This is a genomic window from Klebsiella sp. CN_Kp100, from assembly GCF_040065315.1.
Classification (GTDB): Bacteria; Pseudomonadota; Gammaproteobacteria; order Enterobacterales; family Enterobacteriaceae; genus Klebsiella; species Klebsiella oxytoca.
Genome location: NZ_JBEAIJ010000005.1, coordinates 173015 through 222341, shown reverse-complemented (window position 1 = coordinate 222341; position 49327 = coordinate 173015). Strand labels below are relative to the sequence as shown.

43 protein-coding genes and 1 pseudogene (1 of these 44 only partly in view) are annotated in these 49327 nt (G+C 53.9%); 16 read left to right on the top strand and 28 right to left on the bottom strand.

The window, feature by feature from the left end; translation table 11 throughout:
- Nucleotides 1-121: 121 nt before the first annotated feature.
- Nucleotides 122-688 (bottom strand): D-glycero-beta-D-manno-heptose 1,7-bisphosphate 7-phosphatase, encoded by a 567-nt coding sequence (gene gmhB / locus ABLV12_RS06010; protein ID WP_004107881.1) that lies wholly within the window; start codon nucleotides 686-688, stop codon nucleotides 122-124.
- 188 nt (nucleotides 689-876) lie between these two features.
- On the opposite strand from gmhB, the gene metN reads away from it, so the two are divergent.
- The 7 genes and pseudogenes from metN to ABLV12_RS05975 all read left to right on the top strand — a co-directional run bounded on the left by metN (nucleotide 877) and on the right by ABLV12_RS05975 (nucleotide 7330).
- Nucleotides 877-1908 (top strand): methionine ABC transporter ATP-binding protein MetN, encoded by a 1032-nt coding sequence (metN, locus tag ABLV12_RS06005; RefSeq protein ID WP_004107883.1) that lies wholly within the window; start codon nucleotides 877-879, stop codon nucleotides 1906-1908.
- Entirely contained in the window at nucleotides 1901-2554 is a 654-nt protein-coding gene (locus ABLV12_RS06000) for a methionine ABC transporter permease MetI (protein WP_004098792.1), read from the top strand. Before metN ends, ABLV12_RS06000 begins: the two co-directional genes overlap by 8 nt.
- A 39-nt stretch (nucleotides 2555-2593) precedes the next feature.
- Entirely contained in the window at nucleotides 2594-3409 is an 816-nt protein-coding gene (gene metQ / locus ABLV12_RS05995) for a methionine ABC transporter substrate-binding lipoprotein MetQ (RefSeq protein ID WP_004107886.1), read from the top strand.
- Nucleotides 3410-3516: 107 nt separating this feature from the next.
- Nucleotides 3517-3924, top strand: a complete 408-nt coding sequence (gene rcsF, locus ABLV12_RS05990; protein ID WP_004110735.1) for an Rcs stress response system protein RcsF — start codon at nucleotides 3517-3519, stop codon at nucleotides 3922-3924.
- Complete coding sequence (tsaA, locus tag ABLV12_RS05985) at nucleotides 3921-4628, top strand: tRNA (N6-threonylcarbamoyladenosine(37)-N6)-methyltransferase TrmO (RefSeq protein ID WP_064398237.1); 708 nt, start codon at nucleotides 3921-3923, stop codon at nucleotides 4626-4628. The genes rcsF and tsaA overlap by 4 nt, the downstream gene beginning before the upstream one ends.
- Before the next feature lie 110 nt (nucleotides 4629-4738).
- The gene (gene proS, locus ABLV12_RS05980) at nucleotides 4739-6457 is read left to right on the top strand and encodes a proline--tRNA ligase (protein WP_004107892.1); all 1719 of its coding nucleotides are present in this window, start codon (nucleotides 4739-4741) and stop codon (nucleotides 6455-6457) included.
- A 51-nt stretch (nucleotides 6458-6508) separates the two neighbouring features.
- Nucleotides 6509-7330, top strand: a pseudogene (locus ABLV12_RS05975) (YaeF family permuted papain-like enzyme).
- Here ABLV12_RS05975 and nlpE read toward each other — a convergent pair.
- Genes nlpE through ABLV12_RS05960 form a run of 3 tightly spaced genes read right to left on the bottom strand, consistent with a single transcriptional unit; the run spans nucleotide 7331 to nucleotide 9029 of the window.
- Nucleotides 7331-8053 (bottom strand): envelope stress response activation lipoprotein NlpE, encoded by a 723-nt coding sequence (nlpE, locus tag ABLV12_RS05970; protein WP_016807408.1) that lies wholly within the window; start codon nucleotides 8051-8053, stop codon nucleotides 7331-7333.
- Nucleotides 8054-8073: 20 nt separating this feature from the next.
- A complete protein-coding gene (arfB, locus tag ABLV12_RS05965) occupies nucleotides 8074-8487 on the bottom strand; it encodes an alternative ribosome rescue aminoacyl-tRNA hydrolase ArfB (RefSeq protein WP_004107898.1) in 414 nt (137 codons plus the stop codon).
- The gene (locus ABLV12_RS05960; protein ID WP_023320358.1) at nucleotides 8484-9029 is read right to left on the bottom strand and encodes a YaeQ family protein; all 546 of its coding nucleotides are present in this window, start codon (nucleotides 9027-9029) and stop codon (nucleotides 8484-8486) included. Before ABLV12_RS05960 ends, arfB begins: the two co-directional genes overlap by 4 nt.
- Before the next feature lie 196 nt (nucleotides 9030-9225).
- Between ABLV12_RS05960 and ABLV12_RS05955 the strand changes: the two genes are divergently transcribed.
- Entirely contained in the window at nucleotides 9226-9426 is a 201-nt protein-coding gene (locus ABLV12_RS05955) for a YaeP family protein (RefSeq protein ID WP_004107902.1), read from the top strand.
- The gene (gene rof, locus ABLV12_RS05950) at nucleotides 9413-9673 is read left to right on the top strand and encodes a Rho-binding antiterminator (RefSeq protein ID WP_004107903.1); all 261 of its coding nucleotides are present in this window, start codon (nucleotides 9413-9415) and stop codon (nucleotides 9671-9673) included. Before ABLV12_RS05955 ends, rof begins: the two co-directional genes overlap by 14 nt.
- A 15-nt stretch (nucleotides 9674-9688) precedes the next feature.
- Here the strand turns inward: rof and tilS are convergent, their stop codons facing one another.
- From tilS to rpsB, 21 genes are all read right to left on the bottom strand, one after another.
- Nucleotides 9689-10996, bottom strand: coding sequence for a tRNA lysidine(34) synthetase TilS (gene tilS / locus ABLV12_RS05945; RefSeq protein WP_064398333.1), 1308 nt, complete (start codon nucleotides 10994-10996; stop codon nucleotides 9689-9691).
- Nucleotides 10997-11059: 63 nt separating this feature from the next.
- Complete coding sequence (locus ABLV12_RS05940) at nucleotides 11060-11449, bottom strand: VOC family protein (RefSeq protein WP_004107908.1); 390 nt, start codon at nucleotides 11447-11449, stop codon at nucleotides 11060-11062.
- 62 nt (nucleotides 11450-11511) lie between these two features.
- On the bottom strand, nucleotides 11512-13650 hold the full coding sequence (locus ABLV12_RS05935; RefSeq protein ID WP_026055832.1) for a lysine decarboxylase LdcC: 2139 nt from the start codon (nucleotides 13648-13650) through the stop codon (nucleotides 11512-11514).
- Nucleotides 13651-13726: 76 nt separating this feature from the next.
- Complete coding sequence (locus tag ABLV12_RS05930) at nucleotides 13727-15517, bottom strand: chitinase (RefSeq protein ID WP_004107911.1); 1791 nt, start codon at nucleotides 15515-15517, stop codon at nucleotides 13727-13729.
- A 190-nt stretch (nucleotides 15518-15707) separates the two neighbouring features.
- Nucleotides 15708-16667 (bottom strand): acetyl-CoA carboxylase carboxyl transferase subunit alpha, encoded by a 960-nt coding sequence (accA, locus tag ABLV12_RS05925; RefSeq protein WP_004107912.1) that lies wholly within the window; start codon nucleotides 16665-16667, stop codon nucleotides 15708-15710.
- A gap of 12 nt (nucleotides 16668-16679) precedes the next feature.
- The gene (dnaE, locus tag ABLV12_RS05920) at nucleotides 16680-20162 is read right to left on the bottom strand and encodes a DNA polymerase III subunit alpha (RefSeq protein ID WP_064398238.1); all 3483 of its coding nucleotides are present in this window, start codon (nucleotides 20160-20162) and stop codon (nucleotides 16680-16682) included.
- A 38-nt stretch (nucleotides 20163-20200) separates the two neighbouring features.
- Nucleotides 20201-20797 (bottom strand): ribonuclease HII, encoded by a 597-nt coding sequence (gene rnhB / locus ABLV12_RS05915; RefSeq protein ID WP_004107914.1) that lies wholly within the window; start codon nucleotides 20795-20797, stop codon nucleotides 20201-20203.
- The gene (gene lpxB / locus ABLV12_RS05910; protein ID WP_004107922.1) at nucleotides 20794-21942 is read right to left on the bottom strand and encodes a lipid-A-disaccharide synthase; all 1149 of its coding nucleotides are present in this window, start codon (nucleotides 21940-21942) and stop codon (nucleotides 20794-20796) included. Before lpxB ends, rnhB begins: the two co-directional genes overlap by 4 nt.
- Nucleotides 21942-22730 (bottom strand): acyl-ACP--UDP-N-acetylglucosamine O-acyltransferase, encoded by a 789-nt coding sequence (lpxA, locus tag ABLV12_RS05905; protein WP_004110721.1) that lies wholly within the window; start codon nucleotides 22728-22730, stop codon nucleotides 21942-21944. Before lpxA ends, lpxB begins: the two co-directional genes overlap by 1 nt.
- 3 nt (nucleotides 22731-22733) lie before the next feature.
- The gene (gene fabZ, locus ABLV12_RS05900; protein WP_004098761.1) at nucleotides 22734-23189 is read right to left on the bottom strand and encodes a 3-hydroxyacyl-ACP dehydratase FabZ; all 456 of its coding nucleotides are present in this window, start codon (nucleotides 23187-23189) and stop codon (nucleotides 22734-22736) included.
- A 102-nt stretch (nucleotides 23190-23291) separates the two neighbouring features.
- Nucleotides 23292-24317, bottom strand: coding sequence for a UDP-3-O-(3-hydroxymyristoyl)glucosamine N-acyltransferase (gene lpxD / locus ABLV12_RS05895; RefSeq protein WP_004107927.1), 1026 nt, complete (start codon nucleotides 24315-24317; stop codon nucleotides 23292-23294).
- 3 nt (nucleotides 24318-24320) lie between these two features.
- Nucleotides 24321-24806, bottom strand: coding sequence for a molecular chaperone Skp (gene skp, locus ABLV12_RS05890; RefSeq protein WP_004098757.1), 486 nt, complete (start codon nucleotides 24804-24806; stop codon nucleotides 24321-24323).
- A gap of 130 nt (nucleotides 24807-24936) precedes the next feature.
- Nucleotides 24937-27375: an outer membrane protein assembly factor BamA gene (gene bamA / locus ABLV12_RS05885; protein WP_004107929.1), complete on the bottom strand. Its 2439-nt coding sequence runs from the start codon at nucleotides 27373-27375 to the stop codon at nucleotides 24937-24939.
- Between the two features lie 31 nt (nucleotides 27376-27406).
- Entirely contained in the window at nucleotides 27407-28759 is a 1353-nt protein-coding gene (gene rseP, locus ABLV12_RS05880) for a sigma E protease regulator RseP (RefSeq protein ID WP_224252011.1), read from the bottom strand.
- Between the two features lie 11 nt (nucleotides 28760-28770).
- Entirely contained in the window at nucleotides 28771-29628 is an 858-nt protein-coding gene (gene cdsA / locus ABLV12_RS05875; RefSeq protein WP_004107933.1) for a phosphatidate cytidylyltransferase, read from the bottom strand.
- Nucleotides 29629-29640: 12 nt separating this feature from the next.
- The gene (gene ispU, locus ABLV12_RS05870) at nucleotides 29641-30399 is read right to left on the bottom strand and encodes a (2E,6E)-farnesyl-diphosphate-specific ditrans,polycis-undecaprenyl-diphosphate synthase (protein ID WP_348866904.1); all 759 of its coding nucleotides are present in this window, start codon (nucleotides 30397-30399) and stop codon (nucleotides 29641-29643) included.
- A 242-nt stretch (nucleotides 30400-30641) separates the two neighbouring features.
- The gene (gene ispC / locus ABLV12_RS05865) at nucleotides 30642-31841 is read right to left on the bottom strand and encodes a 1-deoxy-D-xylulose-5-phosphate reductoisomerase (protein WP_348866903.1); all 1200 of its coding nucleotides are present in this window, start codon (nucleotides 31839-31841) and stop codon (nucleotides 30642-30644) included.
- Nucleotides 31842-32066: 225 nt separating this feature from the next.
- On the bottom strand, nucleotides 32067-32624 hold the full coding sequence (frr, locus tag ABLV12_RS05860) for a ribosome recycling factor (RefSeq protein ID WP_004107940.1): 558 nt from the start codon (nucleotides 32622-32624) through the stop codon (nucleotides 32067-32069).
- Nucleotides 32625-32830: 206 nt separating this feature from the next.
- Nucleotides 32831-33556, bottom strand: coding sequence for a UMP kinase (pyrH, locus tag ABLV12_RS05855; protein WP_004098747.1), 726 nt, complete (start codon nucleotides 33554-33556; stop codon nucleotides 32831-32833).
- Between the two features lie 146 nt (nucleotides 33557-33702).
- Complete coding sequence (gene tsf, locus ABLV12_RS05850; RefSeq protein ID WP_004110718.1) at nucleotides 33703-34554, bottom strand: translation elongation factor Ts; 852 nt, start codon at nucleotides 34552-34554, stop codon at nucleotides 33703-33705.
- A 119-nt stretch (nucleotides 34555-34673) separates the two neighbouring features.
- A complete protein-coding gene (rpsB, locus tag ABLV12_RS05845; protein WP_003856207.1) occupies nucleotides 34674-35399 on the bottom strand; it encodes a 30S ribosomal protein S2 in 726 nt (241 codons plus the stop codon).
- A 323-nt stretch (nucleotides 35400-35722) separates the two neighbouring features.
- Between rpsB and map the strand changes: the two genes are divergently transcribed.
- The 5 genes from map (at nucleotide 35723) to ABLV12_RS05820 (ending at nucleotide 43894) form a co-directional block, all read left to right on the top strand.
- Nucleotides 35723-36517 (top strand): type I methionyl aminopeptidase, encoded by a 795-nt coding sequence (map, locus tag ABLV12_RS05840; RefSeq protein WP_004107944.1) that lies wholly within the window; start codon nucleotides 35723-35725, stop codon nucleotides 36515-36517.
- 192 nt (nucleotides 36518-36709) lie between these two features.
- Entirely contained in the window at nucleotides 36710-39373 is a 2664-nt protein-coding gene (glnD, locus tag ABLV12_RS05835; protein ID WP_064398244.1) for a bifunctional uridylyltransferase/uridylyl-removing protein GlnD, read from the top strand.
- A 33-nt stretch (nucleotides 39374-39406) separates the two neighbouring features.
- Entirely contained in the window at nucleotides 39407-40231 is an 825-nt protein-coding gene (dapD, locus tag ABLV12_RS05830; RefSeq protein ID WP_004107948.1) for a 2,3,4,5-tetrahydropyridine-2,6-dicarboxylate N-succinyltransferase, read from the top strand.
- 107 nt (nucleotides 40232-40338) lie between these two features.
- Nucleotides 40339-40728, top strand: coding sequence for a DUF3461 family protein (locus ABLV12_RS05825; protein ID WP_004098742.1), 390 nt, complete (start codon nucleotides 40339-40341; stop codon nucleotides 40726-40728).
- Between the two features lie 187 nt (nucleotides 40729-40915).
- A complete protein-coding gene (locus ABLV12_RS05820; RefSeq protein ID WP_064398246.1) occupies nucleotides 40916-43894 on the top strand; it encodes a putative mucin/carbohydrate-binding domain-containing protein in 2979 nt (992 codons plus the stop codon).
- A gap of 37 nt (nucleotides 43895-43931) precedes the next feature.
- Here the strand turns inward: ABLV12_RS05820 and cdaR are convergent, their stop codons facing one another.
- The 3 genes from cdaR to dgt form a co-directional block, all read right to left on the bottom strand.
- On the bottom strand, nucleotides 43932-45089 hold the full coding sequence (cdaR, locus tag ABLV12_RS05815) for a DNA-binding transcriptional regulator CdaR (protein WP_004098741.1): 1158 nt from the start codon (nucleotides 45087-45089) through the stop codon (nucleotides 43932-43934).
- Between the two features lie 190 nt (nucleotides 45090-45279).
- Nucleotides 45280-46719 carry a serine endoprotease DegP gene (gene degP / locus ABLV12_RS05810; RefSeq protein WP_004107952.1) on the bottom strand — a complete coding sequence of 480 codons (1440 nt, stop codon included), beginning with the start codon at nucleotides 46717-46719 and terminating at the stop codon, nucleotides 45280-45282.
- A gap of 134 nt (nucleotides 46720-46853) precedes the next feature.
- The gene (gene dgt, locus ABLV12_RS05805; protein ID WP_016808888.1) at nucleotides 46854-48368 is read right to left on the bottom strand and encodes a dGTPase; all 1515 of its coding nucleotides are present in this window, start codon (nucleotides 48366-48368) and stop codon (nucleotides 46854-46856) included.
- A gap of 84 nt (nucleotides 48369-48452) precedes the next feature.
- On the opposite strand from dgt, the gene mtnN reads away from it, so the two are divergent.
- Complete coding sequence (gene mtnN, locus ABLV12_RS05800) at nucleotides 48453-49151, top strand: 5'-methylthioadenosine/S-adenosylhomocysteine nucleosidase (RefSeq protein ID WP_004107960.1); 699 nt, start codon at nucleotides 48453-48455, stop codon at nucleotides 49149-49151.
- Nucleotides 49144-49327 carry the 5' end (the start) of a vitamin B12 ABC transporter substrate-binding protein BtuF gene (gene btuF, locus ABLV12_RS05795; protein ID WP_017144950.1) on the top strand. It continues 617 nt past the right edge of the window, so only the first 184 of its 801 coding nucleotides appear in the window; its start codon is at nucleotides 49144-49146; its stop codon lies off the right edge, out of view. Before mtnN ends, btuF begins: the two co-directional genes overlap by 8 nt.

Sequence of the window (49327 nt, the reverse complement as noted above, 5' to 3'; positions counted from 1 at the left end):
TGTTTGTGTGAAGTGATTCACATCTGCCGTGTCAGTGGGAGCGCATTATAGGGAGTTATTTTGCGGTGACAAGCGGTAAAATGCATTTTTATTTCAACCGCTCATCTTTTATACATAACGCCTATTTCTGCCGCTTTTTAATCGCATCCGGCAGGTCTGCCAGGCTGTTTAGCACCCAATCGGCAGCACTTTCCGCTTCTGGAGTGACGGGTTTACCGGTGCGTACCAATACTTTCGTGCCAACTTCCGCCGCTAAGGCCGCCTGCATATCTTCAATTTTATCGCCCACCATATATGAGGCCGCCATATCAATGTGCAGGTAGTCGCGCGCCGAGATGAGCATTCCCGGATGCGGTTTACGGCAGTCGCAGGTCTGGCGAAACTCTTCAACGGTTCCCTGCGGATGGTGAGGACAATAATAGATGCCATCCAGGTCAACGCCGCGATCGGCCAGCGACCAGTCCATCCACTCCGTCAGCGTTTCAAACTGCTCTTCAGTAAACTTGCCGCGGGCGATACCGGACTGGTTGGTCACCAGCACCAGCGCATAGCCCATCTCCTTTAATTGACGCATCGCGTCAATGACGCCATCGATAAATTCAAAATTGTCGATTTCATGGACGTATCCGTGATCGACATTAATCGTGCCATCACGGTCAAGAAAAATTGCGGGTACTGACATTGCCACCGGTTTGCTCCTGATAAAGGCTAATTCGCCTAGTATCGCATGTTTCCGGACGCAAGAAAGTGCTCATTATACAGAGTCAGATTGATTTAGACGTCTGGATGCCTTAACATCCATTTCATTGACAGGCATCGCCTGGACACGGCAGAAGAAAATGCCACGGCAAACGGCTAAATGATAATAAATAACTGATGATTAAACTTTCGAATATCACCAAAGTGTTCCAGCAGGGGAACCGCAGCATACAGGCGCTGAACGATGTCAGCCTGCATGTTCCTGCCGGACAAATTTATGGCGTCATCGGCGCTTCCGGCGCGGGTAAAAGTACGTTAATCCGCTGCGTTAACCTGCTTGAACGTCCAACGCAGGGCAGCGTCCAGGTCGACGGCCAGGAGCTGACGGCGCTTTCAGAAAAAGAGCTGACTCGCGCTCGCCGCCAGATTGGCATGATTTTCCAGCACTTTAACCTGCTTGCCTCACGTACCGTGTTCGGTAACGTGGCGTTGCCTCTGGAGCTCGACAATACCTCTAAAGATGAAATCAAGCGTCGGGTGACCGAGCTGCTGGATCTCGTCGGTCTGGGAGATAAACACGATAGCTATCCGGCGAATCTCTCCGGCGGGCAAAAGCAGCGCGTGGCCATCGCCCGTGCGCTGGCGAGCAATCCAAAAGTCCTGCTCTGCGACGAAGCCACCAGCGCGCTGGACCCGGCCACTACGCGTTCGATTCTGGAACTGCTGAAGGATATCAACCGTCGCCTGGGCCTGACGATTTTGCTGATTACCCACGAAATGGATGTCGTTAAACGCATCTGTGATTGCGTTGCCGTTATCAGCAACGGCCAGCTTATTGAGCAGGATACGGTGAGCGAGGTGTTCTCTCATCCCAAAACGCCTCTGGCGCAGCAGTTTATCCAGTCAACGCTGCACCTTGATATCCCGGATGATTATCAGGCCCGCCTTAAACCTGAGGCTCTTGCCGATAGCGTGCCTATGCTGCGCATGGAGTTTACCGGTCATTCCGTAGATGCCCCGCTGCTTTCGGAGACTGCCCGTCGTTTTAATGTGAATAACAACATTATTAGCGCGCAGATGGATTACGCGGGCGGCGTCAAGTTCGGCATCATGCTGACCGAGATGCACGGCTCGCAGGAAGATACCCAGGCCGCGATCGCCTGGTTGCAGGAACATCATGTAAAAGTAGAGGTACTGGGATATGTCTGAACCAATGATCTGGCTGCTGGTTCGCGGCGTATGGGAAACGCTGGCCATGACGTTTGTCTCCGGCTTCTTCGGTTTTGTTCTTGGCCTGCCGGTCGGCGTGCTGCTGTACGTCACCCGTCCCGGGCAAATTGTCGCTAATGCGAAGCTCTACCGCACGCTTTCGGCGGTGGTGAACATTTTCCGTTCGATTCCTTTTATTATCCTGCTGGTGTGGATGATCCCATTCACTCGCGTGATTGTTGGCACGTCGATTGGCCTGCAGGCTGCCATTGTCCCGCTGACGGTTGGCGCCGCGCCGTTTATCGCCCGCATGGTGGAAAACGCCCTGCTGGAGATCCCAACCGGCCTTATCGAAGCATCCCGCGCGATGGGCGCAACGCCGATGCAGATCGTGCGTAAGGTTCTTCTGCCGGAAGCGCTTCCGGGTCTGGTGAATGCGGCAACGATTACCCTTATCACGCTGGTTGGCTATTCCGCCATGGGCGGTGCCGTCGGTGCCGGCGGCCTGGGACAGATTGGCTATCAGTACGGTTATATCGGCTACAATGCAACGGTAATGAATACCGTGCTGGTGTTGCTGGTTATTCTGGTTTATTTAATTCAATTCTCTGGCGATCGTATCGTCCGGGCTGTGACTCACAAATAACATCACACACAATACAGAATCTTACAGGAAGGAAATAACATGGCCTTTAATTTCAAAACCTTTGCGGCAGTCGGCGCGTTAATCGGTTCTTTGGCGCTGGTGGGTTGCGGTCAGGACGAAAAGGATCCAAACCACATCAAAGTCGGCGTGATCGTCGGCGCGGAACAGCAGGTTGCTGAGGTTGCGCAGAAAGTAGCAAAAGATAAATACGGCCTCGATGTTGAACTGGTTACCTTCAACGATTACGTGCTGCCTAACGAAGCGCTGAGCAAAGGCGATATTGACGTTAATGCCTTCCAGCATAAACCGTATCTGGACCAGCAGATTAAAGACCGCGGCTACAAGCTGGTTTCCGTCGGCAACTCGTTTGTCTATCCCATTGCCGGTTACTCGAAAAAAATCAAATCGCTGGATGAGCTGCAGCCGGGCTCGCAGGTCGCCATTCCTAACGATCCAACCAACCTTGGCCGATCTCTGCTGCTGCTGCAGCAGGTTGGTCTGATCAAACTGAAAGAAGGCGTTGGTCTGCTACCAACCTCACTGGATATTATTGAAAACCCGAAAAACCTGAAAATTGTTGAGCTGGAAGCCCCGCAGCTGCCGCGCTCTCTGGATGATGCGCAGATCGCACTGGCGGTTATTAATACCACCTACGCCAGCCAGATTGGCCTGACCCCGGCAAAAGACGGTATTTTTGTCGAAGGTAAAGAGTCTCCGTACGTGAACCTGATTGTCGCTCGCGAAGACAACAAAGATGCGGAAAATGTTAAGAAATTTGTTCAGGCTTACCAGAGTGACGAAGTTTACGAAGCAGCCAACAAAATCTTTAACGGCGGCGCGGTGAAAGGCTGGTAATCTATTCTCAGCGTAATATCATTCAGGACGGGCTTATGCCCGTCTTGTCATTTATGCAAGCACCTGATTCAATAGCGCCCTGTTTTATTATTTATTGAGGAAATACTATGCGTGCTTTACCGGTCTGTTTGTTAGCACTCATGTTAAGCGGTTGTTCCATGCTAAGCAGATCGCCAGTCGAACCTGTGCAAAGTACGGTCACTCAGCCAGCCAAATCGGAACCGGCCAAACCGAAAGCGACGCGCCCGGCCCCGGTAAGAATCTATACCGATGCAACAGAGTTGGTGGGTAAACCTTTCCGCGAACTGGGTGAAGTCACCGGTGAATCATGTCAGGCCTCTAATCAAGACTCTCCGCCCAATATCCCGACGGCTCGCAAACGTATGCAGATTAATGCGGCAAAAATGAAAGCCAACGCTGTGCTGCTGCACCGCTGCGAAGTGACCAGCGGAACCCCGGGCTGCTACCGCCAGGCCGTTTGCCTGGGATCAGCGCTTAACGTTACGGCGCAATGAGTGCTTTTCAGTTTGCGCAGATAGGCGTTATTCGCTCGCCCTATAAAGAAAAATTTGCCGTTCCCCGCCAGCCCGGGCTGGTTAAAAACGGCGGCGGCGAATTACACCTTTTGCCTCCCTATAATCAGGCCGATGCCGTACGCGGCCTGGAAAATTTCAGCCATCTGTGGGTCCTGTTTGTGTTTCATCAGACCATGGAAGGCGGCTGGCGTCCTACCGTCCGCCCTCCCCGCCTCGGCGGTAACGCGCGAATGGGCGTATTCGCTACCCGTTCGACCTTTCGTCCTAATCCAATCGGTATGTCTCTGGTCGAGCTAAAAGGTATTCGCTGCCAGAAAGAACACGTCGTGCTTGAGTTAGGCAGCCTGGACCTGGTAGATGGAACGCCGGTCGTGGATATCAAACCTTACCTGCCCTTTGCCGAAGCACTGCCGGATGCCAGCGCAAGCTATGCTCAGGAGGCTCCAGGGGCGGAAGTAGCGGTGAGTTTCACGCCGGATACAGAAGCGCAAATTTTAACGCTGGAGCGACGCTATCCTCGTCTTAAGTCGTTTATTAGCGAAGTTCTGGCGCAGGATCCGCGACCGGCATACCGCAAAGAAGAGGAGCCGGGTAAAACCTACGCCGTCTGGGTGCTGGATTTTAACGTGCGCTGGCGGGTGATTTCGTCCGGTTTTGAAGTCTTTTCTCTCGAAGCACGCTAATTTTATTCTCCTCTCTTTTGGCATCTTTGCCACACTGGTAAACTAAACCACTTTTTTGTGTCAGGCTGGCCTCCAGCCTGTATCGATCGTCCAAATGGAACCGTAACAACATGCGTACTAGCCAATACCTGCTCTCCACTCTGAAGGAGACACCTGCCGACGCCGAGGTTATCAGCCACCAACTGATGCTGCGCGCCGGGATGATCCGCAAGCTGGCCTCCGGGTTATACACCTGGCTGCCGACCGGCGTGCGCGTCCTGAAAAAAGTCGAAAACATCGTGCGTGAAGAGATGAACAACGCCGGTGCAATCGAGGTGTTAATGCCGGTAGTTCAGCCCTCTGAGCTGTGGCAAGAGAGTGGTCGTTGGGAACAGTACGGCCCGGAACTGCTGCGTATTGCTGACCGTGGCGAACGTCCGTTCGTACTCGGCCCGACTCATGAAGAAGTCATCACCGACCTGATTCGTAATGAGCTGAGCTCTTACAAACAGCTGCCGCTGAACTTCTATCAGATCCAGACCAAATTCCGTGACGAAGTTCGCCCGCGTTTCGGCGTAATGCGTTCCCGTGAATTCCTGATGAAAGATGCTTACTCTTTCCATACCTCTCAGGAATCGCTGCAGGAGACCTACGACGCGATGTACGCCGCGTACAGCAAAATCTTCAGCCGTATGGGGCTGGATTTCCGCGCGGTACAGGCTGACACCGGTTCTATCGGCGGCAGCGCATCTCACGAATTCCAGGTACTGGCGCAGAGCGGTGAAGATGACGTCATTTTCTCTGACTCTTCTGACTACGCGGCCAATATTGAGTTCGCCGAAGCCGTTGCGCCGAAAGAGCCGCGCGCGGCCGCCACGCAGGAAATGACCCTGGTCGATACGCCTGACGCTAAAACCATCGCCGAGCTGGTCGAGCAGTTCAATCTGCCGATTGAAAAAACCGTGAAAACCCTGCTGGTAAAAGCAGTAGAAGACAGTGAGTATCCGCTGATAGCCCTGCTGGTTCGCGGCGATCATGAACTGAACGAAGTCAAAGCGGAAAAACTGCCGCAGGTCGCCAGCCCGCTGACCTTCGCAACCGAAGAAGAGATTCGCGCGCTGGTGAAAGCGGGTCCCGGTTCTCTTGGCCCGGTTAATATGCCTGTTCCGGTGATTATTGACCGTACCGTTGCCGCCATGAGCGATTTCGCCGCGGGCGCGAACATTGACGGTAAACACTACTTCGGCATCAACTGGGATCGCGACGTCGCCACTCCTGAAGTGGCAGATATCCGTAACGTAGTGGCCGGTGACCCGAGCCCGGACGGTAAAGGCACGCTGTTGATTAAACGCGGTATCGAAGTGGGCCACATCTTCCAGCTGGGTACCAAGTACTCTGAAGCGATGAAAGCCTCCGTACAGGGCGAAGATGGCCGTAATCAGATCCTGACTATGGGCTGCTACGGTATCGGGGTGACTCGCGTGGTGGCGGCAGCCATTGAGCAGAACTTTGACGAGCGCGGGATCTTGTGGCCGGAAGCTATCGCCCCGTTCCAGGTTGCGATTCTGCCGATGAACATGCACAAATCCTATCGCGTGCAGGAGCTGGCTGAGAAGCTGTATGCTGAGCTAACCGCGCTGGGCATCGAAGTGCTGATGGATGACCGTAAAGAACGTCCGGGCGTGATGTTCGCCGATATGGAGCTTATCGGAATTCCGCATACCATCGTGCTGGGCGACCGTAACCTCGACAACGACGATATTGAATATAAATATCGCCGCAGCGGCGAGAAACAGCTGATTAAAACCGGCGATATCGTGAATTACCTGGTACAACAAATTAAAGGTTAACGCCAAAAGAGGCTCTGGTTTCAGAGCCTCTTTTTTACAAGGATTGTAATCATGGCTAAACGACGGGCTAATCATGTCCTGCTTTTTCCCGTATCGTTCTTACTTTCTGCCTGCACGGTAGACGTCAGCCGGTCCGTGCCTTCCGCTTCCACTATTAAGCAACCATCGCAGCAATGGGCGATTAAGCTTCAGCGCCAGAGCTCGGTGGCTAATAACACGCTGACTGAAATTAACGCATAAGATCTGCTCCCCGGCGATCTCCTTTTCTCTTCCAGCATTGGCGTGACGTCCCTGGGGATTCGTGCTCTTAGCACATCCTCCGTTAGCCATGTCGCTATCTATATCGGTGATAACCAGGTTGCAGAGGCAACCGGCGCTGGGGTGCAGGTTGTGCCTCTCCGGCAAGCGATGCAGCACAGCGATAAGCTGTTTGCCCTAAGAGCGCCTGACCTCACGCCGCAACAGGCCGCTGGCATTAAAAATTTCGCCTATAAAAACAGAAACAGCGCATATAACTATCGCGGCATTATTGAATTTGTGCCCTTTATGGTCACCAAACAGCTATGCACCCTGAATCCCTTCTCAAAAGATTTCCGCCAGCAGTGCGTGAACGGTCTGGCCAAAGCCCAACTGAGCGATGCAGCATCCGGGGACAAAAAAATGTGGTTTTGTTCGGAGTTTGTCAGCGATGCCTTCGCGAAGGCCGGACCCCCGCTGACCCTGGCTCAACCGGGCTGGATTAGCCCATCAGACTTGCTTCATATGCGTGAGGGGGATGTGGCAAACTTTAAGCCCGAAACACAATTGCAGTATATCGGGCATCTTAAATTGGGAATTTATATCAAGACAAGCCGCCTCGTAGGACTCAATTAATTAACGAGAATTGCAGTCTTCTTTTTGATAAAACTTGCCGGGTGAATCCACCGCCAGAACTTTAACCGGCGCTCCCGAATCCGGATTCGCTTCCAGCGTAAAGTGCCCCTCAACCACCAGCAGCACCGGTCGAGTATCCGTACCGCGCGCAGCGGCATAATCACGCTCGAGCTGAGCATTATTGGCGACAGCCACTCGCTTGCCGGTCGCGCAATCGGTAAAGGTCGCCGCATCCGCCATATAGAAGTACATTCCGCGCATCGCCATTGGCGTGATGGGCAGACTGGCTTTGACTGATTCAAGCGTATAGTTCAGCGTCGACTCGATGGGGTTACCGTCGCGATCGAGCATTTCCAGCTTATCGCCCTTCGCCCGATAATAAGACTTCTCGCCTTTGCTGTCGGTCAGCACCAGCTTATCAGCCGTGCGCGCCCAGGTACCATATGAAGCAAAAGAGGAAGGTTCGCGGCTAACGCCCTGATATCGTTCATTCATCACCCAGGTGCCGTCTTTCTCAAGAAAGAGCGAGGTTTCAATCCCTTCGCAGTCGGCGCACGGCAGCACGCCGCGCCAGCTCTGCTGCATCGGTTTTAGCTCTTCCATCGGCGCCGGCTGTAACGTTTCCATTTCCGTACGATGGTTACAGCCGAACAGGGCAAAGAGCGAACAGGCCGCCACGACTGAAAATACGATTTTCTTCACTGTAAATTCCTTATCATCCATTCCACCGGTTCGCCATATTCTTACTGGCGAACCTTTCCACGCAGCGCTTTAACTGAGGATTTTTGCGCCTTTGAAGCCAGTCGGCGCTCTTTTGAGGCCCTGGTTGGTCGCGTCTCCCGACGGCTCTTCTGCACTGCGGTTAATTCTTGTATTAGGGCAACCAGACGCGCAATTGCCGCTTCACGATTCATTTCCTGGCTGCGATATTCCTGAGCCTTAATGATAACCACACCCTCGGCAGAAATTAAGTGGTGGCTGGCGGTAAGCAGACGTTCCTTATAATAGTCAGGCAGGCTCGAGGCTTTAATATCAAAGCGCAAATGAATGGCCGTTGAGGACTTATTCACGTGCTGACCGCCCGCTCCCTGCGCGCGTATGCCGGAAAGTGAAATCTCGTCCTCCGCAATCGCGACGCTGCGGCTAATCGTAATCATGCGGGTGTTTGCCAGGCCGTTAAATGAATTTCCAGATTATTCTTAGCGTCAGATAACCAGATAGCGCCGTCCTGGATGGTCGCCTGCAGCGACATCGTCCGATCGGCAAAAGCGCTGAGCTGCGCCAGCTGAGTATCATCCAAATACCACACCGTCAGCTTCGAAAACTGAGCCATTTTGTTCTGGTTTTGCTGCCACCAGATTTCTGCCGCCCGACTATTATAGGCGAACAGCGCCACCTGCTGGGCCCGCGAGCAGGCTTTTTTAATTCGCCGCTCGTCCGGTAGCCCCAGTTCAATCCACAGATCCACGCCCAGATGATCGTTAAGCAGCCAGAGTTCCGCTTCATCGTCGGAAGATAAACCGCGGGTAAACTGCAGACGCTCGTCGGCGTATTTAATCCACGCCAGCAGGCGCAGCATCATGCGCTCCTGGGTTTCCGACGGATGCTGGGCAAGCGTCAAACTGGCATCCAGAAACTGGTTACGGTCCAGGTCGGCTACGTTCACCGTCGCTTTATAAATCGTCGCTTTCAGCGCCATGACTCTACTCCTGATAAAAATGGCGTACATTGTAGCGAAACTGACGGCAAAAGGCTGTCAGCAATCGACGGATCGCCTCTCATCCTGCTGATATTGCTTAAATGACTATGGTATAGTCACCTTGCTAAACAGAGTTTATCTTCGTAGGCTTAAACTTACATCCCACGGTTAAGTCAGAACGCTGACAGGAGGGCATGTGGAAAAATATTGTGAGTTAATACGCAAGCGGTATGCGGAAATAGCCAGCGGGGACCTTGGGTATATCCCGGATGCGCTAGGTTGCGTGTTGAAAGTATTGAATGAGGTTGCGGCGGATCAGGCCCTTGCTGAGTCAGTCAGGGAAAAGGCCGCATATGCGGCGGCAAACTTACTGGTGAGCGATTATGTCAATGAATGATACTTATCAACCCATCAATTGCGATGATTATGACAACCTCGAACTTGCCTGTCAGCACCATCTCGTCCTGGCGCTGGAGCTCAAAGATGGCGAACAGCTGCAAGCGAAGGCCAACGATCTTATCTCGCGCAAAAATATCGAGTATCTGGTCGTAGAGCTCGCCGGGAACGTCCGCGAACTGCGCCTGGATAAAATCGCCAGCTTCAGCCATCCGCAAATCGGTACGGTAGTCGTTAGCGAGTCCTGAATCAAAACGGGTGGCCTAGCCGCCCGTTTTCCTCCATCTCATCTGTAAGCCTTCACTTTCCTGAACTTTCCCATCGACGGTAATAAACAGACCATCGGCGGCGGCAATAAGCGTTTCGCCATAGAACAGTAGCGGAGTCGTATCGCGCCGCCAGGGCGCAACGCCCAGCTCCTGCCAGATTTTTTTCAGCTTGCGACCACCGTTGCGACCCACGATATGCAGATTACCGCTGGCACGAAAGCGAATAGTAACGGCTTCTCCCTCGCGCGGCCCGCGTAATGGCCCGCCGGACAGTAAGCTCAGCTCGCCGAGACCGTCAGGCAACGGCAGCGGGCTGGCAGTATCGCGCCACTCCAGCATTGTCTCACTCTGGCCTGGAATATATCTCACCCAGTACAGACGCTGCTGGTAGCGGCGAACGGTAAACGGGCCAAGGCGCAAACAGGGAAACGCATCCTCGCGCGCCATCGCCACTTCACGCCAGATACGCTCCGGCACCTCGCGCGAAGGCATTGGCGCATTGAGCCCAGCCAGCCAGCGGCGCAGCAGCGCGGCCCGCCGAGGCGCGCTCATAGTCGTCAACGGAGCGATAGTTAACGAACTGTCCTCAGCAACCAGCGTTGCCAGCTCGGCGGCCAGCATTTCATCCAGCAGCTGTTCCTGTTCGCCGCACAGGCTGGCGCTGCGCGCCACGGCCTCGGCAAAGTGCGGCCAGCGTGCATGAAGCAGCGGGAGAATCCGCAGGCGGAGAAAGTTGCGATCGTAAGCGTCATCCTGGTTGCTTTCGTCTTCAATCCAGCTGAGCTGACGGGCCATCGCCCACTGATGGAGGGAGTCACGGCTTTCGTGAAGCAGCGGGCGCAGCAGTTTCGTCCCGGCAAAATCGGACTCGCCGGCCATCGCCGAGAGCCCGGCAGGGCCGCTTCCCCGCTTAAGGGCTAACAGGAAGGTTTCGCACTGGTCATCAAGATGCTGCGCGGTCACCAGCGTTTCGCCGGGCGCCAACGCCGAACGAAATGCCTGGTAGCGCGCCTGGCGCGCATGAGCCTCAATTCCCAACCCCTCATCGGCGAGCGCGACCCGCTCTACCAGAAGCGGCACCTGCCACTGCTGGCACATTTGCTGGCAGTGCGCCACCCAGTCGTCGGCGTTGGCGCTGAGCCCGTGGTGAATATGTATCGCCCTCAGGCGAACGGTGGGATCCTGCTCGCGCCAGAGCACCAGGCGATACAAAAGCACGCTCGAATCCAGCCCGCCGCTAAAGGCCACTAAAAAATGGCGGTGCGGCTGAAGCGTGTGCGCAATGTCCGGGATCATCATCATGAGAGTACTAACTGAGGTAAGCGTGTTCGGCACGTTACCCGCCAGAACACGCGCTGACAAGAATTACTGCTGATAAATCTCCAGCGGCAGCCCGTCCGGATCGTTAAAAAAGGTGAAACGCTTACCGGTAAAAGGGTCGATACGAACCCCTTCACAAGGCACACCGTGCGCCTCAAGATGAGCCACAGCGGCATCGACATCATCGACGCTAAACGCCAGATGGCGTAACCCGCAGGCTTCGGGGCGACTCGGACGCGAGGGAGGAAACGGGAATGAAAACAGTTCAATGACATATTCACCATTCAGCGCCAGATCGCCTTTCCAGGAATCACGCTCTGCGCGATAAAATTCCCCCTGCAGGGTGAACCCCAGGATGTCGCAGTAAAACGCTTTACTCTTCGCATAATCCGTCGCAATGATAGCGATATGGTGAACCCGTTTTAAACCCAGCATGGTACCACTCCTCCTGTTGAAGCCAACAACGTTACTCGCTCAGTTCATTATTGCGCAAGCGCTTAGTCATTTTTTAAGACTCGAACCCAGTACACCCCATCTTCATCGCGTTTCGCGCCGTGGATATCGGTTTCGAAGCCCGGATAGTGGCGACCAATAGAGCACAGCATGAGCAGGAAATTGAGCACCGCGCGGCTCTCTTCGGCGATCATCTCACCGGGCATCAGCAGCGGCACGCCGGGCGGGTACGGTAGGATCATATTCGCTGAAATACGCCCGACCAGATTTTCCAGTTCGATAGTTTCCACTTCACCTTTGATCTGCCGCTGCCAGGCCTGATGCGGCGTCATTTTCATCTCCGGCAGGACGTCAAAGGCGCTAAGCATCAGCTGCGAGAGCTGGTGCTGGCGAATCAGACGATGAATACCCTGCGCCAGATCCTGAATGCGCATATTGCGGTAAAAATCCGGATCTTCAGCGTACAGATCCGGCAGCATATTTTTCACTCGCAAATTGAGATCGTAAGAGCGTTTGAACTCAGTCAATCCACGCAACAGTCCCATCGCTCGGGTTTTATCTATACCGATACTAAAAAGGAACAGCAGGTTGTACGGGCCCGTTTTCTCGACGACCACGCCGCGCTCATCAAGGAATTTCGCCACCAGCGCCGCCGGTATACCTTCATTATCCATATTACCCTGCTCATCCATGCCGGGCGTCAGAATCGTCACTTTCACCGGATCGAGGTACATATGGTCGCTATCGGCATCCTGAAAACCGTGCCACTGTTCACCGGGCGAAACCGGCCAGCACTGCGCTTCACCAATCTCTTCCGGCTGCCAGATATCAAAGAACCAACCGTCAGACTCCTCGCGTAATCGCTGCACCTCTTTACGAAAATCCAGCGCCCGCTCAATCGAACGCTGGATCAGTCGCCTGCCGGAATTACCCCGCAGCATGGCTGCCGCCGTTTCAATAGAGGCAACGATCGGGTAGCTCGGTGAGGTCGAGGTATGCATCATAAAGGCTTCATTGAAGGTATCTTCATCGTAGCTGCCTTTAATATGAATCAGCGAAGCCTGCGATAGCGCCGCCAGCATTTTGTGCGTCGACTGCGTTTCAAAGATCACTTTGCCCGGGATGCGATCGCCGCTCATCCCGCTTTTCCCCTGATAGATCGGATGGAAATGAGTGTAGGGTACCCAGGCGGAGTCAAAGTGGATTGACGGCACGTCGAGGGTCTCTTTGATCCAGGTCGTGTTATACAGCAGCCCGTCATAGGTGGAGTTAGTGATCACCGCATGAACCGGCCACCCGGCGCCGCCGGTGGCGTTGACTTTTTGTTGAATACTATCGCGGGTAAATTCACGCTTGGGTATGCCGCCGAGGATCCCTAGCGCGTTGCGCGTCGGTTTCAGCCATAGCGGCACCACATCGCTCATCATCAGTAAATGGGCCAACGATTTATGGCAGTTGCGATCGATAAGCAGGGTACTGCCCGCCGGGGCAGAATACATACCAACAATTTTATTCGACGTCGAGGTTCCGTTGGTGACCATATAGCTCTGCTCGGCGCCGAAGGCGCGGGCAATATACTCCTCGGCCTCCAGATGCGGGCCGCTATGATCGAGCAGCGACCCCAGCTCCGTCACGGAAATAGAGACGTCTGCCTTTAAGGTATTACCGCCAAAGAAATCATAAAACAGACAACCCACCGGGCTTTTTTGATAGGCCGATCCGCCCATATGTCCAGGCGTACAGAAGGTATATTTTCCCTCCTGTACGTAGTTAAACAGCGCCCGGGTAAACGGCGGGGTGATGTTGTCGAGGTATTCGCGGGTGTATTGACCGATGCGAGTAGCGATCTCTTCCGAAAGCCCCAGCGCATATTCAAAGAACCATAGCGTCATACGCAGGTCCTGACTGCTGACGTCCATCGTCGAATGGGCGTTGATAAAGGCGTACAGCGGCAGATACTCATTTAAACGATTGATATCGCTGCACAGATCCACGCTGTACTCATCCCAATCGAAAATGACTCCGCAGATCCGCGGATTATGCTCAATAAACTGCAAAAGGTCGGCGCTATTTTGCGGCCAGATGGTCTGGAAACCTTGCCGTTGCAGGGCAGCTTCCAGTTCTTTCATCGGTTCGTCTTTATAATAGACGCCGTGGGGACCCATGATCGCAATAATATTCACGCTTTCCTCCAGGAATTGACCTAAGGAAAGCATAATAGCACCCCGCCAGCGCTTAGCGCTGGCGGATTTATCTCTATTACAACGCCTTCCACGCATCGCCCCAGGCAATGCCGGCGCCAGGCTCATAGTAAGTCGGCGCCACGTTGCACCATGCTCCTTCCGGAAGCGGTTTACACTGATACAGCGCGCCGTGGTTATTGACGATATCGCCCTCTTTCCATGTCTGGGTACTGCTCCAGGAAGGATAGCTAATGGTATCGCTATCTTTGCCATCCGTCGTTTCGTCCGCAGCAGCGGCTTTGGCTTTGACGTTCAAAGTGTAAGTTGCCGTACTGGACAACGAACCGTCGCTTACCGTCAGGCTAACCACATACTGGGCATCGCGATCTTTTTCCGGTGCGGTGAAGGTAATTACGGCTTTATCCTGTCCGCTAAGGGTCTGGCCGTCCTGAGACATCCAGGTGTAGCTTAGTTTGTCGCCGTTCGCATCGGTAGAACCTTCCGCGCTCAGAGAAACCCTGGCACCAGCTTCAATTGCGCCAATCGGACCGGCGATGCGAGCCACCGGCGCCACGTTCGTCTCCTGCGCAGGTGTGGTATCGTCGGGCTTGACCGGCGTAATATCCTCGGACTGGCCGCTGTCATCAACGATATTGACGTTGAAGTGGCTCTGCACACACTTCGCATAGTCGCCCTCTTTAAAAGCGGTATACGGCGTCTGATAGCCCACCAACTGACAGGCGTTAGTCTTGCCGTCAGCGGTGTCCGGACTCCATCCCCAATCCTCTTCCCAGTAAATCGGCAATGCGCCCGCGCCACCTTCATCGAACTGCTTCATATTCTTACAGCCGAGAACTTCGTCGTCGGCAATCGGCACTTTGAGGTAGTTTGCGAACTCTTTGTAGTAAGCAATACGGTTAAGAGACTGCGCGTTCTCTTCCGCCCCGCCGCACTCAACGCCGCCGTTGATAATCTGAATGGTTACCCCAAAGCCTTCGACCAGGCCATTTGCTTTATCATGATCGTTTGGAACCCAGGTTCCGTCGATGACGTGCAGCATAGAGGGCTTCGGCGGCTGCGGATAAACGAAGAAGAAGACGGCGCTCGCCAGGTTCATCCAGGTATCCGCCACCAGCTCCGGTTTATCCAGCAGCGGACGAACGTCGCCATCGTACATTGCATCGGAGAACGGACCATAGTTGTAGTTATAGGACAGCTGTTTCGCTCCGCGGCCGAAGTAGCTCAGGTAGTCGCCGTCTTTATCTTTACCGCATGGCCAGGTCTGCCCCTGCCAGATAGAGGGATCGCATTCGCCGTTATAGCCGCCCTTCTGACCTTCAACCCAGCCAACCTCACGCAGATAAACCAGCGCCTGACGCCATTCGGGAATATCACGCCAGCTTTCATGGCCGCCGGTCTCCTGAGCAAAGTGGGCAAACATGGTTGCCAGCGATTTACGGCAGATGGCATCGCTGTCGCGTCCGTCGGTATAGGTTCCGCACACGGCAGGGAATTTACCAATAGCTTTCAGAAAATTAGAGTAGGTATATTCTGCGGCGCGCATCGGGAACAGATATTCCCAATCCTGTTCTGAAAGGATGCTTTCAACACGCTTAACGTTCGCCGGGTTGCTCGCCAGGCCCGGTGCGATTTTCTCCACTTCGCTGTTAGGCAGGGTTTGAATTGATGATTTAACCGACTCCATCAGCGGAAAGTCGGTTAAGGCTTTTTCTTTAGCGGCCAGGTCGCTCGCTTTCATGGTTGTCGCTTCCGTTGCGCCCAGCAGCGGTGCAGCCTGTGCGGCCCCCAGGCTTAACATGATCCCTGCGGCCACGGCGCTTATCGCGACGGTTTTGTGCAATGCCATAGAACTTCTCCTTTATCCTTGTTAACGGCCTGCCGGGTTGCAATACCAGGCAGTCGCTACTGTTTTAAGGGAGAGCGGCATCATCGGCTAATCACATTAGCTCTTGTTCTTCTCACGTCATCTCAATAAACAACACATAAAAAAAGGGCCGGAAAATCCGACCCTTAGCGTTGAAAAATGAGATCAATAATCAGGCGTAGCCGTAGCTCATCAGGCGTTGGTAGCGGCGGTTCAGCAGTTCTTCCTCACCAAGCACGTCGAGGTCAGCCAGATCGGCCAACAGCTGTTCTTTCAGTGAGGCTGCCATCGCTTCCGGATTACGATGCGCGCCGCCCAGCGGTTCAGGAATGATGGAGTCAATGAGCTTCAGCTCTTTCAGACGCGGAGCAACAATTCCCATTGCCTCAGCGGCCAGCGGCGCTTTGTCAGCGCTTTTCCATAGAATGGACGCACAGCCTTCCGGGGAGATAACGGAATAGGTGCTGTACTGCAGCATATTCACTTTATCACCGACGCCAATCGCCAGCGCGCCGCCGGAGCCGCCTTCACCGATAACGGTGCAGATAACCGGCACGCTCAGACGGGACATTTCACGCAGGTTGCGAGCAATCGCTTCAGACTGGCCGCGTTCTTCCGCCCCGACGCCTGGATAAGCACCAGGGGTGTCGATGAAGGTGATAATCGGCATTTTAAAGCGCTCGGCCATTTCCATCAGACGCAGCGCTTTACGATAGCCTTCCGGCGCCGGCATACCGAAGTTGCGGCGAATTTTCTCTTTGGTTTCTCGCCCTTTCTGGTGGCCGATAATCATCACCGGACGCCCGTCCAGACGCGCAATCCCGCCAACGATAGCTTTATCATCAGCGTAGGCGCGATCGCCGGCCAGTTCGTCGAATTCGTCGAAAGCCAGGCGGACATAATCCAGGGTGTATGGGCGACGTGGATGGCGGGCCAGCTGGGCAACCTGCCATGCACCAAGATCGGCGAAGATCTTGCGCGTCAGCTCTACGCTCTTTTCACGCAGGCGATGCACTTCTTCATCGATATTAATATCCAGTTTCTCATCCTGACGGCTAACCGCAGTCAGAGAATCGATTTTCGCTTCCAGCTCTGCAATCGGCTGTTCAAAATCAAGGAAATTCAGACTCATAGTATTCCTGTATTAGTCAAACTCCAGTTCCACCTGCTCCGAGCCGATAAGGCCACGCAGATCGTTAAGTAAACGATCGCTCGGTGAGACGCGCCATGTTGCGCCAAAACGCAACCGCGCGCGTGCATCCGCCCTCTGATAATAGAGGTGTACTGGAATAGTTCCCGAACGGTGGGGTTCCAGAGACTGACGGAGTCGGTTTAAAAGCTGGTCATCAATTTGCCTGTCCGTCAGCGAGATAGCAAGCCCGCGAGCATATTTTTCCCGGGCTTCGTCAATGTCCATGACTTCACGAGCGGTCATTTTAAGCCCCCCGCTGAAGTCATCAAAGCTGACCTGTCCGCTGACGATAAGTATGCGGTCTTTTTCCAGCAGCTGCTGGTATTTATCCAGAGCGTCGGTGAATAGCATCACCTCCAGACGCCCGGAACGGTCATCCAGCGTACAGATGCCGATACGATTGCCGCGCTTGGTGACCATGACCCGCGCGGCAATAACGAGCCCCGCCGCCGTGGTCACTTTACCACGATCGGTCGGATGCATGTCTTTGAGTCGTACGCCGCCAACGTAGCGTTCGATCTCTTTCAAATACTGGTTAATCGGGTGCCCGGTCAGGTACAGCCCCAGGGTCTCCCTTTCGCCATCCAGCACCACCTGTTCCGGCCACGGCTGGCAGCTGGCGTAGGACTGCTCGATTTGCTCCGGCTCTTCCGCCAGCACGCCGAACATGTCCGCCTGACCGATAGCTTCGGCTTTCGCGTGCTGATCGGCAGCCTTCAGCGCGTCGCCCAGCGAATTCATTAACGCCGCGCGATGCGGCCCGAGGCGGTCAAAGGCCCCGGACATGATCAGTTTTTCCAGCACTCGACGGTTGAGTTTTTTAATATCCGTACGCGCGCAGAGATCGAACAGTTCGCGGAAATAGCCCCCCTGATTACGGGCTTCAATGATCGCTTCAATCGGACCTTCGCCGACGCCTTTAATCGCGCCGATACCATAAACGATTTCGCCATCGTCGTTAACGTGGAAATGGTACAGGCCGGAGTTAATATCCGGCGGCAGAATCTTCAGCCCCATCCGCCAGCACTCATCCACGAGGCCGACGACTTTTTCGGTGTTATCCATATCCGCGGTCATCACCGCCGCCATAAATTCAGCCGGATAGTGCGCCTTCAGCCACAGCGTCTGATAGGACACTAAAGCATAAGCGGCAGAGTGCGATTTGTTAAAGCCATAACCGGCGAATTTCTCCACCAGGTCAAAGATCTTCATCGCCAGCTCGCCGTCAACGCCATTTTTCTTCGCGCCTTCTTCGAAGACAGAACGCTGCTTGGCCATCTCTTCCGGTTTTTTCTTACCCATCGCACGACGCAGCATATCCGCGCCGCCGAGGGTATAGCCGGAAAGCTCCTGGGCGATCTGCATGACCTGTTCCTGGTACAGGATAATGCCATAGGTTGGCTCCAGTACCGGTTTCAGACATTCATGCTGCCACTGTACGTCCGGATACGATATCTCTTCACGGCCGTGTTTACGGTCGATAAAGTTATCCACCATCCCCGACTGCAGCGGCCCCGGACGGAACAGGGCCACCAGGGCGATCATATCTTCGAAGCAGTCGGGCTGCAGACGCTTAATCAGATCCTTCATGCCGCGCGATTCAAGCTGGAAGACGGCGGTGGTTTCCGAGCGCTGCAGCATGTCGAAGCTTTTTTTATCGTCGAGCGGAATAGCGGCGATATCCAGCGGCCCCTCGCCATTCTTCTCGCGGCGGGCGTTGATCATCTCCAGCGCCCAGTTAATGATGGTGAGCGTACGCAAACCGAGGAAGTCGAACTTTACCAGCCCGGCATATTCGACATCGTTTTTATCAAACTGGGTAACCGGATGCTGGCCCGCTTCATCGCAGTATAGCGGGGCAAAATCGGTAATTTTGGTGGGCGCGATCACCACCCCGCCCGCGTGTTTACCGGCGTTACGGGTGACCCCTTCGAGCTTACGCGCCATGTCGATCAGCGCTTTAACCTCTTCATCCGCCTCGTAAATTTCCGGCAGCTGCGGTTCGGCTTCAAACGCTTTCGCCAGCGTCATCCCCGGGTCTGGCGGCACCAGCTTGGAAATACGATCCACAAAACCGTACGGGTGACCAAGCACGCGGCCAACGTCGCGGATTACCGCCTTCGCCGCCATGGTACCAAAGGTAATAATCTGCGAAACCGCATCGCGGCCGTACATGTCCGCAACGTGCTCAATCACCTGGTCGCGTTTCTCCATGCAGAAGTCAACGTCGAAGTCGGGCATGGAGACACGTTCCGGGTTAAGGAAACGTTCGAACAGCAGGTCGAATTCCAGCGGATCGAGGTCGGTAATTTTCAGCGCGTAAGCCACCAGCGACCCGGCACCGGAACCACGTCCTGGCCCCACCGGCACGCCGTTATCCTTCGACCACTGGATAAACTCCATCACGATCAGGAAGTAACCAGGGAACCCCATCTGGTTAATCACCTGCAGCTCAACATCCAGACGCTCATCATATTCAGGACGGCGTTTAATCCGCTCTTCCGGATCGGGGAACAGGAATTCCAGGCGCTCTTCCAGACCCTCTTTGGATTTCTTAACCAGATAATCTTCGGTGGTCATATCCCCGGTCGGGAACTGCGGCAGGAAGTATTCACCAAGGCGCACGGTCACGTTACAGCGTTTGGCGATCTCAACGCTGTTTTCCAGCGCTTCGGGAATATCGGAAAAGAGCTCGCACATCTCTTCTTCGCTGCGCATATACTGCTGCGGCGAATAGTTGCGCGGACGCTTTGGATCGTCGAGGGTAAAGCCGTCGTGGATGGCCACGCGGATTTCATGAGCATCGAAGTCGCCCGGTTCAAGGAAGCGAACGTCGTTGGTTGCCACCACCGGTAAGCCGCGAGTTTCCGCCAGCTTCACCGCCGCATGCAGATAAGACTCTTCATCCTGGCGGCCGGTGCGAATGAGCTCAAGGAAATAGCAATCAGGGAAATGCTGCGCATAAAAATCAACGCACTGATCCACCAGCGCCATATTGCCGCGCAGCAGACTACGGCCCACGTCGCCCATACGCCCGCCGGAGAGCAGAATTAAGCCTTCTTTTAATTCGATCAGCCAGTCGCGATCGATAATCGGGCCCGCTGCGCCATAGCCGCGCTGATAGGCTTTGGAGATCAGCAGCGTCAGGTTTTGATAGCCAGTATTATTCGCAGCCAATACCGTAAGCTGGCTCAGTTCATCGCCGAGCAGATCGCTCTGGACGTGCAAATCGGCCCCGACTATGGGTTTAATTCCGGCGCCGTGTCCCGTTCCGTAGAACTTCACCAGCCCGCAGAGGTTGGTAAAATCAGTGATCGCCAGCGCAGGCATGCCGAGCGCGGCCGCCTTTTTTACTAACGGTCCGGTTTTCGCCAGACCATCAATCATGGAATAGTCGCTGTGCACCCGCAGGTGTACGAAACGTGGTTCAGCCATCTTCAGATTCCGCGTTACTTTAGTGCTTGCGTGTCAGTTCAGGACGCCAGGCCCAGCGCGCGTTTCACCGGGCCAAAACTGCGCCGGTATTGCTCGATAACGCCATGTTCCAGCAGCTTTTGCAGATGAAAAGCGGTGGGATAACCTTTATGTTGTGCAAAGCCGTACTGTGGAAATTGCCGATCCAGCGCGGCCATTTCCGCATCGCGCGTGACTTTCGCCAGAATCGACGCGGCGCTGATTTCCGCCACCCGGCTATCGCCTTTGACAACCGCCAGCGAAGGTACGGGCAGCGGCGGACAGCGGTTACCATCAATAAGAACAAATTCCGGGGAGACGCGCAAACCCGCGACGGCGCGCTGCATGGCCAGCATGGTCGCGTGTAAAATATTCAGTTCATCGATTTCATGCGGCTCCGCCCGACCCAAGCTCCAGCACAGCGCTTTTTCTTTGATCTCGTCAAATAGCGCCAGGCGCCGTTTTTCGCTGAGCTTTTTCGAGTCATTAAGACCCACAATCGGTCTGGCCGGATCGAGTATCACCGCAGCCGTCACCACCGCGCCAACCAGCGGACCGCGTCCGACTTCATCGACTCCCGCAACCAGATGGGTATGCGGATACACGAATTCCATCATTTTGCTAACTCCAGAACTGCATCCGCCGCCTGCTCATCAGCGTTGCAGCGGATCTGCTGATGCAGCGCGCGGAAGGTTTCATGCATATCGTGGCTGGTTTTACCGTCGGCCAGCAGCGGCTTCAGCGCCTCCGCCAGCGCCTGCGGTCGGCATTCATCCTGCAGCAGCTCTTTAACCAGTTCACGCCCGGCCAGTAAGTTCGGTAACGACACGTAGTCGGTCTTCACCAGCCGTTTCGCCAGCCAGAAGGTAAAGGGCTTCATCCGATAACCAACTACCATCGGGCACTTAGCCAGCATACACTCCAGCGCAGCCGTGCCGGAGGCCAGCAGCGCAGCATCGCTGGCGATCATTGCATCGCGAGCCCGCCCATCCAGTAGGTGTACGGCCAGCTCCGGCGCCGTTTCCGCCTTGATGCGCTCAAACTGTTCCCGCCGCTTCGCGTTGACCAGAGGAACGACCACTTCCAGATCGGGATAATATTCTCGCAGGATTTGCGCCGTTTTCAGGAAGTCGGCGCTGAGCATCTCGACTTCTGCCCCACGGCTACCCGGCAGCAGCGCCAGGCAGTGTACGTCACGCGCGATCCCCAGACGGTCGCGCGCCGCGTCTTTATCCGGGTCCAGCGGCATCGCATCCGCCATCGTGTGGCCGATAAACCGGCAGGGAACGTTAAATTTGTCATAAAACGCTTTTTCGAAAGGCAGGAATGCCAGAACCAGATCGGTGGATCTGCCAATTTTGAAAACGCGTTTTTGCCGCCATGCCCAAACCGATGGGCTGACGTAATGGATCGTTTTGATACCCTGCTTCTTCAGATTACCTTCGAGGGTGATATTGAAGTCAGGCGCATCAATACCGACGAACACGTCTGGTTTAAGCTCGGTAAAACGTCGGGTGAGATCGGCGCGAATGTGCAGCAGTCGACGCAGGCGTCCCAGCACTTCAACAATGCCCATCACCGCCAGCTCTTCCATCTCGTACCAGGCCTCGCAGCCTTCCGCCTGCATTAACGGCCCGGCAACGCCTACAAAACGAGCATCAGGCATACGGGCTTTGAGCGCGCGAATAAGACCGGCACCAAGAATATCGCCGGAGGTTTCTCCGGCGACCAGGGCAATCGTCAGGGGACGTGATTCAGCCATTAACGAATCAGGCCGCGCGTGGAGCGAGCAAAGAAGTCGGTAAATGTCTGCACTTCAGGATACTGTGTCGCCAGTTCGGCGATCTCGGCTTTCGCTTCATCCAGCGTTTTACCGCTGCGGTACAGTAGCTTATAGGCGTTACGAATCGCAGTGATCGCCTCACGGCTGAAGCCGCGACGTTTCAACCCTTCGATGTTAACGCCAAACGGCGTTGCGTGGTTGCCCTGAGCAATAACGAACGGCGGAACGTCTTGCGCTACGCCGGAGCAGCCGCCCACCATCACATGCGCGCCAATAATGCAGAACTGATGCACGGCAGTCATGCCGCCGATGATAACAAAATCATCCAGCGAAACATGACCTGCGAGGGTGGCGTTATTAGCCAGAATACAGCGGTCGCCAAGCGTACAATCATGCGCCACGTGGGCGTTGATCATCAGCAGGTTATCGCTGCCCACCTTCGTTAATCCACCGCCCTGTACTGTGCCACGATGAATGGTGACGCTTTCGCGGATGCGGTTGCGATCGCCAATTTCCACGCGGGTCGGTTCGCCAGCATATTTCAGATCCTGGTTAACTTCACCGATGGAAGCGAACTGATAGATCTCGTTGTCGCGGCCAATTTTGGTATGACCGTTGATGACAACGTGAGATTTCAGTACGGTGCCTTCGCCGATTTCGACGTTAGCGCCAACAATACAAAACGGGCCAATGTGGACGTTAGCGCCAATAACGGCGCCTTCTTCTACAATGGCGGTAGGATGAATAAAGGCGGTTTTATCAATCACGTATCAGGCCTCCCGGCTACGGGCACACATCATCGTTGCTTCGCAAACCACTTTCCCGTCCACCGTCGCAACGCCTTTGAAACGAGTCAGGCCGCGACGGGTTTTCTCAAAAGTGACTTCCATAATCATCTGATCGCCAGGCACGACCGGACGTTTGAAACGCGCTTCGTCAATCCCGGCAAAATAATACAGCTCGCCCGGTTCCAGTTTTCCAACGCTTTTGAATGCCAGAATGCCGGTAGCCTGGGCCATCGCTTCCAGAATCAGTACGCCCGGTAAAATCGGCTTACCAGGGAAGTGCCCCTGGAAAAACGGCTCATTTACAGAAACATTTTTTACTGCGCGTAGAAAACGACCTTCTTCAAAATCCAGCACGCGATCGACCAGCAGGAACGGGTAACGGTGAGGCAGCAGTTCCAGAATCTCTTCAATGTGCAGAGTATGAGTGTCAGTAGTCAAAATACTCTTCCTGTCTAAATATACTAAAAGGCAATAATAACACGGCCTGCGGCAATCTCATGAATGCAACAGGCCGAAAATTTAAATGTGGCTGGAGAAGCACTAATCTTGTTGATTAACCTTGCGCTCAATGGCTTTGAGACGCTTGCTCATATCATCAATATTCAGTACCAGCGCAGCGGTCTTGCGCCAGACCTTATTCGGCTGCAGCGGGATACCTGAAGAGTAAACGCCTGGCTCGGTGATCGGTCGCATAACCATCCCCATTCCCGTGACGGTGACTTTATCGCAGATTTCCATGTGGCCGTTGATCACGCTGGCTCCGCCGATCATGCAGTAGCGGCCAATCTTGAGGCTGCCCGCCATAATCACACCACCAGCAACTGCGGTGTTGTCGCCAATTACCACGTTGTGCGCAATCTGACACTGGTTATCAATAATCACGCCGTTACCAATGACGGTGTCGTCCAGCGCACCGCGATCGATGGTCGTACAAGCGCCTATCTCCACGCGATCGCCGATAATGACGCGACCCAGCTGCGGGATCTTAACCCAGTTGCCGCGATCGTTCGCGTAGCCGAAGCCATCTGCGCCAATCACCGTGCTGGACTGAATCAGGCAATTCTCGCCGATCTCAATGTCGTGGTAAACGGTGACGTTGGCCCATAAACGCGAGCCGGCACCTATTTTCGTATTTTTCCCAACGAAGCAACCGGCGCCGATAACCACGTTATCACCGAGGATAACACCCGACTCAATAACGGCATTCGGGCCAATCGCTACGTGAGTACCCAGCTTCGCCGTGGCATCGATGACCGCGCTCGGCGCGATATCCTGCGCCGGCTGCGGCGTGGTATCAAGAATTTGAGCCATGCGCGCGTAGGTCAGGTAGGGATTACGCACTACCAGCGCGGCGCTGTGGGCAAAAGGCAAATCATCCTGCGTCATCACGACGGCAGATGCCTGGCAAGCGGCCAGGTGTTCACGGTACTTAGGATTTACCATGAAAGTAATATGGCCCGCTTTCGCGGACTGCATGGACGCAACGCCGGTGATGACGATATCGCCATCACCGTGTAATTCTGCATCCAACTGCTGGGCTAAATCAGCCAGTCGAATTGAAGGCATTACTTATTTAACCTGTTTCAGCACATCAGCGGTGATGTCTTTTACATCGCTGCTGTTGTATGCAACGGCATTAGAGTCAACAACCAGATCGATGCTCTGATCTTTAGCGACGCTCTGCACAGCGCTCTGGATACGAGTCACCAGCTTGCCGCGCTCTTCGTTAGAACGACGTGCACGATCCTGTTCAAAAGACTGCGCTTTCTGGGAGAAGGTCTGGCGCTGAGCCATCACGTCTTTCTCCAGTTTGGTACGGTCAGAGCCCGCTTTCATGGACTGCAGACGCTGCATTTTAGACTGCAGGTCGCCTTCCATACGCTGCAGCTCGCTCGCGCGGCCTTTAAACTCGTTTTCCAGCGTGTTAGAAACGCCTGTTTTCTGGGCAACCTGCTGGAACAGGCTGTTCATGTTAACCATTGCAATTTTATCTGCCGCCTGAGCGGAAGTTACCATTGCTAAACCCAGACCTGCAGCTAATAACCACTTTTTCACAATTAACTCCTTACCATCCCATGAGTACCCAGGGGTACCGTTATTTGCGTGGCCAGGCGATAACCTCAGTTATCGCCAATAGTCAGCGCTATACTGCAACTGCACTTACATTCCATTGTAGCCAACACAATTACCAGGTTTTACCGATGTTAAACTGGAACTGTTCAGCTTTGTCTCCATCGTACTTTTTAAACGGCTGAGCGTAGGAGAATACCAACGGTCCTAACGGCGACATCCACTGCACTGCGATACCCGCAGACATACGAATGTTGTTCGGATCGCTATAGTCAGGAACACCAGCGGCTCTCGTATCCGCCGTATTCTGCCAGTTTGTATCCCACACGGTGCCCATATCCCAGAAGAAGGAAGTACGGACCGAATTCGCATATTTATCGCTGATAAACGGCGTTGGAGTAATCAGCTCAAGGCTGGCCACCGCCATGGCGTTACCGCCCACCGCATCATCAGACTTACATAGACCTGCAGAGTTAGAATCGCATTCGTTATCGTATCCATCATCACCATCATGGCGGCTGCTGGCTGGTTTATAAACAGCCTTCGGACCGATAGTGTTGGACTGGAAGCCACGCACGGTACTTGAACCACCGGCATAGAAGTTCTCATAGAACGGCATTTCTTTACTACCAATACCGTCACCATAACCCCATCTGGTTCGACCTAATACCACCCACTTATGATCGTCGTCGATCGGTACATAGGTCGCGGTATCCAGCGTCGCTTTGTAGTATTCGTTATCCGAACCCGGAATCGTCACTTTACCGTTCAGGTTGACGCGTGAACCTTCGGTCGGGAAGAAGCCCCGGTCGAGCTTGTTATACGTCCAGCCGTAGTTGAAGGTGAAGTCGTCAGCGCTGAACGAGTTTCGGTCGTTCGTATCATTCGGCGTTTGGCCCATTGAGTTCAGATAACGCCACATAGCAACCTGAGGCTGCATATTGGACAGCTTGTTATGCACATAGCCGAGACCCGCGCGCAGCGAATTGTACTCGTTGACCGGGAAGCCCAGCGTAATATCTGTACCATAGCTCTTGTTGGTATAGTCAGACAGATCCGCATCGTTAGCATCGAAGTCGTTATAGAAGACACGACCGCCGAGGCTGACGCCATCCACGGTAAAGTACGGGTTCGTCACCGACAGTTCAGTATAGGTCTGGTAATCGTTTTTGGTGCCGTTAATTCCCACAGAATAGCCGGTACCGAGCCAGTTATCCTGCTGAACGCCGGCCTGGAAGCTTACGCCGCTTTCCGTACCGTAACCCACGCCGAAGTTAAAGCTACCGGTATTGCGTTCTTTAACTTTATAGACCACGTCAACCTGATCCGGGCTGCCCGGCACGCGCTGCGTATCGGTATCAACCGTTTCAAAGTAGCCCAGACGATTCAGACGATCTTTCCCCTGGTCGACCAGGTCGCTGCCCAGCCAGGCACCTTCCATCTGACGCATTTCGCGACGCAGAACGGCATCTTTCGAGGTATCGTTGCCTTCGAAGCGAATTTTACGCACGTAGTAGCGGTTACCCGCATCGACGTTTACGTGCAGCTTCACGGTCTTATCACTATCGTTGATTTCCGGCTGGGACTGAACGCGCGGATAGGCGTAACCGTAGCGACCGAGGAGTTTCTTAATGTCATTCTCCATTTTGGTCACTTTGGTGCCGTTATACAGCTCACCCGGTTCAACTTTAGTCAGCGCTTCGATTTCTGCCGAATGCCCTGCCAGGTCTCCCGTCACCTGCACGCCAGAAAGCTTGTACTGATCGCCTTCGGTAATGTTGATGGTGATGTAGATCCCTTTTTTATCCGGCGTCAGGCTAACCTGCGTGGAGTCAATGTTGAAACGAGCATAGCCGCGATCCAGATAGTAGCTGCGCAGCGTTTCGAGATCTCCCGCCAGCTTCTGTTTCTGATATTTGCGATCGCCGACCACGTTCCACCACGGCACTTCATCGCGCAGCTGGAAGGTAGAAATCAGTTCATCGGTGCTGAATGCATGATTGCCGACGATATTGATCTGCTGGATTTTCGCTGAGACGCCTTCCTGGAATACCAGTTTCAGGTCGACACGGTTACGCGGCAGCGGCGTCACGACAGCTTTAACGCTGGCGCTATACTTACCGACGCTATAGTAGAAATCCTCCAGCCCCTTTTCGATATCAGCAAGCGTGGTGCGATCGAGAGATTCCCCTACGCGTACGCCGGATGCCTCAAGGTTTTGCTTGAGCATGTCATCTTTCACCGACTTGTTGCCGGAGAAAGTGATGCTGGCAATCGTTGGACGCTCTTTCACCTGCACCAGCAGGGTATCACCATCGCGCAGAACGCGAACGTCCTCAAAGTTGCCGGTGGCAAACAGGGCGCGGATGGTATTACTGATATCATCATCGGTTACGGTATCGCCAGGACGCACTGGCATACTGAGGAGGGCCGCACCAACAGCGACACGCTGAAGGCCTTCGAAATGAATGTCCTTCACCACGAACCCGTCAGCACCGTATACGGTTGCGCTGCTAAACAGCAGCGACGCTATGAGCAACTTTTTCATCGCCATCGTTATTATGCGTTCTTCCTAACAAACTCTCTTACAACCGAGAGAAATCATTGAAAAGTGCAAGCCCCATTAACAGCACCAGCAATATTGAGCCAATGCGATAACTAAAGTCTTGAACTCGCTCGGATACCGGTCCGCCTTTCAGCTTTTCAATCGCCAAAAACAGCAGATGTCCCCCGTCAAGAACGGGAAGCGGGAACAGGTTGATTATTCCGAGGTTCACGCTGATGAGCGCAAGAAACATCAGATAATAAATCAGCCCAAACTCCGCTGACATCCCAGCCCCCTGGGCGATAGAAATCGGCCCGCTGAGGTTGTTCAGTTTGACATCACCGGTTATCAATTTGCCCAGCATCTTGACCGTTAACGACATCAGCTGCCAGGTTTTATCCGTGGCTTCAGCGATGGCGGCAAACGGCCCGTACTGACGCACTGTCTTATATTCATCAGGCAGCGGGATGACCTTAGGTACGACCCCTGCAAACCCCTCAGCTTTACCTTTGGTAGACTTCGTATCCGGCGTCAAGGTTACCGACAAGGGGCTACCCTGCCGCTCGATGTCCAGAACTAACGCCTTACCCGGATTATCACGCACCAGATTAACAAACGTCATCCACTGCGTTAACGGTTGACCATCGACTTTAACGATCCTGTCGCCCGCTTGCAAACCCGCCTTCTGCGCCGCCGAGTTAGATTGTACTTCAGCCAGGACGGTATCAATCTGCGCGCTGCGGGGCTGAATGCCTAACGAAGCAACCGGATCTTGTTTATCCGGCTCAAACGCCCAACGCTGCAGATCGAGGATTTTATCCTGGCGTTGATTGGTCCCGAAAGGGGCGACGGTAACTATTGTTTGCCGATCGCCAATCTTTACCACCAGCGCCATACGTACTGCATCCCAATCAGGCGTTTCGATGCCATCTATCGCTTTAAGTTCCATTCCTTTTGCAATTTGTGCTTGCGCGGCAATAGAGTCAGGAGCGATATCGGCAACGACCGGTCGCACGCCGGGGACACCGATGATAAAGACCAGCCACCAGGCAAAAATGGCAAAAAGGAAGTTGGCAATCGGCCCTGCGGCAATTACCGCGGCACGCTGACCCACGGTTTTGTTGTTGAACGCGCAGTGGCGCATCTCGGGCGCCACCGGCTCAACGCGCTCATCGAGCATTTTGACATAACCGCCCAATGGGATAAGGGCGATAATAAATTCCGTTCCCTGCTTATCAAAACGGCGCCACAGCGCTTTGCCAAAGCCAATAGAAAAACGCTCAACGCGGATACCGCAGCGGCGAGCTACCCAGAAATGGCCAAACTCATGGACGGTGATCAGCACGCCCAGCGCAATAATAAAAGCAGCCAAATTCCAGAGAACGCTCAGCATAAAACCTTCCGTCAAATCGTCCTGAAAACCAACAAGAGTAGACAAGCAAACACGGGTACCGCAGCCGTCAGGCTATCGATACGATCGAGGATACCGCCGTGTCCGGGAATCAGATTTCCGCTATCTTTGATGCCAGCTTCGCGTTTAAACATGCTTTCGGTCAGATCGCCCAGTACCGAGGCCAGGGCCGCCACAACCGAACACACCAGCAGGACCGTCGGCGTCACGTCCAGATGGGCCCACCAGCCGTAAGCCCAGGAGATAACCGCAGCCGTTAACAGCCCGCCGAAAAAACCCTGCCAGGTTTTACCCGGAGAAACCTTCGGCGCCAGCTTATGCTTACCGAACATTTTCCCGAACATATAGGCGCCGGAATCCGCGCCCCAGACCAGAATCATCACGTAAAGTAACCACAGCGCACCGCTGTAATGATCGTCGGCGTAATGCCACGCTCGCAGCGCCAGCATGCCCCAAAAAAACGGGACAATGGTCAGGATGCCGAATATCAGACGGAGCGTTTTTGAATTGCGCCAGAAGGCCGCAGAAGCGGGGTAAGTCAGAACCAGAAGCAGCGCGACTATCCACCAGCCGAATGATGCCCACAGCGCTCCCTCAACCAGCGGTTGATGAACGTCATAATGGTATTCCGGCATCAGGAATAGCATCAGCGCCAGCAGCAGACCGCAAAGCACCGACAGCCAGACTCGCTGCGTCGTTGAAGTGAAACCGCTAAATTGCCCCCACTCCCACGCGGCGAGCATACAGACCACCAGCGTGACGATGGCAAAGCCCGCAGGCGGCAATAGAAAAAGCGCCGCAATAACGACGGGGATTAAGACGAAAGCAGAAATCAGGCGATACTTCAGCAAAAGTGACCCCCATCAGGCATTGCTGCCACCCGGCTCAGTGCCGCCGAAACGACGCTCTCGATTAACAAAGGCATGGAGTGCACCTTCAAAGTCCTGTTCAGCGAAATCGGGCCAAAGAACATCCGTAAAGTAAAGTTCGGCATAGGCAATTTGCCAAATCAAAAAGTTACTAATGCGGTGCTCTCCCCCGGTCCTAATAACTAAATCTACGGGAGCCAGTTCATGCATGCACACCTGCTGGCTCAGCATCTCTTCCGTGATTTGTTCGGGCTGGAGTAACCCGTCTTTTACCTGTTTGGCCAGATGACGAACGCCCTGAACGATATCCCAGCGGCCGCCGTAATTGGCGGCAATGTTCAGAGTCAAACCGGTGTTGTTCTCAGTAAGCGCTTCCGCTTTGCGAATACGTTCCTGTAAACGCGCATTGAATCGCGTGGTCTCGCCGATGATACGCAGGCGCACATTGTGCCTGTGCAGACTTTTTACTTCGCTATCCAGTGCCCAGACAAACAGCTCCATCAGCGCGCTGACTTCCTGCGCCGGGCGATTCCAGTTTTCACTGCTGAACGCGTATAACGTCAACGCTTCAATACCATTATTAGCCGCGAATGAGACGGCGCGACGAACAGACTTCGCGCCGGCTTTATGGCCAAAGGCGCGGATTTTTCCTTGCCGTTTAGCCCAGCGACCGTTGCCGTCCATAATAATGGCGACATGACGACAGCCATGCGCAGGCAACATTTCGCTGACAGTTTGATTAGCAGACAACATAACGCGTTTTAAGTCCATAATAAGGATTAGCTAAGCTACTAAACACGGGCCACCGGTCAGCGCTGGATACGCATTTTTATCCGGTGCCGGAGCTACGGCCAATCGCAGAGAACAACCAAAAGCTTTACGCAAAAAAGCCGTGTCTTGCCACGGCCACCGTAATCTTTCACACCAAAATGCAACGATCGGATGGCGCAGACTATATCACCGAAGCCATGCGCCCACAAATATCACAACGAGTATCAGAATTTGCGCTGCGCCGCTAGCAGCCGACCTGCGCTTGCCCGGGCCATAGCGTCAATAGCCAGTACTTCATCAATACTTTGCGGTTCATTTAGCGTCTGTTGATCCAAGACCGACTGATTGATTGCCGCAATATCGATAAAGCGAATATCACCGTTGAGGAATGCCGCGACCGAGACTTCGTTTGCCGCATTCAGCGCGGTTGTCGCCGCCTGCCCCACATCAAACGCGTCCATTGCCAGCTTCAGGCAGGGATAACGCGCATAGTCCGGCGCGGAGAAGCTCAGGTTGCTCAGTTGACAAAAATCCAACGGTTTTGCTCCTGAGTTGAGACGCTTTGGCCAGCCCATCGTATGGGCGATCGGCGTCCGCATATCCGGCTCGCCGAGCTGCGCCAGCACGCTCCCATCCTGATAGCGCACCATCGAATGAATCACCGATTGCGGATGAATCAGAACTTCCATCTGCTGCGCAGATGCATTAAACAACCAGCGGGCTTCGATATACTCCAGCCCCTTGTTCATCATGGTGGCGGAGTCGACAGAAATCTTGCGCCCCATGGACCAGTTTGGATGCTTACATGCCCGATCGGGGGTCATCGCCGCCAGTTCCGAAATCGCCGTTTCGCGGAAAGGACCACCGGAGCCCGTTAGCAGAATCGACGACACGCCGTTTTGGGTTAAATCAGCGTACCCCAGATCCTGTTGAACTGTTTCCGGCATACTCTGAAAAATCGCATTGTGCTCGCTATCTACCGGTAACAAACGCGCTCCGTATCTCTGCACGGCCTCCATAAACAGACGGCCGCAGGTCACCAGCGACTCTTTGTTCGCCAGCAGCACCGTTTTACTCGCGCGAATAGCTGAAAGCGTCGGTACCAGGCCCGCTGCGCCGACAATCGCCGCCATGACCTGGTCAACGTCGTCGAGCGCTGCCACTTCCGCGGCAGTCTGCTGGCCGCTCATGACCTCAGTCCGGCTACCCTGCTCGCGCAGTTTTGACCGCAGCAGTTCAGCGCTGCGCGCATCATCCATTACCGCGTAACGAGGGGAGAATTCCAGACATTGTTCAACCATACGGTCGACATTTTTCCCGGCGACCAGCGCAGTGACAGAAAAACTATCTGGATTATGGCGCACCACGTCCAGCGTGCTGCAGCCGATAGAACCGGTCGAACCGAGAACGGTTAATTGCTTCATGAGGCGTCCAGAAAAGGTAGACAGGATTAAAAGCAAAACGCCGCCAGCAAACCCTTGTGCATCAATGATCGGATGGCAGAGCGGAGGCGCAGCGCCTTTGACATGGTGCCAAAGGCTACAAGGCCAGCCGTCTGAACGCAATCCCGAAAATTGAGCGTACGGTCTCCTGTACGGCGTTTCAGATTTTACGCAGGTCGATGGTCAGACCCGCGTGTCGGCAGAGAATCAGAACTGCATCAGTTCCGCTTCTTTATCCGCCAGCGCCGCATCAACTTTTTTGATAGCAGCATCAGTCATTTTCTGCACATCTTCCTGAGAACGGCGATCGTCATCTTCGCTGATCTCTTTCTCTTTCAGCAGTGCTTTTACTTTGTCGTTGGCATCGCGACGAACGTTACGTACGGCAACGCGCGCCTGTTCAGCTTCACCACGCACGATTTTGGTCAGATCTTTACGACGTTCTTCGGTCAGCGGTGGCAGCGGAACGCGGATATCGCTTCCCGCGGAGCTTGGGTTCAGACCGAGGTCGGAAGCCATAATCGCTTTTTCAACGGCCGGGCTCATAGAGCGATCGAAAACGTTGATCTTCAGCGTGCGGGAGTCTTCTACCGTTACGCTAGCCAGCTGGCGCAGCGGGGTCGGCGTGCCGTAGTATTCCACGATAATGCCATCCAGCAGGCTGGGAGAAGCACGACCCGTGCGTATTTTGCTGATTTGGGTTTTGAACGCTTCGACGCATTTCTCCATGCGTACTTCAGCATCTTTTCTGATATCGCTAATCACGTTACGAATCCTTGAAAACTTGTCTCAGACAGACCAGACGGTCGCCCACTGCAAAAGTGAGCTAAGTATAGTCATGTTTATGCTCAGCGTCCTTCAGGCTGAGGAATCAGCCGCAGCATTCCGTCCACCGAGCATGTTGAAAACCATCGGGTCAAAAACCCGAAAAAGTAAGGCCGAATATTACCCGTATTTGGCGCCGACGGGAATTACTCCGTAATTAATGTGCCTTCTTTTTCGCCCATCACCACGCGACGCAGCGCGCCAGGCTTATTCATATTGAATACGCGAATCGGCAATTTGTGGTCGCGGGCCAGGGTAAAGGCAGCAAGATCCATCACTTTCAGCTCTTTATCCAGCACTTCGCTGTAGGTCAGCTGATCGTACATGGTTGCAGAAGGATCCTTGGCCGGATCGGCGGTAAAGACACCGTCGACTTTGGTCGCTTTTAGCACCACATCGGCTTCAATTTCAATACCGCGCAGGCAGGCAGCGGAATCGGTAGTAAAGAATGGGTTACCGGTACCCGCGGAAAGAATCACTACGCGGTTGTTACGCAGCAGGCTAATTGCTTCTGCCCAGCTGTAGTTATCACACACGCCGTTCAGCGGAATCGCTGACATCAGGCGGGCGTTCACATAGGCGCGATGAAGTGCATCACGCATTGCAAGGCCGTTCATGACCGTTGCCAGCATGCCCATGTGGTCGCCCACAACGCGGTTCATACCTGCTTTCGCCAGACCAGCACCACGGAAAAGGTTACCGCCACCAATCACTACGCCAACCTGAATACCCAGCTCAACCAGTTCTTTAATTTCCTGAGCCATGCGGTCAAGTATGCTCGCATCAATACCGAAGCCTTCTGAACCTTGCAGAGCTTCGCCACTTAACTTAAGCAGAATACGTTTGTAGACGGGTTTTGCATTGGTAGCCATGTTTCTTTCCTGAGACTGTCAACGAATGAGATGAGTTAATTCCGGCGACATTGTACGTCGCTTTTCAGCGTGCCCACTATAGCGGTTGGCTGAATTTACACATTAGGCGCAAAAAGAAGCCGCCCTCAGGCGGCTCCTTTTGAAAATTAAGACTGCTTGGACATCGCAGCAACTTCTGCTGCAAAGTCAGTCTCAACTTTCTCAATGCCTTCGCCCACTTCAAAGCGGATGAAGCCAGTCACGTCAGCGTTATGCTCTTTCAGCAGTTGAGCAACAGATTTGCTCGGATCCATAACGAACGGCTGACCGGTCAGAGAAACTTCGCCGGTGAATTTCTTCATGCGGCCTTCAACCATTTTCTCTGCGATTTCTTTCGGCTTGCCAGACTGCATGGCGATATCCAGCTGAACCTGGTACTCTTTTTCTACCACTTCAGCGGAAACGTCTTCCGGCTTAACGAATTCAGGCTTGCTTGCAGCGATGTGCATAGCCAGCTGTTTAACCAGCTCTTCGCTCGCGCCTTTAGCAGCAACCAGAACACCGATACGCGCGCCGTGCTGGTAAGAACCCAGTACTTCGCCTTCCAGGGAAGACACGCGACGGATGTTGATGTTCTCACCGATTTTAGCAACCAGCGCAACGCGTTCTTCTTCGAACTGTGCTTTCAGAACTTCAACGTCGGTGATTTTGCCAGCAACTGCAGCATCCAGAACTTTGTTAGCAAATGCCTGGAAGCCACCATCTTTAGCAACGAAGTCAGTCTGGCAGTTAACTTCCAGAATGATGCCGTAGGTGCCATCGATTTTGGTAAGGATGACGCCGTCAGCTGCAACGTTGCCTGCTTTTTTCGCTGCTTTAATAGCACCGGATTTACGCATGTTTTCGATTGCCAGCTCGATGTCGCCGTTCGCTTCAGTCAGCGCTTTTTTGCAATCCATCATGCCTGCGCCAGTACGCTCGCGCAGCTCTTTTACCAGGGATGCGGTAATTTCAGCCATTCTTTAATCCTCGGGAGATGTGATCTGCCCGGTTCCAGGAACCAGACAGATTTGAAAGTGAAAAAGGGGCCGCTAAGAGGCCCCTATTTATACACGGTACTAAATAAGGGTATGCCTTATTATTCAGCTTCTACGAAGCTTTCTTCCGCCTGAGAAGCCAGATCCTGAGAACGGCCTTCACGAACGGTAGCAGCAACAGCGCTCAGGTACAGGCTAACTGCACGGATTGCGTCGTCGTTACCCGGGATAACGAAGTCAACGCCGTCCGGATCGGAGTTAGTATCAACGATAGCAAATACCGGAATACCCAGGTTGTTTGCTTCTTTGATTGCGATGTGCTCGTGGTCAGCGTCGATAACGAACAGCGCGTCCGGCAGGCCGCCCATGTCTTTGATACCGCCCAGGCTGTTTTCCAGCTTGTCCAGCTCACGAGTGCGCATCAGCGCTTCTTTCTTGGTCAGCTTGTCGAAAGTACCGTCCTGGGACTGAGTTTCCAGGTCTTTCAGACGTTTGATAGACTGACGAACGGTTTTCCAGTTAGTCAGCATACCGCCCAGCCAGCGATGGTTCACGAAGAACTGGTCGCAGCTGTTAGCAGCGTCTTTTACCGCTTCGCTTGCAGCGCGCTTAGTACCAACGAAAAGGATTTTACCTTTACGAGAAGAGATCTTGTTCAGTTCAGCCAGCGCTTCGTTGAACATCGGTACAGTTTTCTCAAGGTTGATGATGTGAACTTTGTTACGCGCGCCGAAGATGAAAGGCTTCATTTTCGGGTTCCAGTAACGGGTCTGGTGACCAAAGTGAACACCAGCCTTGAGCATGTCGCGCATGGAAACAGTTGCCATGTTTAAAACCTCTATAGATAAAAGTTGGGGTTATGCCTCCACGTATCCCATATTACCGACCCCAAAGGGCACCCCGGAATATGTGCCGATACGTGTGTGTTGTTACACAAAGTGAGATTTGTCGCTTCAGTCCATCTTGTGTATCTGAGAATGGAACAGAAGTCCGGCGCGCTTTATATCACAAAACAGGACCGGACACCAACTGTTGTTGACGTCGCGTGCTGTTAATGATTCTCAATTTGGCAGCAGGACGCCCGGACTGTTAACATTGTTCAGACATAATCTATTATTGTCGAAAAAATCGACACTGCTGGACACAATCCATGGCTATTTCTATTAAGACATCTGAAGACATCGAAAAAATGCGCGTTGCCGGCCGCCTGGCCGCTGAAGTGCTGGAAATGATCGAGCCCTACGTGAAACCGGGCGTCAGCACCGGCGAACTGGACCGCATCTGCAACGATTACATCGTTAACGAGCAAAAAGCCGTTTCTGCCTGCCTGGGCTATCACGGTTTTCCCAAATCCGTCTGCATCTCTATTAATGAAGTGGTGTGCCACGGGATCCCGGACGACGGCAAGCTGCTGAAAGATGGCGATATCGTCAACATTGACGTCACCGTCATTAAAGATGATTTCCACGGCGATACGTCAAAGATGTTTATCGTCGGCAAGCCGACTATTCTTGGCGAGCGCCTGTGCCGCATTACCCAGGAAAGCCTCTATCTGGCCCTCAAAATGGTCAAACCGGGAATCAATCTGCGCACCATCGGCGCAGCTATTCAGAAATACGTTGAAGCCGAAGGTTTCTCCGTGGTGCGCGAGTATTGCGGACACGGTATCGGCCGCGGTTTTCATGAAGAGCCGCAGGTGTTGCACTACGATTCTCCGGAAACCAACGTGGTGCTCAAGCCAGGCATGACCTTTACCATTGAGCCGATGGTCAACGCCGGCAAAAAAGAGATCCGCAGCATGAAAGACGGCTGGACGGTAAAAACCAAAGACCGGAGCTTGTCTGCGCAGTATGAGCATACTATTGTGGTGACAGACAACGGCTGTGAAATACTGACGTTACGCAAGGATGACACCATCCCGGCGATAATCTCGCACAACGATTGATGAAAAGCCGGCGCCAGCCGGCTTTTTTATGACGAGCACCCTGTGGGCCGCCGCAAGCGACGTTAAAAATCGCTCCCGGCGATTTTTTATGACGGGCATCCTTGCCCGTCACCCTAAGGGCCGCCGCAAGCGACGTTAAAAATCGCTCCCGGCGATTTTTTATGGGCGATAGTTTTTTCTTATGGTGGCGCGATGAGCAACTCTTTATCTGATACTGTCTCCCCTTCCCTCGCCGGACAGCCCGCTAATCCGGACCGCTGGCCGCAGAGTGATTTCAACTGCGCGGCTATCAAGACGCATATCGACGCTTTCCAGCGCTGGCTGGGCGAGGCTTTTGACCAGGGCATCGTCGCAGAGAAGTTGATTGAGGCGCGGACCGAATTTATCGATCAGCTGCTCCAGCGGCTGTGGATTGAGTACGGTTTCGGGTCAATTAACGACATCGCGCTGGTCGCCGTCGGCGGTTACGGTCGCGGCGAACTCCACCCGCTGTCAGATATCGATCTGCTTATCCTGAGTCGTAAAAAGCTGCCCGATGAGCAGGCCCAGAAGGTCGGCGAGCTGCTGACGCTGCTGTGGGATATTAAACTGGAAGTTGGCCACAGCGTGCGCACCCTCGAAGAGTGCCTGCTTGAGGGGCTATCAGACCTCAGCGTCGCCACCAACTTGATCGAATCGCGTCTGCTTATAGGCGACGTCGCGCTGTTCCTTGAACTGCAAAAACACATCTTCAGCGACGGCTTCTGGCCATCGGAAAAATTCTTTGCGGCAAAAGTTGAAGAACAGAATGTCCGCCATCAGCGCTATCACGGAACCAGCTATAACCTGGAGCCGGATGTGAAAAGCAGCCCCGGCGGCCTGCGCGATATTCATACTCTGCAGTGGATCGCGCGCCGCCATTTCGGCGCCACCTCGCTTGATGAAATGGTCGGTTTCGGCTTCCTGACCGAAGCCGAGCGCAACGAGCTTAATGAATGCCTGCATCAGCTGTGGCGGATTCGTTTTGCGCTTCATCTTGAGCTCAACCGCTACGATAACCGCCTGCTGTTCGACAGGCAATTCAGCGTCGCCCGTCGCCTGCGCTATGAAGGCGAAGGCAACCAGCCGATCGAACATATGATGAAGGATTTCTTCCGCGTCACTCGTCGGGTCAGCGAGCTGAACCAAATGCTGATCCAGCTGTTTGAAGAAGCGATTCTGGCGCTCACCGAAGATGAGAAACCGCGGCCGATTGATGATGATTTTCAACTGCGCGGCACGCTTATCGATCTGCGCGACGACACGCTGTTTATCCGCGAACCGCAGGCGATTCTGCGCATGTTCTTTATGATGGTGCGCAACAGCAGCATCACCGGTATCTACTCCACTACGCTTCGCCATCTGCGCCACGCCCGGCGCCATCTGACGCAACCGCTTTGCTATATTCCCGAAGCGCGGACCCTGTTCCTCAGTATGCTGCGCCATCAGGGCGCGGTTAGCCGGGGACTGCTGCCGATGCACCGCCATAGCGTGCTGTGGGCCTATATGCCGCAATGGTCGCATATTGTTGGTCAGATGCAGTTTGACCTGTTTCACGCCTATACCGTCGATGAACACACTATCCGCGTACTGCTCAAGCTGGAGAGCTTCGCCAAAGAAGAGATCCGCAGCCGTCACCCGCTGTGCGTTGAGCTGTGGCCGCGCCTGACGCATCCGGAGCTGATCTTTATCGCCGCCCTCTTCCACGATATCGCCAAAGGGCGCGGCGGCGACCATTCAATTCTCGGCGCGCAGGATGTGTTGAAATTCGCCGAGCTCCACGGTCTTAACTCTCGCGAAACCCAGCTGGTCGCCTGGCTGGTGCGCCATCATCTGCTGATGTCGGTCACCGCCCAGCGCCGTGATATCCAGGATCCGGAAGTGATCAAGCAGTTTGCCGAAGAGGTACAGACGGAGAATCGTCTGCACTATCTGGTCTGCCTGACCGTTGCCGATATCTGCGCCACCAACGAAAACCTGTGGAATAGCTGGAAGCAAAGCCTGCTGCGCGAGCTCTATTTCGCCACCGAAAAGCAGCTGCGCCGGGGAATGCAAAATACGCCGGATATGCGCGAGCGGGTGCGTCATCACCAGCTACAGGCGCTGGCGCTGCTGCGAATGGAAAATATTAATGAACAGGCGCTGCATCAAATATGGAACCGCTGCCGCGCGAACTACTTCGTGCGCCATACGCCAAACCAGCTCGCCTGGCATGCGCGCAATCTGCTGCAGCACGATCTCAGTAAGCCGATGATCCTGCTCAGTTCCCACGCCTCGCGCGGCGGCACCGAGATTTTTATCTGGAGTCCGGACCGCCCTTATCTCTTTGCCGCCGTTTGCGGCGAGCTGGATCGACGTAATCTTAGCGTTCACGATGCGCAGATCTTTACTACCCGCGACGGTATGGCGATGGATACCTTTATTGTTCTTGAGCCGGACGGAAGTCCGCTTTCCGCCGACAGGCACGAAATGATCCGCGTGGGCCTGGAACAGACCATCACCCAGCGCAGCTGGCAACCGCCGGCTCCCCGCCGTCAGGCGGCAAAACTGAGGCATTTCTCCGTCCCAACGGAGGTTAATTTCCTGCCGACGCATACCGACCGCAAATCTTTTCTGGAACTGATTGCTCTCGATCAGCCGGGTCTGTTAGCGCGCGTTGGTCAGGTGTTTGCCGACCTCGGAATTTCGCTCCACGGCGCGCGAATTACGACAATTGGTGAGCGAGTAGAAGATTTATTTATAATCGCCACCGCAGACCGGCGCGCCCTTAATAATGAGCTACAGCAAGAAGTGCAACAACGGTTGACAGAGGCCCTCAATCCAAACGATAAAGGGTAACGTATTTTTTTAAGTAAATGGAAAGAGTAAACAATGCAGCAATTACAGAACGTTATTGAGTCCGCCTTTGAGCGTCGCGCCGACATCACGCCGGCAAACGTGGATACCGTAACCCGCGAAGCGGTTAACCAGGTGATTTCTCTGCTTGATTCCGGCGCGCTGCGTGTCGCTGAAAAAGTCGACGGCCAGTGGGTCACCCATCAATGGCTGAAGAAAGCGGTTCTGCTCTCTTTCCGTATTAACGATAACCAGGTTATCGATGGTGCGGAGAGCCGCTACTTCGATAAAGTCCCAATGAAGTTCGCGGATTATGATGAAGCGCGCTTCCAGAAAGAAGGCTTCCGCGTCGTTCCGCCAGCGGCCGTTCGCCAGGGGGCGTTTATCGCTCGCAACACGGTTCTGATGCCGTCCTATGTGAACATCGGCGCATACGTTGACGAAGGTACCATGGTTGATACCTGGGCGACCGTCGGCTCCTGCGCGCAGATCGGTAAAAACGTGCACCTGTCCGGCGGCGTCGGCATCGGCGGCGTGCTGGAGCCGCTGCAGGCTAACCCTACTATTATCGAAGATAACTGCTTTATCGGTGCGCGTTCTGAAGTGGTTGAAGGCGTGATCGTTGAAGAGGGTTCCGTGATCTCCATGGGCGTCTATCTCGGTCAGAGCACCAAAATCTACGATCGCGAAACCGGTGAAGTGTTCTACGGCCGCGTGCCAGCAGGCTCCGTTGTCGTCTCCGGCAACCTGCCGTCGAAAGATGGCAAGTACAGCCTGTACTGCGCGGTCATCGTGAAGAAAGTTGATGCCAAAACCCGCGGCAAAGTCGGAATCAACGAACTTCTGCGTACTATCGACTAAGCAGTATAAAAAGCGGGAGGCATCCCGCTTTTTTTATATATTGAGCTGGCGAAGATGGATTTTTTCGTTAATTATTCAAAGATTACGATGATATCAAAGGTACCGTTATGTACGATAATCTGAAAAGTCTTGGTATTACCAATCCTGATGAAATCGATCGCTATAGCCTGCGGCAGGAAGCCAATAACGATATTCTGAAAATCTACTTTCAGAAGGATAAAGGCGAGTTCTTCGCCAAGAGCGTCAAGTTTAAATATCCGCGTCAGCGCAAAACCGTGGTCGCCGACGGCGTGGGCCAGGGCTATAAAGAAGTTCAGGAGATTAGCCCTAACCTACGCTATATCATCGACGAGCTGGATCAAATCTGTCAGCGCGATCGTACCGAAATCGATCTGAAACGTAAGATCCTGGACGACCTGCGTCACCTGGAAAGCGTTGTCACGAATAAGATCAGCGAAATTGAATCCGATCTGGAAAAACTGACGCGAAATAAATAAGCCTGATACGGGCCAGAGTCTGGCCCTGTTTCCCCCTCTCTTCTCTCACTCATGCCTCATCTGCGAACTCAGTGAACCTCAGATTTTCGTCTCTCATCTCATTTCATCTCATTTTGCTATCCACATGAATTACATAATAAAATAAGGACATGTATGTTCATTTTCCACCTAAATAGGAGGTCATACTATGACACTGGAAATTGAACAAACATGTTATACTCTGCAATCTGCGCCCTGGCTGGATCGCGCAGATTTTCAAAAAGGACGCAAGCACGATCGTCAGCCTCTGGGCTTTATTCTGCCCGCCAATACGGTGCTGCAAATCCGCCAGCCGGATATTAGTAACGGTAATGCGATCCTACGCCTGCTGTGCGATGATACCGCGGTAGAGAGCACCTGCACGCTGGCCACAGGCTGGAAAACAGTCAGCGCAGCCGTCGATACCGTCCCTTTTGTCGATACTCTGTTTACTGACCAGCCCTGCGAGTTCACTATCGTCTATCAGCAACCTGCGGCAACTAAACCCCTACCGAGCTGGAAAGCGGGCCAATCCGAGGATGAATTTTTCTTCAGTTGGGAGAAAAATAAATCGTCATTCGCGCTGCTTGATTTGGATGTTATTACCCTGCTGCTGCCCTATGCCGACCGCGATAATGCAATGAAAGCGGGCTTACCGGCACTGCACCGTTTTTATACCCACATTTTCAAATGTTATAACGAGTGGGCTGGTCTAAGCGATAATCCGGATGCGCCGTGGAACCAGGATGTTGCCAACCGCTACTTTGTACGAGCTGATAAACATGGCGTCGGCCTGGCTTATTATGGTTCAGGGTGGTGCGCACAAAACTCCGCAACCATTGGCGAAGGCTGGCTGGATAACGTCGCCACGCAGTGGGTAATCCTGCATGAGATTGGCCACGGTTATCAGGGTAAATTTATGCAGGACACCACTCTGCCCGTTAGTGAGGTGTGGAATAATATTTACGCCTCGTTCTACCAGCAGCTCACGCTGAACCAGGATAATCATCTCTATGTTGATGGCTGGCTTTATAACTATGGCCAGCAGGCCGTGCAAGAAGTCCAGCTAATGAACTATATTAACGACCAGACGCCGGTAGCCAGCTGGGGCCTACGCCCGCGTCTGCAATTTTTGATGCTGATGCTGCTCAAAGCGGGAACCAAAGCATTTAGCGCCTTCAACCAAAACTATCGTGAACTGGCCAATGGGGATAACTTCTGGCCGTCCGATCATCAGCTTGTTGATATGCTGGCGACCGCCATTGCTACCGCCACTGGGTATGATGTGACTCCATTTATCGAGCTAGGCGGCTTAACGCTGGAAAATGCTACCCGAAAAAATATCGCCGCGATGGGCGCAAAACCGCTCTATCCGCTATATCTTTTACTTCCGCAAAGCGAATGGGATAGCGCGCGGCGGCAGCTGGGCCTGGATTCCTTCGTCTGGCTGGTGGATAACAGCGAACTGGCATCATTAGGCAAAACGGGCACGCTTTCCCTGACGCTCAATATCGACCAGCCGGATCAAATCTACGGTCGGACGCTGACTATCAAGGATAATTGCGGCACGCGTTATTCCCTGTTTGTCGATGATGACACCTTGCTTCTGAATGACATTCCCATTGGCATTTATCAGATCGATCCACCGAAGGGTCGTTCACAAAAATATCGTCCGGACATCAGCTATCTTATTGTAAAAGAAGGTGCCAATGCCGCTACCGTCAACTATACCCGGCTAAGCGACACCAGCGCGCACAACGTGAGAATGGACTTTTTAGGTCTTAGCGATAAGCTATTTGCCTGTCTTGATATCGATTACGAAAATCAGCAACTTATTTTAGACGTTATCAGCACTACGCCGCATAGCTACTATCCTGATACGCTGTATGCTAGCGTAAGCGTTCTTTCCGCGAGCGGTGAAAAGATTTTTGAGCGCAAAATGAACGGCACGAACTGCGCCACCGGTAAGGAGATTGTTCCCTTCGGCCCTCACTATCACTTATATATTACTCACGTCGAGCCGGGACGACTGAAAGCCTCGCCGGGATATTTAACGCTGCTCTCAAGTGGAAAATTCCAGCTGATGCGCATTGATGATAATGGGCTTTATAGCTTTATTCTCGACAATAATCCGGCAGAAGACTTACAGACTATTTTCGAACACAATGCTCTGGCGATACGTAGCAAGCCATGGCTGTTAGCACAGGAAGAGAGCGTAAGTAAAAACGATCTCTGGCTGCTGCTCTCTCGTATGGAAGAGCCTCAGCGCAGCAAATTGCTCAAAGAGTATGCCGACGTCCTGCCCCAGGATAATAGCGAACCGGGCGAACTGACGGGCAAAAGCGTTACCCTCAATCTCAGAGGGCAAGGCAATAAAGATTTTTGCCAGATCGTTATCGATAATCAGCAGCACACAATGACGGTCGCCACGCGTACCGGCGCGCCGCACCCGTATTATGTTTCCCATACCTATGCCAGCATTACGGTAACCGGAGCAGACGAAACGGTGGTTTATCACCGCAGCTATGCCGGAGCGACCAATAACCTGGCAAACAGCGAGACTATCGCGCTCGCTGAAAACATGATCATTGAGGTTTTCCATGATGAGCCATTCCGCTCCAGCGCCTGCAATGATACGACTCATCGCGCAGTTACGCTGAAGCAACACAACCGCTGGCGGGTTGTGAAGGATGGGCTGACGACCTGTTCGCTTATACCCGAAGAGCAGGATGAGGAAACCCCTGATGCTGAGGAGGGGGCAACAGAGCTTTACGGCGATCTCTTCACCTGGCAGCTGCTCGGCGAAAATAATACCCGTTTCGCGACGATGGAGATGGATATTGGCGGCGGCGCGCTGACCTTTACCGCCAGCCCTGGGGTGCCGAATAAGCAATTTACGACGACCTATGCCACGGTAAATGTCTACAATACGCGCGGCTCGGTGGTTTATCGCCAGTCCATTAAAGGCTCATCGCAGCTTGGCGATTATATAGATACGGCAATACTCGATGAGGGCTATATCGTCGAAGTCTTTCATGCCGAAGCCGGAGATCGCTCCGTCATCATCAATCCGTTAAATGGTCATTCCTGGCCACAGCCTAATACCGTCTCCTGGCAAGTCACGACCCGCGGACTGCAGCGCCTGTAATCCGCCATCCCCACTCCCGCCTGCGGCGGGAGTGTTTTTAACGCTGCTCATCCAGCTGGAGCGCAATATACAGCAGCAGACGATCGTCAAAATTTCCTAAATCCAGTCCCGTCAGTTCAGAAATACGGTTCAAGCGATATTCCAGCGTATTACGATGGATAAATAGCGCTTTGGAGGTCGCCAACGGCTGCACGTTATGACGAAACCATGCCTGTAAAGTACGGCGCAGCAGGCCATTGTTATCCATCGCCTTCAGGCGAACCAGCGGGCGCGCCAGCTCATTGGCCTGCCAGCCACCGCGCAGGCTATCCAGCAGGACCGGCAGCATCAAATCCTGGTAGAAATAGCTACGGCTTTCGGGCATCCGCTGCTTGCCGACCATCATCGTGGTTCGGGCGGTGCGGTACGAACGAGCAATGCTGCCCGGCCCGGTAAAGAAATTGCCCAGCGCCACGCGAAAACGCAGCTGACCGTTCTCTTTCATCCGGCTAATTAGCTGCTCAACGCGTTTGCAGTGATCTTCTGCATCCCAGCGCCCAAAGGCATTCAGCGCGGGCTTCAGCACCACCATCTCGGTCAGCGAGACAATGGCCACCAGATTATTACGATCCGGCGTGGTCAGCGCGGTTTGCAGCTGCTGCAGTTCCGCCATCGCGCTATCGACACCCAGCTGGCCGCTATCCACTTCAATCATCGCCACGACGCGCGGTTGATTGAGATCGATCCCCAGACGCTGCGCCCACTCAGTCAGCGCCGGCGTGTTCTCTTCCGCCTGAATCAGGTTCATGACCAGCTCTTCGCGCAAACGGCTATCCTGGGCCAGGAGATGCATCAGCCGCGATTGTTCCAGCATCATCTCGGCGGTCATACAAACCAGTTCCCCGTATTTGCGCAGCGACTCCGGTTCTCCGGTCAGACCGATTACGCCAACGATCTCCCCTTCCAGACGCAGCGGCAGATTGATCCCCTGACGCACGCCGTGCAGGTGGCGGGCAACAGCATCATCAATGTCGACAACCCGTCCCTGAGAAAGCACCAGCAGCGCCCCTTCGTGCAATTCACCAATTCGCTCGCGGTCACCGCTGCCGATAATGCGCCCTCGGGCATCCATCACGTTAATATTGGTATCAATGATGCGCATCGTGCGCGCCACGATATCCTGCGCCATTTTGGTATCAAGATGCCAGCCAGCCATGTAACCCTCCCGTGAGCAGGCTACCAGCATAGAAGAGTTCGCAAAACGCCGCATTGTGCATTTGCCCAAAGCCGGGGAGAGAAGTATGGAGTTGTGGAAGATGTCACAGAACCAAAAATGGAACCCTCAGCAGAAAGAAAAAGCCCCTTCCCTCCGCAAGGAGAGAAGGGGCTTTGCAGACGGCGACGAATTACTGCATCAGCAGATAAATAGTCGCATCGCCGCGCTGAATGTTCAGCGCCAGAACAGAGGGCTTGGCATCAAAGATTTTGCGCAGGTCGGCAATATTTTTCACCGGTTGCTGGTTAGCGCCAACGATGATATCGCCTTTTTTCAGGCCAATCTGCGCCGCCGGAGTGCCCGCTTTCACGTTACTCACCACGACGCCTTTGTCCTGGCCTTTGTTGCTCATTTCCGCACCTTCAATACCGTTGAAGATCGTGCTGGAATCAACCTGATTCTGGTTGCTCTGCTGCAGCTCAACGGTCACCGTCACCGGCTTACCGTCTCGCAGCAGGCCAAGCTCGACTTTGCTGCCGATCGGCATGGTACCTACCTGGGCACGCAGAGCGGCGAAGCTGCTGATCGATTTACCGTTCAGCGTGGTAATCACATCGCCGGCTTTAATGCCCGCCTTAGCGGCGGCCGAGTTTGGCATCACCTGGCTGACGAACGCGCCGCGCTGCGCATCAACTTTCATCGCTTTTGCCAGCTCGGAATTCAGCTCGGTACCCATGATACCCAGCTCACCGCGCTTCACCTGGCCAAACTTAACCATCTGATCGGTAAGGTTTTTCACCATATTGCTCGGAATAGCGAAGCCGATACCAATGTTGCCGCCGTCCGGCGCCAGAATCGCAGTGTTGATACCGATCAGCTCGCCGTTCAGGTTAACCAGCGCGCCGCCGGAGTTACCGCGGTTAATGGCCGCATCGGTCTGGATAAAGTTCTCATAGTTTTCAACGTTCAGGCCGCTACGACCTAACGCGGAGACGATCCCCGAGGTCACGGTTTCGCCCAGACCAAACGGGTTACCGATCGCTACGGTGTAATCGCCGACGCGCAGAGCGTCAGAGTCCGCCAGTTTAATCGCGCTCAGGTTTTTCGGATCCTGAATTTGAATCAGCGCAATATCAGAACGCGGGTCTTTGCCGACGACTTTCGCGTCGAACTTACGGCCATCGCTCAGCTGAACTTTAATGGTTGTCGCGTTATCCACGACGTGGTTGTTGGTGACGACATAGCCTTTAGCGGCATCAATGATGACCCCGGAACCGAGGGCCATAAATTTCTGCTGCTGTCCGCCGTTGCCGCCCGGCGCGCCGCCTTGTCCGCCGCCCTGACAGAACGGAGAGCTCTGGAACGGCGAACCATCCTGGCAGAATGGTGAATTATCGCCAAAGAACTGCTGGAAGTTTCGCGGCATCCGCGGCGTATTAACGGTGGTGCTCCCCTCAACGTTAATGCTCACGACCGACGGCATCACTTTTTCCAGCATCGGCGCCAGGCTTGGCATCTGCTGCGCATTAGTTGCCGAAGAAGCTGTTTCCGCCGCGCTCGCAGAGAGAGGGGACAACGCCAGACCTAAACTCAGAGCCAGGGCACTCATTGCTAACGTGGTTTTTTTCATATGTTTCAATCTCGATTTCAGATAACGAATAGTTGCTGTGTAGGTGACTATCAGAGTCATTTTATAGCGCGAAGTTCCGGAATGAAGTTTTGGTAAAAGTAAAAATTTATTGTCCGTCTTTACAAAACTCAGCCTTATTCTACGGCCATCAGGCGACGATATTCATCCCATGCATACAAGTCGGTCATTCCGCTGATATAGTCCTGAATGAGACGACAGCGATAATAATATTCCATCACCGGAAATTCCGGATTACTGCGTGAAATCTTATTTACGGCCTCGACGTAAGCCAGCCGATGGCGAGTCGAAAGTTTCTGGAACAGACGCGAAGCAATCGGTAAACTCCGCACCCGCTCTTTTTCCACCAGCAGACTAAACTCATCGAGCGATAATTTTAGCAACGGCTGGTATATATCTAACAAACCACTAATCACTCGATAACCTTGCAGTTCCAGCTGCTCAACGTCAGGATGGCTAAACACATGTTTTACCGCAACATTTTTGTATAGTTCAAGCAGCTGACTGCAATCGCTATCGTCTTCAAGCAGCGCGTGATTAAAATCGCCGCTGAAAATCTTCTCCAAGTTATCAATAAACCGACGCGCCGCGTACGGTACCAGCCTATTGAGCGTATTCACCCGTAAATACATAAAAAACTGATCTTCAGTGCTGCGACTCAGAGAATTCGCACGCGATTTCTCCCAGGCGTTTTCGACAACTTGATTAAACAAGGAGCCTTTTTCGTGAACCCCCCAGGCCTCATAGAGATGCTGATAAAGCTGCTCTACGCTGAAGATGCGTTTTTCTACTGCATCCTCAAGGTCGGCAACGCAATATGAGATATCATCCGCGGCTTCCATAATCCACGTTAATGGGAATCGATTGTAAGGAGCCAGATCCAGTTCTTTACGCAACCTCGCAACATAGCCTTCTTCGGCTAAATAATAACCAGGTTTCTTCATTAAATAATTGTGGCTGGCCGGCGGTTCCCCGCGCCACCATGCCGGACGGGTATATTTTAAAATACAGCCCACCTGCGCCCAGGTCAGATTCATTCGCATCAGCGTATGCACTAACCGAATGCCCTGCGCATTTCCCTCAAACCAGCACAAATCCTGGCGAACTTTACGGCGAAGCTCATTCAGTTGGCTATCGCCTTCCTGCAGGCGCAGCGCCGCAACTACGCAGCGATCGTCGGTTAACGGCTGGCTGGCCGCATCGCCGGGAAAAAGCCGCTGGCTGAACCAATCGTTAATTGCCGCCTCGCCAAAATGGCCAAATGGCGGATTGCCGATATCGTGCATCAGGCAGGCCATTTCAACAATGCTCTCAAACGGCCCGGTGAGCTCATCCAGCCCGTAGCGTTCGAGCAGCTTCTGCTCTTTCAGCCGGCTCAGCACCTCTTTAGCGATATAGCGGCCCACCTGCTGAACTTCCAGGGAGTGGGTCAACCGCGTACGCACCGCAGCGTTGCGCTCCAGCGGGAAAACCTGAGTTTTTTGCTGCAGCCGGCGGATCGCTGGCGAGTTAATGATGCGCCCGCGATCGCTTTCGAAAATTCGCAGGATTTCTCGCTCCGTCTCAACGCCCTGCGGTGAACGGTAGCGGCGACGCCAGTTAATCTTGTTGCGAAAATCGATCTTAGCCATGATCTCCCCCGAGCGAGCAATAACGTTTCCTTCTAAGCGCATGATAGACTATGCCGCTAAAACCCACACATCGCGAGTAAATCTATGAAAATCGGCATTATTGGCGCAATGGAAGAGGAAGTTACCCTTCTGCGCGACAAAATCGACAACCGCCAGACTATCACTATCGGCGGCAGCGAAATCTACACCGGCCAGCTTCAGGGTATTGACGTCGCTCTGTTGAAATCGGGTATCGGCAAAGTTGCCGCCGCCATGGGCGCGACCCTGTTGATGGAACACTGTAAGCCGGATGTGATTATCAACACCGGTTCTGCGGGCGGTCTGGCATCAACCCTGAAGGTCGGCGATATCGTCGTTTCCGACGAAACGCGCTATCACGATGCGGACGTTACCGCGTTTGGCTATGAGTATGGTCAGCTGCCGGGCTGTCCGGCCGGTTTCAAAGCCGATGAGAAGCTGATTGCCGCCGCGGAGACCTGCATCAAAGCGCTCAACCTTAACGCGGTACGCGGGCTCATCGTCAGCGGCGATGCTTTCATCAATGGTTCCATTGGTCTCGCAAAAATCCGTCATAACTTCCCGCAGGCCGTCGCGGTAGAAATGGAAGCCACGGCCATCGCGCACGTCTGCCACAACTATGGCGTACCTTTTGTAGTCGTTCGCGCCATCTCCGATGTTGCCGATCAGCAGTCGCATCTCAGCTTCGACGAGTTTCTCGCCGTTGCCGCGAAACAATCCACCCTGATGGTGGAAAATCTGGTGCAGCACCTGGCCCGTGGCTAAGTCGTTTATAACGGCGCTTGCCGCCCTGCTGCTGCTCGCCCCGGCGTGGCTTTTCGCCGCGCCGCGGGTGGTGACGCTCTCTCCCGCCAATACAGAACTGGCGTTTGCCGCCGGCATTACGCCAGTTGGCGTCAGCAGTTATTCCGATTATCCCCCTGAAGCCGCAAAGATAGAGC

Coding starts and splice junctions, on each gene's coding strand:
- metN (WP_004107883.1), top strand. CDS start 877: ATGATTAAACTTTCGAATATCACCAAAGTGTTCCAGCAGGGGAACCGC.
- ABLV12_RS06000 (WP_004098792.1), top strand. CDS start 1,901: ATGTCTGAACCAATGATCTGGCTGCTGGTTCGCGGCGTATGGGAAACG.
- metQ (WP_004107886.1), top strand. CDS start 2,594: ATGGCCTTTAATTTCAAAACCTTTGCGGCAGTCGGCGCGTTAATCGGT.
- rcsF (WP_004110735.1), top strand. CDS start 3,517: ATGCGTGCTTTACCGGTCTGTTTGTTAGCACTCATGTTAAGCGGTTGT.
- tsaA (WP_064398237.1), top strand. CDS start 3,921: ATGAGTGCTTTTCAGTTTGCGCAGATAGGCGTTATTCGCTCGCCCTAT.
- proS (WP_004107892.1), top strand. CDS start 4,739: ATGCGTACTAGCCAATACCTGCTCTCCACTCTGAAGGAGACACCTGCC.
- nlpE (WP_016807408.1), bottom strand. CDS start 8,053: ATGGATGATAAGGAATTTACAGTGAAGAAAATCGTATTTTCAGTCGTG.
- arfB (WP_004107898.1), bottom strand. CDS start 8,487: ATGATTACGATTAGCCGCAGCGTCGCGATTGCGGAGGACGAGATTTCA.
- ABLV12_RS05960 (WP_023320358.1), bottom strand. CDS start 9,029: ATGGCGCTGAAAGCGACGATTTATAAAGCGACGGTGAACGTAGCCGAC.
- rof (WP_004107903.1), top strand. CDS start 9,413: ATGTCAATGAATGATACTTATCAACCCATCAATTGCGATGATTATGAC.
- tilS (WP_064398333.1), bottom strand. CDS start 10,996: ATGATGATGATCCCGGACATTGCGCACACGCTTCAGCCGCACCGCCAT.
- ABLV12_RS05940 (WP_004107908.1), bottom strand. CDS start 11,449: ATGCTGGGTTTAAAACGGGTTCACCATATCGCTATCATTGCGACGGAT.
- ABLV12_RS05930 (WP_004107911.1), bottom strand. CDS start 15,517: ATGGCATTGCACAAAACCGTCGCGATAAGCGCCGTGGCCGCAGGGATC.
- accA (WP_004107912.1), bottom strand. CDS start 16,667: ATGAGTCTGAATTTCCTTGATTTTGAACAGCCGATTGCAGAGCTGGAA.
- dnaE (WP_064398238.1), bottom strand. CDS start 20,162: ATGGCTGAACCACGTTTCGTACACCTGCGGGTGCACAGCGACTATTCC.
- rnhB (WP_004107914.1), bottom strand. CDS start 20,797: ATGATGGAATTCGTGTATCCGCATACCCATCTGGTTGCGGGAGTCGAT.
- lpxB (WP_004107922.1), bottom strand. CDS start 21,942: ATGGCTGAATCACGTCCCCTGACGATTGCCCTGGTCGCCGGAGAAACC.
- lpxD (WP_004107927.1), bottom strand. CDS start 24,317: ATGCCTTCAATTCGACTGGCTGATTTAGCCCAGCAGTTGGATGCAGAA.
- bamA (WP_004107929.1), bottom strand. CDS start 27,375: ATGGCGATGAAAAAGTTGCTCATAGCGTCGCTGCTGTTTAGCAGCGCA.
- rseP (WP_224252011.1), bottom strand. CDS start 28,759: ATGCTGAGCGTTCTCTGGAATTTGGCTGCTTTTATTATTGCGCTGGGC.
- ispU (WP_348866904.1), bottom strand. CDS start 30,399: ATGTTGTCTGCTAATCAAACTGTCAGCGAAATGTTGCCTGCGCATGGC.
- ispC (WP_348866903.1), bottom strand. CDS start 31,841: ATGAAGCAATTAACCGTTCTCGGTTCGACCGGTTCTATCGGCTGCAGC.
- pyrH (WP_004098747.1), bottom strand. CDS start 33,556: ATGGCTACCAATGCAAAACCCGTCTACAAACGTATTCTGCTTAAGTTA.
- tsf (WP_004110718.1), bottom strand. CDS start 34,554: ATGGCTGAAATTACCGCATCCCTGGTAAAAGAGCTGCGCGAGCGTACT.
- rpsB (WP_003856207.1), bottom strand. CDS start 35,399: ATGGCAACTGTTTCCATGCGCGACATGCTCAAGGCTGGTGTTCACTTT.
- map (WP_004107944.1), top strand. CDS start 35,723: ATGGCTATTTCTATTAAGACATCTGAAGACATCGAAAAAATGCGCGTT.
- glnD (WP_064398244.1), top strand. CDS start 36,710: ATGAGCAACTCTTTATCTGATACTGTCTCCCCTTCCCTCGCCGGACAG.
- dapD (WP_004107948.1), top strand. CDS start 39,407: ATGCAGCAATTACAGAACGTTATTGAGTCCGCCTTTGAGCGTCGCGCC.
- ABLV12_RS05825 (WP_004098742.1), top strand. CDS start 40,339: ATGTACGATAATCTGAAAAGTCTTGGTATTACCAATCCTGATGAAATC.
- ABLV12_RS05820 (WP_064398246.1), top strand. CDS start 40,916: ATGACACTGGAAATTGAACAAACATGTTATACTCTGCAATCTGCGCCC.
- cdaR (WP_004098741.1), bottom strand. CDS start 45,089: ATGGCTGGCTGGCATCTTGATACCAAAATGGCGCAGGATATCGTGGCG.
- degP (WP_004107952.1), bottom strand. CDS start 46,719: ATGAAAAAAACCACGTTAGCAATGAGTGCCCTGGCTCTGAGTTTAGGT.
- dgt (WP_016808888.1), bottom strand. CDS start 48,368: ATGGCTAAGATCGATTTTCGCAACAAGATTAACTGGCGTCGCCGCTAC.
- mtnN (WP_004107960.1), top strand. CDS start 48,453: ATGAAAATCGGCATTATTGGCGCAATGGAAGAGGAAGTTACCCTTCTG.